The sequence below is a fragment of the Clostridium carnis genome, from assembly GCF_054657435.1.
Genome location: NZ_BAAHYS010000001.1, coordinates 2350509 through 2408179 on the forward strand (window position 1 = coordinate 2350509; position 57671 = coordinate 2408179).

50 protein-coding genes and 2 other annotated features (2 of these 52 cut by a window edge) are annotated in these 57671 nt (G+C 27.0%); of the genes, 35 read left to right on the forward strand and 15 right to left on the reverse strand.

Annotated features, from left to right (window positions below; genetic code table 11):
• Positions 1-517, reverse strand: partial view of a helix-turn-helix domain-containing protein gene (locus ACYQ1T_RS11425; RefSeq protein WP_459834791.1) — the 5' portion only. It extends 23 nt beyond the left edge of the window; only the first 517 of its 540 coding nucleotides appear in the window; it begins with the start codon at positions 515-517; its stop codon lies beyond the left edge, outside the window.
• 458 nt (positions 518-975) lie between these two features.
• Here ACYQ1T_RS11425 and ACYQ1T_RS11430 point away from each other — a divergent pair, with 458 nt between their 5' ends.
• The 3 genes from ACYQ1T_RS11430 to pflA all read left to right on the forward strand — a co-directional run bounded on the left by ACYQ1T_RS11430 (position 976) and on the right by pflA (position 5338).
• Complete coding sequence (locus ACYQ1T_RS11430; protein ID WP_459834793.1) at positions 976-2070, forward strand: GNAT family N-acetyltransferase; 1095 nt, start codon at positions 976-978, stop codon at positions 2068-2070.
• 174 nt (positions 2071-2244) lie between these two features.
• Positions 2245-4473, forward strand: a complete 2229-nt coding sequence (gene pflB / locus ACYQ1T_RS11435; protein ID WP_459834795.1) for a formate C-acetyltransferase — start codon at positions 2245-2247, stop codon at positions 4471-4473.
• A 151-nt stretch (positions 4474-4624) separates the two neighbouring features.
• Entirely contained in the window at positions 4625-5338 is a 714-nt protein-coding gene (pflA, locus tag ACYQ1T_RS11440; RefSeq protein WP_459834797.1) for a pyruvate formate-lyase-activating protein, read from the forward strand.
• A gap of 94 nt (positions 5339-5432) precedes the next feature.
• Here pflA and ACYQ1T_RS11445 read toward each other — a convergent pair whose 3' ends face one another.
• The 3 genes from ACYQ1T_RS11445 to ACYQ1T_RS11455 all read right to left on the reverse strand — a co-directional run bounded on the left by ACYQ1T_RS11445 (position 5433) and on the right by ACYQ1T_RS11455 (position 8259).
• Positions 5433-6059, reverse strand: a complete 627-nt coding sequence (locus tag ACYQ1T_RS11445) for a 3'-5' exonuclease (protein WP_459834799.1) — start codon at positions 6057-6059, stop codon at positions 5433-5435.
• Positions 6060-6144: 85 nt separating this feature from the next.
• Positions 6145-7050 carry an arginase gene (gene rocF, locus ACYQ1T_RS11450; RefSeq protein WP_459834801.1) on the reverse strand — a complete coding sequence of 302 codons (906 nt, stop codon included), beginning with the start codon at positions 7048-7050 and terminating at the stop codon, positions 6145-6147.
• A gap of 240 nt (positions 7051-7290) precedes the next feature.
• Positions 7291-8259 (reverse strand): biotin--[acetyl-CoA-carboxylase] ligase, encoded by a 969-nt coding sequence (locus ACYQ1T_RS11455; protein WP_459834803.1) that lies wholly within the window; start codon positions 8257-8259, stop codon positions 7291-7293.
• Positions 8260-8493: 234 nt separating this feature from the next.
• On the opposite strand from ACYQ1T_RS11455, the gene ACYQ1T_RS11460 reads away from it, so the two are divergent.
• Together ACYQ1T_RS11460 and ACYQ1T_RS11465 are read left to right on the forward strand one after the other, a co-directional pair.
• Positions 8494-9873, forward strand: coding sequence for an LCP family protein (locus tag ACYQ1T_RS11460; protein WP_459834806.1), 1380 nt, complete (start codon positions 8494-8496; stop codon positions 9871-9873).
• A 129-nt stretch (positions 9874-10002) separates the two neighbouring features.
• A complete protein-coding gene (locus tag ACYQ1T_RS11465) occupies positions 10003-10647 on the forward strand; it encodes a site-2 protease family protein (protein ID WP_459834808.1) in 645 nt (214 codons plus the stop codon).
• An 86-nt stretch (positions 10648-10733) separates the two neighbouring features.
• On the opposite strand, the gene ACYQ1T_RS11470 is transcribed toward ACYQ1T_RS11465, so the two are convergent.
• Entirely contained in the window at positions 10734-12251 is a 1518-nt protein-coding gene (locus ACYQ1T_RS11470) for a Ppx/GppA phosphatase family protein (protein ID WP_459834810.1), read from the reverse strand.
• 182 nt (positions 12252-12433) lie between these two features.
• Positions 12434-12641 (forward strand) — a binding site (T-box leader).
• A 71-nt stretch (positions 12642-12712) separates the two neighbouring features.
• Between ACYQ1T_RS11470 and argS the strand changes: the two genes are divergently transcribed.
• Together argS and ACYQ1T_RS11480 are read left to right on the forward strand one after the other, a co-directional pair.
• Positions 12713-14404: an arginine--tRNA ligase gene (gene argS, locus ACYQ1T_RS11475; RefSeq protein ID WP_459834813.1), complete on the forward strand. Its 1692-nt coding sequence runs from the start codon at positions 12713-12715 to the stop codon at positions 14402-14404.
• Between the two features lie 96 nt (positions 14405-14500).
• On the forward strand, positions 14501-15619 hold the full coding sequence (locus ACYQ1T_RS11480) for an AI-2E family transporter (protein ID WP_459834815.1): 1119 nt from the start codon (positions 14501-14503) through the stop codon (positions 15617-15619).
• Between the two features lie 106 nt (positions 15620-15725).
• On the opposite strand, the gene tnpA is transcribed toward ACYQ1T_RS11480, so the two are convergent.
• The 4 genes from tnpA to ACYQ1T_RS11500 form a co-directional block, all read right to left on the reverse strand.
• The gene (gene tnpA, locus ACYQ1T_RS11485; protein WP_459831012.1) at positions 15726-16181 is read right to left on the reverse strand and encodes an IS200/IS605 family transposase; all 456 of its coding nucleotides are present in this window, start codon (positions 16179-16181) and stop codon (positions 15726-15728) included.
• Positions 16182-16364: 183 nt separating this feature from the next.
• Positions 16365-16505: a FeoB-associated Cys-rich membrane protein gene (locus tag ACYQ1T_RS11490; RefSeq protein WP_459834817.1), complete on the reverse strand. Its 141-nt coding sequence runs from the start codon at positions 16503-16505 to the stop codon at positions 16365-16367.
• 13 nt (positions 16506-16518) lie between these two features.
• Positions 16519-18279: a ferrous iron transport protein B gene (feoB, locus tag ACYQ1T_RS11495; protein WP_459834819.1), complete on the reverse strand. Its 1761-nt coding sequence runs from the start codon at positions 18277-18279 to the stop codon at positions 16519-16521.
• Positions 18280-18294: 15 nt separating this feature from the next.
• Positions 18295-18516, reverse strand: coding sequence for a FeoA family protein (locus ACYQ1T_RS11500; RefSeq protein WP_459834821.1), 222 nt, complete (start codon positions 18514-18516; stop codon positions 18295-18297).
• A gap of 266 nt (positions 18517-18782) precedes the next feature.
• Here ACYQ1T_RS11500 and ACYQ1T_RS11505 point away from each other — a divergent pair, with 266 nt between their 5' ends.
• Positions 18783-19577, forward strand: coding sequence for a ribonuclease H-like domain-containing protein (locus ACYQ1T_RS11505; protein ID WP_459834823.1), 795 nt, complete (start codon positions 18783-18785; stop codon positions 19575-19577).
• A 111-nt stretch (positions 19578-19688) separates the two neighbouring features.
• Here ACYQ1T_RS11505 and ACYQ1T_RS11510 read toward each other — a convergent pair whose 3' ends face one another.
• On the reverse strand, positions 19689-20534 hold the full coding sequence (locus ACYQ1T_RS11510) for a ComEC/Rec2 family competence protein (RefSeq protein WP_459834825.1): 846 nt from the start codon (positions 20532-20534) through the stop codon (positions 19689-19691).
• Positions 20535-20651: 117 nt separating this feature from the next.
• Here ACYQ1T_RS11510 and ACYQ1T_RS11515 point away from each other — a divergent pair, with 117 nt between their 5' ends.
• Positions 20652-21383 (forward strand): lysophospholipid acyltransferase family protein, encoded by a 732-nt coding sequence (locus ACYQ1T_RS11515; RefSeq protein WP_459834827.1) that lies wholly within the window; start codon positions 20652-20654, stop codon positions 21381-21383.
• 404 nt (positions 21384-21787) lie between these two features.
• Complete coding sequence (locus ACYQ1T_RS11520) at positions 21788-23533, forward strand: phosphoenolpyruvate carboxykinase (ATP) (RefSeq protein ID WP_459834830.1); 1746 nt, start codon at positions 21788-21790, stop codon at positions 23531-23533.
• A gap of 45 nt (positions 23534-23578) precedes the next feature.
• Here ACYQ1T_RS11520 and ACYQ1T_RS11525 read toward each other — a convergent pair whose 3' ends face one another.
• Both ACYQ1T_RS11525 and ACYQ1T_RS11530 read right to left on the reverse strand, forming a co-directional pair.
• Entirely contained in the window at positions 23579-23785 is a 207-nt protein-coding gene (locus ACYQ1T_RS11525; RefSeq protein WP_459834832.1) for a DUF378 domain-containing protein, read from the reverse strand.
• Between the two features lie 69 nt (positions 23786-23854).
• Positions 23855-24322 (reverse strand): Lrp/AsnC ligand binding domain-containing protein, encoded by a 468-nt coding sequence (locus ACYQ1T_RS11530; RefSeq protein ID WP_459834834.1) that lies wholly within the window; start codon positions 24320-24322, stop codon positions 23855-23857.
• A gap of 262 nt (positions 24323-24584) precedes the next feature.
• Between ACYQ1T_RS11530 and ACYQ1T_RS11535 the strand changes: the two genes are divergently transcribed.
• Positions 24585-24947, forward strand: coding sequence for a hypothetical protein (locus ACYQ1T_RS11535; protein WP_459834837.1), 363 nt, complete (start codon positions 24585-24587; stop codon positions 24945-24947).
• 155 nt (positions 24948-25102) lie between these two features.
• On the opposite strand, the gene ACYQ1T_RS11540 is transcribed toward ACYQ1T_RS11535, so the two are convergent.
• Complete coding sequence (locus ACYQ1T_RS11540) at positions 25103-26119, reverse strand: CehA/McbA family metallohydrolase (protein ID WP_459834840.1); 1017 nt, start codon at positions 26117-26119, stop codon at positions 25103-25105.
• Between the two features lie 114 nt (positions 26120-26233).
• Between ACYQ1T_RS11540 and ACYQ1T_RS11545 the strand changes: the two genes are divergently transcribed.
• From ACYQ1T_RS11545 to ACYQ1T_RS11600, 12 genes are all read left to right on the forward strand, one after another.
• Positions 26234-26734: a gamma carbonic anhydrase family protein gene (locus tag ACYQ1T_RS11545; RefSeq protein ID WP_459834842.1), complete on the forward strand. Its 501-nt coding sequence runs from the start codon at positions 26234-26236 to the stop codon at positions 26732-26734.
• Between the two features lie 13 nt (positions 26735-26747).
• Complete coding sequence (locus ACYQ1T_RS11550; RefSeq protein WP_459834844.1) at positions 26748-27590, forward strand: CvfB family protein; 843 nt, start codon at positions 26748-26750, stop codon at positions 27588-27590.
• A gap of 210 nt (positions 27591-27800) precedes the next feature.
• Positions 27801-29261, forward strand: a complete 1461-nt coding sequence (gene wsfD / locus ACYQ1T_RS11555; protein ID WP_459834846.1) for a glycan biosynthesis hexose transferase WsfD — start codon at positions 27801-27803, stop codon at positions 29259-29261.
• 4 nt (positions 29262-29265) lie between these two features.
• Positions 29266-30111 (forward strand): GGDEF domain-containing protein, encoded by an 846-nt coding sequence (locus ACYQ1T_RS11560; RefSeq protein WP_459834848.1) that lies wholly within the window; start codon positions 29266-29268, stop codon positions 30109-30111.
• Entirely contained in the window at positions 30101-31393 is a 1293-nt protein-coding gene (locus tag ACYQ1T_RS11565; RefSeq protein ID WP_459834850.1) for a DUF2334 domain-containing protein, read from the forward strand. Before ACYQ1T_RS11560 ends, ACYQ1T_RS11565 begins: the two co-directional genes overlap by 11 nt.
• A gap of 11 nt (positions 31394-31404) precedes the next feature.
• On the forward strand, positions 31405-32655 hold the full coding sequence (locus tag ACYQ1T_RS11570; RefSeq protein ID WP_459834853.1) for a glycosyltransferase family 2 protein: 1251 nt from the start codon (positions 31405-31407) through the stop codon (positions 32653-32655).
• A gap of 13 nt (positions 32656-32668) precedes the next feature.
• A complete protein-coding gene (locus ACYQ1T_RS11575) occupies positions 32669-34756 on the forward strand; it encodes a cellulose biosynthesis cyclic di-GMP-binding regulatory protein BcsB (protein WP_459834856.1) in 2088 nt (695 codons plus the stop codon).
• Between the two features lie 71 nt (positions 34757-34827).
• Positions 34828-35065 (forward strand) — a binding site (T-box leader).
• A 160-nt stretch (positions 35066-35225) separates the two neighbouring features.
• Complete coding sequence (locus ACYQ1T_RS11580; protein ID WP_459834859.1) at positions 35226-36533, forward strand: dicarboxylate/amino acid:cation symporter; 1308 nt, start codon at positions 35226-35228, stop codon at positions 36531-36533.
• 141 nt (positions 36534-36674) lie between these two features.
• Positions 36675-40631 (forward strand): family 20 glycosylhydrolase, encoded by a 3957-nt coding sequence (locus ACYQ1T_RS11585; protein WP_459834861.1) that lies wholly within the window; start codon positions 36675-36677, stop codon positions 40629-40631.
• 164 nt (positions 40632-40795) lie between these two features.
• A complete protein-coding gene (locus tag ACYQ1T_RS11590; protein WP_459834863.1) occupies positions 40796-41602 on the forward strand; it encodes an amino acid ABC transporter substrate-binding protein in 807 nt (268 codons plus the stop codon).
• 36 nt (positions 41603-41638) lie between these two features.
• Complete coding sequence (locus tag ACYQ1T_RS11595) at positions 41639-42280, forward strand: amino acid ABC transporter permease (protein WP_459836525.1); 642 nt, start codon at positions 41639-41641, stop codon at positions 42278-42280.
• 12 nt (positions 42281-42292) lie between these two features.
• Complete coding sequence (locus tag ACYQ1T_RS11600; protein ID WP_459834865.1) at positions 42293-42985, forward strand: amino acid ABC transporter ATP-binding protein; 693 nt, start codon at positions 42293-42295, stop codon at positions 42983-42985.
• Positions 42986-43042: 57 nt separating this feature from the next.
• Here the strand turns inward: ACYQ1T_RS11600 and ACYQ1T_RS11605 are convergent, their stop codons facing one another.
• On the reverse strand, positions 43043-45670 hold the full coding sequence (locus tag ACYQ1T_RS11605; RefSeq protein WP_459834867.1) for a calcium-translocating P-type ATPase, PMCA-type: 2628 nt from the start codon (positions 45668-45670) through the stop codon (positions 43043-43045).
• Between the two features lie 174 nt (positions 45671-45844).
• Between ACYQ1T_RS11605 and ACYQ1T_RS11610 the strand changes: the two genes are divergently transcribed.
• The 8 genes from ACYQ1T_RS11610 to ACYQ1T_RS11645 all read left to right on the forward strand — a co-directional run bounded on the left by ACYQ1T_RS11610 (position 45845) and on the right by ACYQ1T_RS11645 (position 53107).
• Complete coding sequence (locus ACYQ1T_RS11610) at positions 45845-46267, forward strand: YaaR family protein (RefSeq protein WP_459834870.1); 423 nt, start codon at positions 45845-45847, stop codon at positions 46265-46267.
• 180 nt (positions 46268-46447) lie between these two features.
• Positions 46448-48166 (forward strand): ABC transporter ATP-binding protein, encoded by a 1719-nt coding sequence (locus ACYQ1T_RS11615; protein WP_459834874.1) that lies wholly within the window; start codon positions 46448-46450, stop codon positions 48164-48166.
• A gap of 146 nt (positions 48167-48312) precedes the next feature.
• Positions 48313-48627: a thioredoxin gene (trxA, locus tag ACYQ1T_RS11620; RefSeq protein WP_459834877.1), complete on the forward strand. Its 315-nt coding sequence runs from the start codon at positions 48313-48315 to the stop codon at positions 48625-48627.
• A gap of 19 nt (positions 48628-48646) precedes the next feature.
• On the forward strand, positions 48647-49513 hold the full coding sequence (locus tag ACYQ1T_RS11625; RefSeq protein WP_459834879.1) for an NAD(P)/FAD-dependent oxidoreductase: 867 nt from the start codon (positions 48647-48649) through the stop codon (positions 49511-49513).
• Positions 49514-49673: 160 nt separating this feature from the next.
• The gene (locus ACYQ1T_RS11630) at positions 49674-50603 is read left to right on the forward strand and encodes an alpha/beta hydrolase (RefSeq protein ID WP_459834882.1); all 930 of its coding nucleotides are present in this window, start codon (positions 49674-49676) and stop codon (positions 50601-50603) included.
• Between the two features lie 72 nt (positions 50604-50675).
• Positions 50676-51656, forward strand: coding sequence for a diaminopimelate dehydrogenase (locus ACYQ1T_RS11635; protein ID WP_459834884.1), 981 nt, complete (start codon positions 50676-50678; stop codon positions 51654-51656).
• Between the two features lie 66 nt (positions 51657-51722).
• Entirely contained in the window at positions 51723-52220 is a 498-nt protein-coding gene (locus ACYQ1T_RS11640) for a deoxycytidylate deaminase (RefSeq protein WP_459834887.1), read from the forward strand.
• A 233-nt stretch (positions 52221-52453) separates the two neighbouring features.
• Positions 52454-53107 (forward strand): deoxynucleoside kinase, encoded by a 654-nt coding sequence (locus ACYQ1T_RS11645; protein WP_459834890.1) that lies wholly within the window; start codon positions 52454-52456, stop codon positions 53105-53107.
• A gap of 51 nt (positions 53108-53158) precedes the next feature.
• On the opposite strand, the gene ACYQ1T_RS11650 is transcribed toward ACYQ1T_RS11645, so the two are convergent.
• A complete protein-coding gene (locus tag ACYQ1T_RS11650; protein ID WP_459834892.1) occupies positions 53159-55063 on the reverse strand; it encodes an NAD(+) synthase in 1905 nt (634 codons plus the stop codon).
• 316 nt (positions 55064-55379) lie between these two features.
• On the opposite strand from ACYQ1T_RS11650, the gene ACYQ1T_RS11655 reads away from it, so the two are divergent.
• From ACYQ1T_RS11655 to ACYQ1T_RS11670, 4 genes are all read left to right on the forward strand, one after another.
• Positions 55380-55811 (forward strand): NfeD family protein, encoded by a 432-nt coding sequence (locus tag ACYQ1T_RS11655; protein ID WP_459834895.1) that lies wholly within the window; start codon positions 55380-55382, stop codon positions 55809-55811.
• Between the two features lies 1 nt (position 55812).
• Positions 55813-56763 carry an SPFH domain-containing protein gene (locus ACYQ1T_RS11660; protein WP_459834897.1) on the forward strand — a complete coding sequence of 317 codons (951 nt, stop codon included), beginning with the start codon at positions 55813-55815 and terminating at the stop codon, positions 56761-56763.
• Between the two features lie 275 nt (positions 56764-57038).
• Complete coding sequence (locus ACYQ1T_RS11665) at positions 57039-57194, forward strand: zinc-ribbon domain-containing protein (RefSeq protein ID WP_016207039.1); 156 nt, start codon at positions 57039-57041, stop codon at positions 57192-57194.
• Between the two features lie 401 nt (positions 57195-57595).
• Positions 57596-57671, forward strand: the start of a protein-coding gene (locus ACYQ1T_RS11670) for a phosphoribosylformylglycinamidine synthase (RefSeq protein WP_459834901.1). Its footprint extends 3671 nt past the window's final position; 76 of the gene's 3747 nt are visible here — the first part of the coding sequence; it begins with the start codon at positions 57596-57598; its stop codon lies off the right edge, out of view.

Consider the following 57671-nt stretch of genomic DNA (forward strand, 5'->3'; position numbering starts at 1 on the left):
TCCAAATTACTTTAGCTGAAGTTTTTCCAGGATTTGATATATAATGATTTACTTTAGGCTTATAATAAAAGGATTCTCCTTTTTTAACTTTAAACTTTTTATCACCTAAATGAAGTATAATTGTACCTGTTAAAACAAACCCAAATTCCTCACCTTCATGAGGTTCTTCTTCTATATATTGCCCACCAGGTTCTAAAGTTATCATAATTGGTTCCATTTCATTTTTTTGTGCATTTGGCACAAGCCACATAAGCCTGTACTTTAAATCTTCATTTTCTGTTTCAAACATGTCTTCATATGTATATGTAACTCTTTCCTCACTATCTTCACTAAAAAATTCTGTTAAATTTGTTCCTAAAATTTCAAGAATATCTATTAAAGTAGCTATGGAAGGAGATGTTAAATCATTTTCTACTTGAGATATAAATCCCTTAGAAAGTTCACATCTATTTGCCAATTCTTCTTGAGTAAGTTGTTTTTCAATACGTAATCTACGTATCTTCTCACCTATTTCCAAAATTACACCTTCTACCTTTTTAAATTTTGCTTATACTAAACTATATGTTTAAAATTACTAAACAAACAAAGAATATTATATAAATTAATAGAAAATAAATCAAGTTTTTTTGGAAAGAATTTAAAAAAAAATATTTCCTTAACCATTGATACTATTGAGGTTAGATAGGGTTTTATTTTTAAGAGTTTAATATAACAACATTTGAAGTTTAGTAATACTAAGGAAAAATGATGTAGTATGAAAAAATATATAATTTTAAGACAGTAGGAATGTAGAAAAAATCGATATTTGTGGAAAGAGTTATATTAATTTAGAGTTAGTATAAATAAAAAAATATAAAATTTAATTTTAGTTACTAAGTTTAAGGTGTCTAAAACTTGATAAAAGAAAAGAGATATGAGATATTAAAATATAAGTATAAATTTGAAGGGGTTAGAGTATAACATATAGGTGGTAGGATGAAAGAAAAAGTTAGTTTGTATAGAAGAAATGGAAAAAATATTTATATAAAACAACCAGAGTTTGAAGAGTTATCATTTGTAGAAAAGCTTTGGGGAGACGAAGAAACAATGTCTGAAATTGGTGGAGCGTACTTATTTCCAAAAGAAAGATGGGAAATGTTTTATAAAAAAATGGTACAACCTACAGACGGGAAAAACTTCTATTGCCTTATATATACAATTAGAGATAAGGCTATAGGAGAAGTTAGTTTTCATGGATATGACTCTATAACAAAGGTTGCTAGAATTAACGTTAAAATTCATCATAGATATAGAAATAAAGGGTATGGAAAAGAGGCAATAAAGCTTTTACTTGAGTACTATTTTATGGAATTTTCAGGGGAAGCTATTATAGATAATATAAAAAATGAAGGAGCTAAAAAGTTATTTTCAAGTATAGGTTTTGAAGAGTTTGGAAAGTTTAGAAATCAATTAACTTATAAGATAACTAAAAATCAATTTTTAAACTCAGTACCTAGAAAAAATAGGAGTGTTGCAGTTATTGCTTATGAAGATATGGATATTATTGAATATAATATCCCTTTTGAAATATTTAATAAAGCAAATAAATTAGCGGGAGAAGAGCTATTTAATGTTTATGGTGTAGGAGTTAGTAAATTAGTAACTTCAGGAGATAACATAACTGTAAAACTTGAAAGAAGTTTTGAAGATGATTTTAAGCCAGAGATAATTATTATCCCAGGAGGAAATGGAGCACAGATTGCGGCTAAAGATAAATTTTTAATTAAATATATACTATCAAATTATAATAATAGTGATTATTTAGTTTCATTATCAACTGCATTATATATCTTAAATAGATGTAGAATGTTAGATGGTATATCAATACCAGAAGTGAGAGAATTTAAAGAAAACTTAGAAGAATCATCTTTAGAAACAAGATTTACAAATAAAAATTTTGAGGATAATGGTAAAGTTGTTATTGCAGCAAATATTTTAGGTGGAGTAAAAGGTTGTTTAAACATTGTTAAAAAATTAGCAGGAGATAAAGTTGAAAAAGAATTAAGTAATGAGATAGGACGCGGCTTTTAGAAGAAAAATATCGCAAATTGTAGAAAAAAAGAAGAAAATTTTGAGAAATAAGTAACAAATAAAAAAAATAAAGTTTTTAAGAAAAGGTTTACGTATTTGAAATTTCTATTAACAAAAGATATAATAAAGTGTATAATTAAATTGTTAAAAAAATGACATAGGGGAGGAATAAATATGTTTCCACAATGGGAAGGATTTAAAGGCGAAAGCTGGAGAGAAAGTATTGATGTTAGAAGCTTCATACAAAAGAACTACAAATTATATGAAGGTGATTCAAATTTCTTAGCACCAATATCAGAAAAAACTTCAAAGGTATGGGGTAAGGCAAGAGCATTAATCATTGAAGAAATTAAAAAGGGGATTATAGATATAGCTACTGATAAAGTATCAGGAATTGATAACTTTGAAGCTGGATATATAGATAAAGACAATGAAGTAATCGTTGGATTACAAACAGATGCTCCACTTAAGAGAATTGTTAATCCATTTGGTGGGATGAGAATGGTTGAAAGTTCTTGTGAGGCTTATGGATATGAATTAGACAAAGACATAAAAAATCATTTTTCTGCATATAGAAAAACTCATAACCAAGGTGTATTTGATGCTTATACTAAAGAAATTAGAGCAGCAAGAAGTGCAGGATTATTAACAGGTCTTCCAGATGCTTATGGTAGAGGTAGAATAATAGGTGACTATAGAAGAGTTGCTTTATATGGAATCGACTTCTTAATGGAAGAAAAGATGAAGGATCTAGATAATCTTCAAGGTGATATGCTTGATGAATTAGTTAGACAAAGAGAAGAAGTTAATATGCAAATTAGAGCTTTAGCTGAAATTAAGTCAATGGCAGCTAAATATGGCGTTGATATTTCAAAGCCAGCAGGAACAGCAGTTGAAGCAGTTCAAGCTTTATACTTTGGATACTTAGCAGCAATCAAAGAAAATAATGGTGCAGCTATGTCAATCGGAAGAACTTCTACTTTCTTAGATATATATATTGAAAGAGATTTAGAGTCAGGATTAATAAATGAAGAACAAGCTCAAGAAATAATTGACCAATTAATTATAAAGTTAAGATTAGTTAGACATTTAAGAACTCCTGAATACAATGATTTATTTGCTGGAGATCCAACTTGGGTTACAGAATCAATTGGTGGTATGGGCATAAATGGTAAAGCTCTTGTAACTAAGAACTCATTTAGATATCTTCATACATTAACTAATTTAGATCCAGCACCAGAACCAAATATGACAGTTTTATGGTCACCAAATCTTCCATCAAACTTTAAGAAATATTGTGCTGAAATGTCTATAAAGACTGATGCTATTCAATATGAAAATGATGAAGTTATGAGACCAATATATGGTGATGATTATGCAATTGCTTGTTGTGTATCAGCTATGCAAGTTGGTAAGCAAATGCAATTCTTCGGAGCTAGAACAAACTTAGCTAAGGCTTTATTATATGCTATAAATGGTGGAGTTGACGAAAAGTCAGGAAAAACTGTAATTAAAGGATTAAAGCCAATAAATGATGAAGTTTTAGATTTCAAAACAGTTATGTCAGTTTATGATAACGTATTAGAATATGTAGCTAAACTATATGTTGATACAATGAACATAATTCATTGCATGCATGATAAATATGCATACGAAGCAGGACAAATGGCATTACATGACACTGAAGTTGGTAGATTAATGGCATTTGGTATAGCTGGTCTTTCAGTTGTTGCAGATTCATTATCAGCTATTAAATATGCTAAGGTTAAACCTATAAGAAATGAAGCAGGAATAGCTGTTGATTTTGAAATTGAAGGAGATTTCCCTAAATACGGAAATGATGATGATAGAGTTGATGATTTAGCAGTAGGATTAGTAAATAAATTCTCAGCTGAACTTAAGAAACATCCATTATATAGAGATGCAAAACATACTTTATCAATATTAACTATAACTTCAAATGTAGTTTATGGTAAGAAAACTGGATCAACTCCAGACGGAAGAAAAGCTGGAGAACCATTTGCACCAGGAGCTAACCCAATGCATGGAAGAGATGAAAATGGAGCATTAGCATCATTAAACTCAGTTGCTAAGATTCCTTATAATCCAGCTTGTCAAGATGGTGTTTCAAATACATTCTCAATTGTTCCAGATGCATTAGGAAAAGAAGAAGGTCAAAGAATTGATAACTTAGTTGCAGTTCTTGATGGATACTTTACTCAAGGAGCTCATCACTTAAATGTTAATGTATTTAACAGAGCAACTTTATTAGATGCTATGGAAAATCCAGAAAAATATCCTACATTAACTATTAGAGTTTCAGGATATGCAGTTAACTTTAGTAGATTAACTAAGAAACAACAAATGGAAGTTATAAGTAGAACATTCCATGAAGCACTATAAGATTTAAATTAATATACATTCCCCTATTCATTTTTGGATAGGGGATTTATAAATAATGGACAATAGACAGTGGAAATTTTTTAAAGTATCTATTGTCAATTGTCCATTTATTGTATTATAAGATTAGTTTTAATATACAGGAGGATTTAGTATGCTAAAGGGAAGAATTCATTCGATAGAAAGTATGGGACTTGTAGATGGTCCAGGAATAAGAGTAGTAGTATTTTTTCAAGGATGTGCATTAAGATGTCTTTATTGTCATAATCCAGATACATGGATAGAAAATGGTGGAACAGAGTTTACAGCAGAAGAATTAGCAAAAAGAATTTCAAGATTTAAAAATTATTTTAATTCATCAGGTGGTGGAGTTACTTTTTCAGGTGGAGATCCTTTAAGACAACCAGAATTTTTATTAGAAGTTTTAAAGCTTTGTAAAAAGGAAGGTATACATACTTGTTTAGATACATCAGGTGTTGGAGTTGGAAATTATGATGAAATATTAAAATATACTGATTTAGTTTTATATGATGTTAAGCATTTAACTGAAGAGGGATATAAGGATATGACAGGTCTTAATATGGAAGAAACTAAAAAATTCCTAGAAGCTTGTGAAAGAAACTCTACTAAGCTTTGGATAAGACAGGTAGTTGTACCAGGGAAAACTGATACAATGGAGTATATGTTAAAGCTTAAAGAATTTGTAGAAAGTATTAAAAATGTTGAAAAAGTAGAATTATTACCATATCATTTATTAGGTGTTAATAAATATGAGACATTAGGTCTTAAGTATAGACTTGATGGGGTAGATGCAATGGATAAAGAAAAATGTAATGAATTTAAAAAGATATTTGAAGATATAAAATAGATTAATTTATTATATTATAAGAGCTGAAATATAAATAAAATGTATAATTTATTAAGTGCATTTTATAAAATTTCAGCTCTTTTTTTATATAATATTAATTTAATTGATTTGAAAAGTATCCAGCAGGAATAAGTCTTTTCTTCATTCCATGAATAACAGTCAAATAAGTAGCGGCAGTATCGAATCTAGCATCATGATAATTGCCACTTCCCTCAAATAATTCATTTGCTTTATTAGTTATTTCTTCTTCTGTAATTCCAAGATAATCAATTACTTCAGCAAGCTTAGGATTTTTAATATTACCATTAGGATTTGGAAGCTTACATATATTTTTATAATATGCCATAGTACAAAATGTATTTTTAGCTTCCCATGTTGTGTCTATAAGCCCAGCTTCCCAGAGTTGTTGAACTTCATGTTTTAAAAACTTTATATCAAACTGAACATTATGTCCTATAATAAAATCTGCATCAAAGAAATCAGGCATAAATTCTTGGATAGAATCGATAAACTCTTGCCCATTAGATAGTTCATATAATTTTTCTAATGTAAATCCATGAACTGCTTGTGCACCATCGTCCATAGAATCAACAGTAAAAAAGAAATTTTTTCCTGTTGTGGTTTGAGGTTTAGTTGAAGTATCTATAACTATGTAACTTAATTGACATATATTACCGGGTCTTATACTAGTAGTTTCTGTATCAAAAAATAATAATTTCATTTTATCCTCCTAAGAAATACACTTTAAATTACTTATTATATAATAACATAAAAATAATATAAAAAAATAACTAATAGAAAAACTATTAGTTATTTTTAAATGAGTTAGAAATTATTTTTAATAACTCTAGACAAGTTTCTAAAGTTCTATTATTTTTATCTAAGTTAGGGTTGAATTCTACAAAATCCATAGATCTAACTAATGAAGTTTCAATTATAGTTTCTATAACCTTTTTTCCTTCTTTAAATGTTAATCCTTCTTCTACAGGAGTTCCAGTTCCAGGAACATAAGAAGGGTCTAATGAATCTATATCAAAACTAAAATGAATATCTTTAATACCTTTATCTTTTAAAAGGGTTTTAAACTCTTCTAAAACATTTTCGATTCCTTTAGATTTTATATCTTTCATAGTCCAAACATTAAGAGAATGAGATTCTATTAATTTAAGTTCACCTTCATCTAAATCTCTTACTCCTAGTAAGAATACATTCTCAGGTTTAATTTTTTTATTGCCAAAATATAAGTTAATTAAATTTTCATGTCCTATTCCCATAGAACCCGCCAAAGGCATACCGTGAATATTTCCAGATGGTGATGTATCATGGGTATTAATATCTCCATGTGCATCAACCCAAACTACAGCTAAATTATCGCCGTGGAATTTACTAGAAGCTGCAACACTTCCAAGTGCTAATGAGTGATCTCCACCTATTACTAAAGGCAGATAAGAGTTTGTTAAGGACTCATAAACTTTATCAGCTAGTCCAATATTTGATCTAACAACTTCATCTAAATACTTCATTTTGTCATTAGCTGCGTATTTATCATTAGAAGAAACATTTTTCACATGTACTTCGCCCATATCACAGACTTGGTGGCTTTTCTTAAAGATATCTAGAAGGTTGTTCTCTCTTAAAATTTTAGGCCCATTCTCAACTCCAGGATTATCACATCCATAGAATATAGGCATTTCAATAATACTAATATTCATAAAACAAACCTCCAAATAGGAATAATTTTTTTTAGGCAATATATATATATTAATAGCATAATCTAAATAAGTAAATAAAAATTTAAAAAAAATTTAAATTATATTATTATTATATGCAAGATTAAATTTTTAATAGATAATATACAATAAATAATATAGTAAAATATATCTGAAAAAGTGAAAAAAAGGAGAAAAAAATAAAAGCCCGTAAGAGAAAAAAGTTCTTACAGACACTTATTTTTAATAATAATTAGAAAGAGAAACTTCTCCAGACATAACTATTTTTTCTTCACCTTTTTTATTTTTTACTAAAAGTGAACCAGATGGAAGTATATCCATACAAATCACAGATTCTTCACCAAATCTAGTTAGTAAAGAAATTTCCTTCCCTATAATTAAGGAATTATTTTTACATATTTCTATAGAGGTTTTAGCATCATTAGTTTCCAAAATCTCTCTAAATAAATCTTCAAAGTTTTTCAGAAAATCACATAATAAAGAAACTCTATTAAAATTTTTAGAAGATTCTATTGATAAAGAGGTAGCTTTATTAATTAAATTATCTGGAATTTCTTCTTTTGAAATATTAATATTTATACCAAATCCTAAAATAATGTAATTTATTCTATCCATATCACAACTCATTTCTGTAAGTATTCCACAGAATTTTTTATTGTTAAGTAGTAAGTCATTAGGCCATTTGATTTTTATATCTAAATTATAATTTTTTAATGTTAAAGTTAATGCGGCAGCAGCAATTTGAGTTATTTTTGGAGCTTGTATTGGCTCTAAATTTGGCTTTAATAATAATGAAGCCCAAATCCCGCCTTTAGGAGAACTCCAATCTCTATCTAATCTACCTTTACCATCAGTTTGAACTTCACTTATTATAAGAGTTCCATTTGGTTCTTCATAAGCGATAGATTTTGCAAAAGTATTTGTTGAGTTTATTTTTGAAAAATATTTAATATTTTTTCCGATATATGTAGTATTTAAGTTTGATTTTATTTCTATTGGATTTAATAGATCTTTTATAGGGAGTAATTTATATCCTTTGTTAGATATCCCTTCTATTTTATATCCTTCTTTTTTTAGTATATTTATATATTTCCAAACGGAAGCTCTAGTTATTCCTAAATTATCACTAATTGTTTGACCAGATAAATAATCATTATGATTTTTTAATAAATTAAGTATTTTTTCTTTCATATTTCACCTCGTAAAGTTTAATATAGTGAGATTATAACATAACATACTATAATAAGAGAAATAATGAAAGAAATTAGTAATATATAAATATAAAATCTATTGATAATAATATATATATGATAAATTAAGAAGTTTGTAATGAAAATGACAAATTTCTGTATTATAATTATAGTAATATTGTTGTAAAATAATAGTATTTGGTTATATAATAGTAAAGTAAAAGGAGGAGTTAGGATGAGTGAAAATGATAAAAATAGTAGAAAATCTAAAGCTAGTAAAAAGAAATTAAATAAAAAGAAGAAGATTATAATAATAAGTCTAACCATAGTAGCCTTATTAATAGCGTCTGTGGTAGGAGTTTATTTAAATATTAGAAACCAAATTTATGTTGAATATACACCACAAGAAACAAAAGGGGTGGAATATAAAGAGGTTTCAGGAGTAACTAATGTATTACTAATTGGTACAGATGGACGTACTTTAGATGAATCAGCAAGATCAGACTCCATAATTATTGCTACTATTGATAGCAACACAAAAAAGGTTAAGTTAACCTCTATAATGAGAGATATTTTAGTAGATGTACCTGGATATGGAGAACAAAAAATAAATGCGGCCTTTGCATTAGGTAGTGCTGAATCTGATTCAAATGGTAAACTTAAAGGTGCAGTAGGTGGCGCAGGACTTTTATTAGAAACAATAAGAAATACATTTAAAATTAATATAGATAAATATGCAATAGTTAATTTTTGGGGATTTGAATCTATAATTGATGAAATTGGTGGAATAGAAGCTGATATTAAAGATTATGAAATAGATGAAATAAATAAGTATATTGGTGAAACAACAGAAACTAAATCAGAGCCAATTACAAAAACAGGAGTTCAATTACTTAATGGTGCACAAGCATTATCATACTCTAGAATAAGATATGTAGGTAATAGTAACTTTGAAAGAGGAGAAAGACAAAGAGCAGTTTTATATCAAATTGCTACTAAGTTTAAAGATGTTAATCCTTTAAAATATGTTAGTATTGCAAATAGTCTTGCAAAACATATTAAGACTAATATAGATATACCAGAAGCTTTAAATTTAGCTTATACAGTATATAAATTCCCAAGCTTGAATTTTGAACAAATACAAATGCCACAAAATGAATTAATAGTAAGAGATTATTTATATAAAGATTTAGGTTGGTGTTTAATAATAGATAAAGATCAAAATTCAAAAGTTTTACATGACTTTATATTTGAAGATAAGCTTCCAAACCCAGAAGAGTTTAGTATTTCTCAAATTAAAAGTTTAGAAGCACAATATAATGCAGAAGAAGCAAGATATAATTCTCTTTATAATGTAAAGCCAGAGGAATATAATGACAAAGATAAAGATAAAACTAATGTAGTACCAAAGCCGGCGGAAAAGCCAGAAGCACCAAAGCCAGAGGAGAAACCACCGGTTACGAATCCAGAAGCTCCAAAGCCGGAAACTACTCCACAGGTTCCGCAAGTTCCACAACCAGAAGCTCCAAAGCCTGAACAGGTACCACCAGCACAAGGAGGAAATGGAAATCAAACTCAACCTGCTCCACCAACTAATGGTGAACAAGCACATTAGTAAAAGTTATGTAAATAAAGAACTTCGTAGTAGACGAAGTTCTTTTTATTAAAATAATGTTAATAATAGAAATATAGAGTAATAAATATGATATAATCTAAAAATAAGAAGTTTGAGGAGTGAATTAGTTTGAGAGGATTTTTGCTAAGTACAATATTAACAGTACCAGCTATTTTAATAGCGTTTACAGCTCAAGGATATGCAAGAGCAAAGGTTGCAGATAAATTAGGAGATAAAACTCCAAGATTCCAAGGAAGATTAACTTTAAATCCAGCAGCGCATATAGATCTTGTTGGATTTATAATGATATTATTTATTGGCTTTGGTTGGACTAAGCCGGTAGATACAAATCCTAATGCATACAAAAGGGGATATAAAGATGCAATAAAAGTTACTGTAGCAGCACCACTTGCAAATTTATTAGTTGGATTTATATTTACAATTATATTTGTATTTTTTGCTGTTTTAACTAAAAATATTTTACCTTCTACATTCTATGCAGTTGGATGTATGATGATAAAATTTACAGCAGTAATAAATGTTAATTTATTTGTATTTAATTTATTACCACTTCCTGGACTAGCTGGATTTGAAATATTTAAACAAGTAAGTCCAAGAACATTTTATAAGGTAGCAGATATACTTTATCAATATCAAATGATAATATTATTAGGTGTAATTTTAGTAGGTCAATATATTCTTAGAATTCCATCAGAATTAATATTAAATTTATTTAGTTCTATAGCTAGCTTTATATTAAGAATATTTATTTAAAGATATAAGTAAAAATTCAATTATAAAATAGATAAGCCTCTTGAAATTAATAAATTTCAAGAGGCTTTAATATAATTTAAATGCTATTAAATTATCTCTTTTTTCTTAATAATAAGTTCTCTGTTATATACTTCCATGAATGTATTACTAGCTCTTAAAGCTTGACGAATTTCAAAATCAACATTTATATCAGAGTATACTAAAATTTCTACAGTTTTATCATTTATATTTAAAGAAAAGTCTTTAATAGCTCCAACAAGGCTTCTATCGAGACCGTCAGCAATTTTTAGCAATGCTCCTATTTGCTTAATAGCTTTTAAATCTAATTGACTTATAACAGCTGAAAATGGTGAAATTGGAGTTTGATAATTATTAAATCTATGAGAAGCAGCTATAGCAGCACTCATAATAAGTTCTTTATGAGTTAATCCGTTTATATAAGAGTTTAATATTACATAAAATGAATGTTTATGATGACTATAGTAATTAATACTAATGCCGCAATCATGTAACATAGTAGAGGTTTTTATTATGTTAGTAAATTCATTACCTAAATGGTGAAGAGGCTTTAGATTATTAAAAAGCTTATAAGTTATATCAAAAACATTTTTAGCATGATTTTTATTACTATTTAAAATATCTAATATACCATTTAAGCTATAGTCTAGAATATCATCTATAACATTATAATTTTCTTTTAAATACTCATACATAAGACCTTCTCTAAGACCTCTACTAGAGATAAAAATATTACTACAATTAATAAGTTTTACTATATTATGAAAAATTGTTACACCGCCAACTACTATATCAGCAAATTCAGGATCTAAACCATCTAATCTTTGTCTTTGCTTTAAATCCTTTGATTTTACTAAGTTATATATATCTTTAACATCTAAATCATTTAATTCATAGTTATGAGGAATATCAAAAGGATATCTTTTTCTTACGCTATCTATTTTTCCTATATTTCTAGAGGTAGAAGAAATACCTATTATTGAATCAAATATTGTTTCTTTTAACCATGATATATCTTCTAGATTTTCATTAACATAAACTTTAGCAGTTTCAAGATCATCTCGTAAAACTCTATCATTTAATTTGTATTTATATGTTAGGTTAACGCTACCAAATGGAAGTGTAGCATGTTTTATAATGGAATTATCTTTAACCCAAGCAATATAAGTATTGGTTCCAGCAACCTTAACAATTAAAGAATTTTTAATATACATACTTCGTAGAACACCTAAGAAGTTATAATAAATTTCTTCATCGCAACTTAAAACTTTAACATCTAAATTAAGCTCTTTTTTTATCATAGGAACTAAAATATCTCTATTTTGAGCAGCTCTAAAGGATTCAGTTGCAACTACTATTAATTTATCTGCACCTGAAACTGTACATAGTGATTTAAAAGCACGTAATGTAGAAAGTATAGAAGAAAAGTTTTCACTACAAATTCCACAATCTTTAACTAAATCATGACATAATCTAACAGGGGTTTTTAATTCATCTATAATCTTAAAATACCCACTATTATCAACTTCTGTTAACATAAGCCTTAGAGAACTAGAACCAATGTCAATTATACCTACTCTTTTCATAAAAACTCCTTGAATTATATAAAAAAATATTATAATACTTATTTATAGTATTATAATAAATATTAAAGTATTTTGTAAATTTTTCAAGAGGTAAAAGGTTAAATATTATTAATAAAAGATTTATTTTAGTTGACATTAAAACTTTTATTTATGTATAATATGTATATTAAAATTAAATTTTCATATAATCATAGAAGAGGAGAGTACTATAATTGAGTCTTTTAGCGAATAGGGAGTGGTGGAAGCCTATAAGATAGATTATTAGGAAGAGAACCTTGGAGATATCTACCGAATTTGTAGTAGGCTAGATCGTATTTGCTTGCGTTAAAGCATCAAGTGGCATATTTTATGCAATTAGAGTGGTACCGCGGATATAATTTCGTCTCTTATATTTTATAAGAGAGGGAATTTTTTTATTTTATAGAAAAATAAAATTTAAAACAACAAAACGGAGGGTTAAAATGGATTACAAAAAGAAAGTTTCGGAAATTTTAAAACAATATATAGATATGGATACTGTAGCTATAGAAAAGCTTATAGAAATACCACCAAAGCCAGAAATGGGAGATTATGCATTTCCTTGTTTCCAACTAGCTAAAGCCTTTAGAAAGGCTCCTAATATGATAGCTGAGGAACTTGCAGAAAAGTTAGATAAAGATGGCTTTGAGAAAATAGTTAACTTAGGACCATATGTTAATTTCTTCGCAGATAAAAGCATATTTACTAAAAATACAATAGAGAAGGTATTAGCAGAAGGTGAAAATTATGGTTCATCTAATATAGGAGAAGGAAAAACAGTTTGTGTTGAATATTCATCACCAAATATTGCAAAGCCTTTCCATGTAGGACATTTGTTTACTACAGCAATAGGTAATTCTTTATATAAATTATTTAAAAAAGAAGGATATACAGTTGAAGGAATCAATCATTTAGGTGATTGGGGAACTCAATTTGGTAAGCTTATATCAGCTTATAAGAGATGGGGAAATGAAGAGGCTTTAGAAGAAAATGCTATAAATGAGTTACTTAGAATATATGTAAAATTCCATGATGAAGCTGAGCAAAATCCAGAACTTGAAGATGAAGGAAGAGCATACTTTAAAGCATTAGAGGATGGGGATAAGGAAGCTGAAGAATTATGGAATAGATTTAGAGAGTTAAGTTTAAAAGAATTTGAAAGAGTATATGATATATTTAATGTTACTTTTGATTCATATGCAGGAGAGGCTTTCTACAACGATAAAATGGATGTTGTAGTTAATGAGTTAAGAGAGAAGGGGCTTTTAGTAGAAAGTAATGGAGCACAAGTAGTTATGCTTGATGAATATAATATGCCTCCATGTATAGTACTAAAGGGTGATGGAGCATCTATATATGCAACAAGAGATTTAGCAGCAGCTATGTATAGAAAGAAAAAATATAATTTTGATAAGAGCATATATGTAGTTGGAACACCCCAAGCATTACACTTTAAACAAGTATTTAAAGTTTTAGAACTTGCAGGTCATGAATGGGCTAAAGATTGTGTTCATGTAGGATTTGGTTTAGTTAAGTTTGCCGATAGAAAGCTTTCAACTAGAAAGGGAGAAATTATCCTTTTAGATGATCTAGTAAGAGAAACAGTAGATAAAACTTTAGAAATAATAAATGAAAAGAATCCAACTCTTGAAAATAAAGAAGAAGTTGCTAAGAAAATAGGTGTTGGTGCTTTAGTATTTACTTACCTTAAGAACTCAAGAGAAAAGGATATTGTATTTGATTGGAAGGAAATGCTTTCATTTGAAGGTGAAACAGGTCCATATGTTCAATATTCATATGCTAGAGCAAAGAGCATATTAGGTAGAGCAGATAAGCTAAAGGGAGTTCAAGACTATTCAAAGCTTACTTCAAAAGAAGAATTTGAATTAGTTAAGACTTTAGAAAATTTAAATAAACAAATTCATTTAGCAATAGAAAAATTAGAACCATCAGTTTTAACAAGATATGTAATTGATGTTGCAAAAGCATTTAATAAGTTCTACAATGCACATTCAGTATTAAATTTAGAAGATGAAGGTTTAAAAGAAGCTAGACTTAAGCTTACAGAAGCAACATGTCAAGTTATTAAAAATGGATTAGAGTTATTAGGAATAGAAGTTGTTGAAAAAATGTAAGGAATGGATGCGTATGCATCCATTTTTTATAGAAAATTAACAAAGTTATAAATACTTTATGATATAATCAGTATAAATATTTAGGGAGGTGTAAGTTTGTTTAATAAATACATTAAATATAAAGAGATAATAATAGCAATAGTTTTTTCTATATTAGTAAGTGTAGTTGGAGCTAAGCTTATAGATAATTATCCTTATTTTTTTGGAATAATAAAAAAACTATTCTCACTTATTGTTCCATTTATATATGGATTAGTAATTGCATATATATTAAATCCATTAGTAAAGCTACTAGAAAAAAGGTTTAAGCTAAAGTCTGGAGTAGCTATATTATCTACATATATATTGATAATAGGTGCAATGTCATTAGTAATAGTCTACTGTATTCCAAATGTTGTACAAAGTATAATAGATCTTACTAAGAATATTCCAGATTATATAACAGATGCTCAAAGCTGGTTAAATAATTTTTTAAATAATGAGGCAGTTAAAGGCATTATAACTAAAACAGGAACTTTTGATAGCGTAAATTCTTTAATAGCACAAGTTGGAACAATGGCAGTTAATGTATTAGAAGGTTCAGTATCTTATATATTTTCAGTTTCAAGCCAATTAGTAAAAATATTTTTAGGAATATTAATTTCAATTTATGTATTAGTGGATAAAGATAGAATAATTTTAGAAACTAAAAAGGTGACATATTTAATATTAAAAGAAAAAAGAGCAAAAAAATTAATTGAAGCTATAAGAATATATCATAAAATGATAGGAACTTATATAGGAATAAAAGCTATAGATTCATCAATAATTGGAATAATGGCATTTATACTATTAAATATAGTAAAATCAGAATATGCAGTGCTTTTAGCTTGTATAGTTGGTATTACTAATATGATACCTTATTTTGGACCATTTATAGGAGAGATAGTTGGATTTTTATTTAACGTTTTTGTTTCTCCAACTAAAGGTTTAACAGTATTTTTAGTTTTATTTGCATTGCAAATGTTTGATGGATGGTATTTAGATCCAAAATTAATAGGAAGTAAAGTTGGAGTAAGACCATTTTTTATTATTTTAGCAGTTGTAATAGGTGGAGGATTCTTTGGTCCAATAGGAATGTTACTTGCATCACCTACAGCAGCAACATTAAAATTTTATTATACAAGAGTTATGGATAAAAATGATGAATTAGTAAGATTAGCAAATAAAGAGTAATAAAAATCCACCAGCTTAGCTGGTGGTATTTCCTAAGCCCTATAAGGGCCTCTTACCTGCATTGCGCCTTAAGGCGCTTAAATTGGTTCGCCAGCCGCATACTATGTTACTTGCTACCCTTAAAAGGGTCCATATATTCTTTCATACTTATTTGATCTGAAATCATATCTTCTTTTTCTTGATTTCTTATATATTCTTCAATTGCCTTTCTATTTCTTCCTACTGTATCCACATAAAATCCACGACACCAAAAATGTCTATTTCCATACTTATACTTCAAGTTTGCAAATCTTTCAAAAATCATAAGACTACTTTTTCCTTTTAAAAATCCTACAAAGCCTGATACACTCATCTTTGGTGGTATCTCAACCAACATATGTATATGATCAACGCATACATGCGCCTCGATTATAGTTACACCTTTCCACTCACATAACTGTCTTAATATTTTACCTATTTCTTTTTTCTTTTCTCCATATAGCTCTTTCCTCCTATACTTAGGCGCGAATACTATATGATATTTACAATTCCATTTTGTATGTGATAAACTATTACTATCCATTACGGATGCCTCCTTTGGTTATTAAATTTGGCTGTCGAACCTAGTTTAATTATACCAAAGGAGGTTTTTATTTCCTACTGACCGCTAAAGCTTTTCGGAACTCACCTGCATAGCAGGTGGTTTTCATTAAACAAAAAAATAAACTGAGAAATTTTAAATTTCTCAGTTTATTTTTGTAATTAACTACTTCTTTTTATTTTTATAACTAGGGCAGTGTGATGAGCAACTTCCACAGTTACAACCGCCTTTAGAAGATTTTCTAATACTTCTAAATATTATAAAGGCTGCAACAGCCACAATTACTAAAGTAATAAGAATTTCCATAAAAACACCTTCTTTATATAAATAATCTTGCAATATTAAAGACTATAAATGATACTACCCATGCTAATACTAGTTGGTAAGCAACAGAAAATAAAGTTAATTTATTACCAAATTCTTTTTTCATAGCTCCAAGCACTGATATACATGGTGTATATAATAATACAAATACAAGGAATGAAAGTGCAGAAGCTGCTGTAAAATGAAGAGGAAGCATTGCTGTTAAATCACCAGCAAATATAATTTCCATAGAAGCTACAACAGTTTCTTTAGCTAATAATCCAGTTAATAATGAAACTGAACTTTGCCAATTTCCAAATCCAAGAGGACTAAATACTGGAGCTATAAAATTACCAATTGAAGCTAACATACTATCATTAACATCAGTCATTCCTGTAAGATTAAAGTTTGATAAGAACCATATAACAACACTCATTGCAAAAATTATAGTTCCTGCTTTAATTAAGAAACTTTTTGCTTTTTCATAAACTTGTTTTACCATATTTTTTAAAGATGGTTTTTTGTATTCAGGTAGTTCAATTATAAAAGGTTCTTCATCTTTCTTAAAGAAAGTATTTTTAAATATAATACCTAATATAAATGCTAAAACAACGCCTAGTAAGTACAATAATGCCACTACTAATCCAGCATAATTAGGGAAGAAAACAGCAGCAAAAACAGCATAAACAGGCAACCTTGCGTTACAGCTCATTAATGGAACTAATAATGCAGTAAGTTTTCTATCTTTTTCACTTTCTAAAGTTCTTGCAGACATAATGGCAGGAACAGTACAACCAAAACCAACTATCATTGGAATAAAGGCTTTACCTGAAAGTCCCATCTTTCTCATAAGCTTATCCATTATAAAAGCAACTCTTGCCATATATCCACTATCTTCTAAAAATGATATACAAGCAAATAAAGAAAGTATTATAGGAAGTAATACTACTATTCCACCTACACCAGCTATAATACCATCAACTATTAATGATTTAAACCAAGGTGCAGTATTAGATAGTAATTCAGAAACGTATGGTAGAAGAGAATCGTTTAAGAATCCATCTAACATATCAGATAAAGGTTGTCCAACCCATGAAAATGTTACTTGGAACATTAAAGCCATAATAACTATAAATATTATATAGGCAAGCCATGGATTTAAGAAAAAGTTATCTAATTTATCTTTTAAATTATTCTGTTTACTTAAATCTTTTTTACTACATTTAGATAGTAAATTTTCTATAAATTCATAAGCTTCACTTTCATTATTGAAGTGATAATCATTATCGTTATTTGAACTTAAAAAATTACCAGACTTTAATGCTTCTTTGATTTCAGAAATTCCTTGTTCTTTAGAAGCAATTATAGGAATTACTGTAACTTGCATAAGTTCTGATAGTTTATTATAATCTATATTTATTCCTTTTTTTTCAGCAACATCTATCATATTAACAGCTAATATAATAGGTTTTTTAAATTGTTTTAACTGTGTAGTTAAATAAAGGTTTCTATCTATATTAGAAGCATCTACTATATTTAATATAACATCAACTTCATCAGTCTCTAAAAAGCTTTTAGATATTTTTTCTTCATTTGAAAAAGTATCCATAGCATATATACCAGGTAAATCAACAATTTTAATATCGTCAAAAAAACCTTCTTTTTTGTCTACTGTAACCCCAGCCCAGTTACCCACCTTTTGATTTGATCCTGTTAGGCTATTAAATAATGTTGTTTTACCAACATTAGGATTACCCAGAAGTGCAATTGTCTTCATTATTTTATATTCCCCCTAAATTGCTAAAAAAATATTTTTAGCATCTTTTCTTCTGATTGCTAAGTCAAATCCCCTAAGATTAAGAATTATAGGATCTCCAAGTGGAGCAACTCTTTTAAGCTCTACTTCAGTACCTTTTATACATCCTAATGCGGATAATCTTTTAGCAAGTTTTTCATCACCACTAATTGATTCTATTATAGCCTTGTCCCCTAATTTTAAATCGCAAATACTCATATCTCCACCTCATATTGAAAATCATTATCATGGTATTATAATAGCAAAAACATACTAAATAGTCAATGTTTTTTAAATATAGTTGAAATTTATTTTCAGCTATATATTAAGGCACAAAAATAAGTAAACATAATAATATATAAGTAGTGATTATATATTATATTTATTTTTATATTTAGAATAAAAGATGATATAATAAAATAGTATGATATATAAACAAGTAATTTTTAAAAAGGTGATAAATATAAGGAAGAAAGAGTGATAACGTGATAATTCGTGAAAATATTATAGAGGTTGAACCTATATCACAAGAGTTTATGTTAAATACCAATGAAATCAATAGAACTCCAGAGGAACTTATATTCTTTGACCTAGAGCATTATGTATATAAGAAACCTAAATGTATTGGAGTTTTTGGTGCTTGTGTGTATAAAAACAGTAAACTTTATGTTACCCAATATATGATTGAAAACAAAAATGAAGTAATAGATATTTTAATTTTAGCTAAAAAATACTTTGTAAATATGAAAAATCAAGGAAAAAAGGCCATAGTAACTTTTTCAGGTAATAATGATTACACCGTTATTAACTACTTGTTTAAGAAGTATAATATAAACTTTGATTTTTCTAAAGAATTTGAGGATATAGATATTCAAAGAGAATACGAAAAGGAAAAAACACACTCTATAGGATTAAAGAATTTAGAGAAAGAATTTGGAATTCATAGAGAGGGGGATGTTATTAGTGGGTCTAACTTAGCTAAGACATTTCATAAGGTTTTAAAAGATAGAGAGTATATTATTAGAATGCCAAAAGAGAAAATAGAAAATATACTTCTTTATAATGAACAAGATGTAACTAATCTTTATATTATCTACACTTTATGGGAAAGCTATGTTTTTAAAGAAGATATAGAAGATGAAAATGAAGATATTTTTGAAGAGGATAATAATGATTTACCAAATGAAACTATCACTGAGGATACAGAAAATAGTGAAGTTTTTGCAGAAATTAAAATTAATAAGAAATCAAATATAAATAAAAAAGTAGAAGAAGCTTAAATTAAAAAAAGTTTATTAATTTAAGAAGAAATTCTTAAATGATAGATGCTCCCAAAGGTTTTTCATGGGAGCATCTATCATTTATTATAAGGTATATTGTTTACTAAATAGCTATTTTTTATAGATTTCCTTTCCATCAGAAACTAAAATAATATTACCTTCAATATCTGTTCTATAAGTAGTAATATTATTTTCATCTAATAAGGAGGTTATTTTTTTATTTGGATGATTATAGGTGTTATCCTTACCAACAGAAATAATAGCATAAGTTGGAGAAATAGCTTTTAAGAAATTTTTACTAGTTGAAGTTGTTGAACCGTGATGACCTATTTTTAAAACATCACAATTTAAATCATAGTTATTTTTCAAGACTTCATCTTCTGATTTTTTTTCAGCATCTCCAGTAAATAAAAATGAGTTTTCACCAAAAGTAATCTTTATAATCGGTGAAAAATTATTTAGATTATCTCCATAATCACTAGAGTTTGGCGAAAAGACTTCAACATTTGTTTTACTACCTAAATCTATAGAAGATATAGAAGCTTTTATTACTTTAATATTTAAATTTTTGCTTATTAATTCTTCAACCATTCTTTCAAAAGCTTTAGTATTACTCGTAACCTTTGGAGCATAAAAGTTAGTTATATTATATTTACTTATAATATCTGCCATATTTCCTATATGATCTTCATGAGGATGGGTTGCAATAACGTAATCTAAATTTTTTATTTTTAGTGAATTCAAATATGAAAAAAGTTTATCTTTTTCGCTTTTAGGGCCAGAATCTATAAGCATATTTTTATTGTTAACTTGAATCAAAATCGCATCTCCTTGACCAACATCAATATAATGAACAAGGAATAAATTCTCATTTAAGTTTGAATCTTTTGAATTAGTACATCCGACTAAAATTATCATTAGTACTGACAATAATATAAAGGATACTTTCTTTTTCATAAAACCTCCAATTAGTATGTTGTGTAAATATTTTACACTAATGAGAATTACAATAAAAGAAAAAGTTGTTATTGAATAAAAAAATATATGAAACTATAATATTATTACAAAATAAATATGGTAGGTGAAAAAATGGGAATGTATTTAAAAGGAATTAATTATTTATTATATATGGTAGCACTTAGATTAAAATCTATTAAATTATGGTATATAAGAAAAACAAAAGGAAGTAAAGCAGGATTTGAATATAGTGCAAAGGTTGGTCGTGATTGGGCTGATTATACTATAAATAGATCAATAAAAATGAATGTAACTGTAATAGGAAAAGAAAATATTCCAAATGAAGCATGTTGCTTCATTGGAAACCATACAAGTATATTAGATATCCCGCTTTTAATAGATTCAGCAGAAAGATCTATGGGGTTCATTGCAAAAAAGGAAATGTTAAAAACTCCTGTTATAGGATATTGGATGAAACAGTATAATTGTGTAGCCTTAGATAGAGAAAATACAAGGGAAGCTATAAGAGTTATACAAGAAGGTGCAGAAAATCTTAAAAAAGGTTATAGTATGGCTATTTTTCCGGAAGGGACAAGAAGTAAAGATGGAAAACTTAGAGAATTTAAAAAAGGAAGTTTAAAACTTGCTACAAAAGCAAAGGCGCCTATAATTCCAGTAGCAATAGATGGAGCTTATAGAGCTTTTGAAATAGATAATAAATTTAAATCTATAGATTTAAAAGTAACTTTTGGAAAAGCAATTTATACAGATAATTTAACAAGAGAAGAAGAAAAAGCCTTAATGGATAAAGTAAGAGGCTTTATAGCAAGAGAACTTAATCAAGAGTAAAAAGTAAAAAGTAGCTGTCAAGTTAAGGTACTTACATACAATATAGTGTTTTATAAGTTAAAAGCTAGTATAATATATTGTGGTGTACATTCTTAGAGCGACAGCCTTTTTTTATTCCATAATTTTACGAATGTATATTTAAAAAGTTATACAATGTTCATACTGGTAAGTAATATATTTATTAATTAGTAAATATATTTCGTTATGGTTATTAATATTGTAAATAATTATTGGTAAAAGATAATTGAAAATGTTTTCTTGAGGATTATTTTTGATAATTTGATAATAATTGCGAAAAATGAATAATCATTCTTTTGAAAATTGCATATTATATGCTATAATAGAGAAAAATAAAAGAAAAATGAAATTTTTGATAAATATAAAATTCAAAAGGGGGCAAAACCATGCGTAAAGAGTTTTCCATGAGTAATGATAAAGTTCTAATTAATTTTACAGCTAAGTATTGTAATAACTTTGAGACATTATTAGATAGTGAAGGGTTTAGAAGAGTAATTGAAAGTTATTTAAAGATTTCAAAAAATAAGTTATCAGTAAGTTGGAGATACTTAGAAAAAGGATTAAAAACAGGTGAAATTAATAAAATTTCTAGAGATATAGCTAAAATAGCTAAATATTGTACTGTTATGAATGTACATGAAATAGTAGAAGCAAATCCTCGTTATAAAGATTTATTTGATGATAAAGATTTATTTATTGCATTTATAGAAGAATTTTACCTATTTTGGAGAAGATTAGAAAGGTATACAATTATTCATAACAATAAGCTTCAAGAAGGATTATCAGCAATGAGCTTTACAGAAGCAAACTCAGCCTTTTCAAATCTTATATTAAAGTTATATAGAAAAATAGAAAAAAATGTTCTTGGATATAAGCCTAATGTTTTTAGACAAATACCTGCAGGTGGAAATTCATCAATAATGATAAATAAAGTTTTATGGCCAACACCAAATGGATATGAAGCATTAGAAGATATAGAGTTTATTGATAGCATTTTACTAGAAACTCCATTTATAACATATCCAAAGAAGAATACAAGAAGCGGTATGTTTAAAGAAATAAATGAAAATCCATTAAAAGATGCATCTTTAAATAGAAATCACTGGTTCTGTTATCCAGCAAAGGTTGGGGAGCTTTTAGCATTTATTTATTTCCATAGAGATTTTATGCAACATGGAATAACTTTGTGTAATTTATTTGAAATGGCTAGAAGAGATGAGTATAGAGGTAGAAAGCCAGATATAGTTTATGTATTTGGAGCTACAGATAATACTGGTGAGCATAAAGAAGTATTTTATGATGATAAAGAAAATAATATTATGTTAGGTTATGTAAGTCATTCAGATTCTATTGATTACTTTGGATATATAAAAAAGATGACATTAACACTTCATAATCTATTTATGATTAAAAGAGGATATTTACCAATACATGGTGCAATGGTTAATATTGAATTAAAGAGTGGAAAATGTGCAAATGTAGTTATTATGGGTGATAGTGGTGCTGGTAAATCAGAAAGCTTAGAGGCCTTTAGAGCTTTAAGTGAAGATTATATAAGTAACATGACAATAATATTCGATGACATGGGAACTTTCAAAGAAGTAGATGGAAGAATATTTGGGTATGGAACAGAAATAGGGGCTTTTGTAAGACTAGATGATTTAGATCAAGGATATGCTTTTAAAGAGATAGATAGAAGTATATTTATGAATCCAGATAAGATAAATGCAAGACTAGTTATGCCGGTTTCACCATATAAAGAAATAATTAAAGGATATGAAGTTGATTTATTCTTATATGCGAATAACTATACTAAAGTTTTAGAAGGTGAAAATTCTATAGAATACTTTAAGACTCCAAAGGAAGCTATTGAAGTATTTAAGTCAGGCGCTAGAATGGCTAAGGGAACTACATCAGAAACAGGTCTTGTTGAAAGTTATTTTGCTAATCCATTTGGACCAGCTCAAAAGCAAGCTGAAACAAATATATTAATAGATAGATACTTTGATGCGATGTTTAAAGGTACTGTAAAGGTAGGTCAAATAAAGACTTGTTTAGCAGTACAAGGACAAGAAAAAGAAGGTCCTAAAAATGCTGCACTAGAATTATTTGATATAATAAAAAAATTATAAAATAAAAGAGGGATTCTTTTAAAAATCCCTCTTTTTTATCTTTATTTAGTTTGAACTCATATATTTATCTTTAGCAAAGAAAGATAAAGAATATAGACCTGCTATTCCAACAAGTGCATATATAACTCTAGTGAAAGCAGTCATTGTACCAAATAAAGATGCTACTAAGTCAAATTGGAAAAAACCAATTAAACCCCAATTTACAGCTCCCACTATAACTAATATAAGTGCTATTGAATCTAAAACTTTCATAAAAAACACTCCTTTATAAATAGGTTTACAATGATTAGTGTAACCAAAAGGAGTGTTTTTATACGTAAATTATATTGTAATATTTCTATCAATTGGTTGTTCTAGAGAAATGAAAGTATCAGTTCTTTGAATACCAGGAATTGAATTAATTTTATTAAGTAGTATATGTTGAAGATCAGAAATGTTTTTACAAATAACTTTTGCAAAGATAGAATAATTTCCAGTAGTTAAATGTAATTCTACAACTTCATTTATTTGAGATAGTTCATCAAATACAGAAGAGAAGGATGAGGTTTTATCAACATAAATACCAACAAAGCAACATACATCATAACCAAGTTTAGGTAAATTAAGTAGTATTCTTGTCCCTTTTATAATTCCCAGTTCTTCCATTTTCTTCATTCTAACATGTATAGTACCACCACTAACATGACAAATTCTTGCTATTTCTAAGTAAGGAGTTCTACAATCCTTTATTAGTAAATCTAAGATTTGAAGATCAAGTTCATCTAATTGATAGGTTTGATTTAAACCCATATCATCACCTCTTATTAACGATTTTATAATTTCTTCTTTTATTTTATCAAATTAATTAATAAAATAGAAGTGAAAATAATAAATTAAATAAAATAAATTTAGATTATTAATATTTTGGTAAAAACATACAAAAGCTATATAAGTATAAATAAAAGTTGAATATTAATAATATGTTACAAATATTTAAAGTCTATATTACTTGAAAATAAAGATGTTTTCTTTTAATATAGTATTATAAGTTTAAAAAAGGAGGAATAATACTATGGGATTTTTTACTACAATTGTATATTTTGCAATTATGCTTGGTATAACTGTGTTACTTTTTAATGTAGGAAGAAAATATGTATTTTCTAAAGTTAAAATAAATAAATGGATACCTTTAGCAATCGCTTTAGTAGTATTTGCTTTACAAGTGTTCATACCAAAATTAGAGTTGGAAATTTTTAAGAATCCAGTTTTTTCAATGACCTTTACTATGGTTGTTACATTAGTAATAGTTTGGTTTTTCTTATGGTTTATTGATATTCAAACAACTGGTGGCCCTAAGAGACAAGAAAAGAAAATAGAAATAAGACCTAAGGCTAAACCAAATAGAGTAAAACATATGCAAAATCAAAAAAAATAAATACTATAATAAAGATAGCTATTTATTAATTATAGAAAATATAAGAATTTTTATTTATAAAAATAAATGGAAAATTGATGATATATAATATAGAAAATCCTTAAGTGATTTAAATATATTGTAATTATCAATTTTCCATTTTTTATAATATAGCATTATGGATTTTTACTAACAAATATAGGTGAACTAAATGAAATTTTATCTCCTTCCTGAATTATTTTTATTACATACCAACTTTCAGTAGGTGAATAATTATGTTCATAAATATATTTAATGCTATTTAAGTTAATATTATTTACACTTTTAACTAAAGTTCCTTTATTAGTTATAATTTGTATTTCTTTAATTTTATAACGGATATCATCTGCAAAAATCATTATTTTTAATTTATTATTATTTAAAATAATTTCTTCCCCCATAAAACTAGAGTTAATTGTAAAATAAAATTTTAAAAATCTAGATTCTGTAGAGTAGGTTCGCCTTGCTCTAAAAGCACTTATTAACTCATCGTTAGAAAGGTTATTACCAATATATACAGTAAGATTTTCAGAATCACCAAAGTTAACTCTGTGATTATCCTGTCCATTTATTGCACCAAGTTTCCAACCATTATCTAAAAGGTGAAAATAATATTTATCGTGGCGAGTATATTTACCTAGTGGATTTCCATTGCCAACTTCTATACATGTTATTAACTTATTAAATACTGGATTGTAAATTAAAGATCTAATATTTTTATGTGGATGATTTATACAAATTAAAGCATCAGGATTATTAAGCATCCAAAGAGCCAAAAGCTTTAAATCTTTTACCACACCAGTAAAAAAAGTTGAAGAGTTTAATATATTTAAATCCCCATAAGAAGTGGTTTTACATTCAAATCCAACTAAAGGTAAAAATTCTTCATATTTCTTTTTAAATTTTGCTGCATAATATCTTGCACCTTGCCATCTTGTAAAGCCCTCATCTTTAATAGATACTTCATTAGATAGAAAAGAGTTATGATCAGTTATAAACATAAAATTTAAACCTGCTTTACGACCATATTCATAGGCTTCAAGAGGGTTTCCCCTACCAGTTGAGTAACCAGTATGACAGTGGGGAATACCATAATAAAATTTTAAATTATTTTGATCAAACCCCTTTATTTTTTTGTGTTTTTTCTTTCCCAAAATAACCCTCACTTAAATTATTACTTATCTATATATAGTATTAAATCATTATAAATAATGACAATAATATTAGGTAATGATAAAATAAGTTTAATTAGATAAGGAGTTGATAGTATGATTAAGGAATTTGGAGGAAAAGCTCCAGTAATAGATAAAACTTGCTATATTTCAGAAAATGTTGATATAATAGGAGAAGTTGTTATTGAAAGTGATGTAAATATTTGGTTTGGAACTAGACTAAGAGGAGATATGAATAAAATTTTCATAGGAGCAAATACAAACATACAAGAAAATTCAGTTATACATGTAGATGGTCATTGTGGGACTTATATAGGAAAGAATGTAACTATAGGTCATGGAGCAATAATACATGGATGTGAAATTTCTAATAATGTTCTAGTTGGAATGGGATCAATTATACTAAATGAAGCTAAAATAGGAAAGAATACTATTATAGGAGCAGGTTCTTTAATTTCCCAAGGAAAAGAGTTTCCAGAAGGAGTTCTTATATTAGGTAGTCCAGCAAAGGTTATTAGAAACCTTACAGAAGAAGAAATTAAAAAAATACAATTATCAGCAGATACATATGTGAATTTAAGTAAAAAGTATCTATAAATTAGGAGGAAAAATGATAAATATAGGCGAATATAATGAATTAAAAATTAAAAGAGAAAAAGATTTCGGATTTTATATAGGAGATGAAAGTGGAGATGAAGTGCTACTTCCAAAATCCAATACAGAAGGAATGTCATTATCAGAAGGAGAAATAGTAAAAGTTTTTGTATATAGGGATTCTAAAGACAGACCTATAGCAACTTTTAAGACACCTTTAGCAACTGTAGGAGAAATTGCTTATTTAAAGGTTGTTTATCAAACAAAATTTGGTGCATTTATTGATTTTGGTTTAGACAGAGATATCTTTGTTCCTATAAAAGAACAAAGATTTAGATTACTGACAGGAAATAAATATCTATTTTATATATACCTTGATAAAACAGGAAGACTTGCAGCTACTACGGATGTTGAAAAATATTTAGAATATGCATCAGAAGCAGAAGCTTTATATAAAATCGGAGATGAGGTAACTGCACAAGTATATTCAAGAACAGAATCAGGAACATTAAATGTTGCAATAGATTCTAAATATAGAGGGCTTGTTGTAGCTAATGAGTATTTTACAGAAGTTTTTCCAGGTGAAGAAATGAAGTTAAGAGTTAAAATAGTACATGAAGATGGTATGATAGGCTTAACACCAAGAAAAACTAGATTAAACGAAAGAGATAAATTACAAGAAGATATATTAAGCTATATGATTAAAAATGGCGGATTTATGAAATTAAATGATAAATCTAAGCCAGATGATATAAAGGCAATTTTCAAAACAAGTAAAAACTATTTTAAAATGGCATTAGGTGGATTAATGAAGCAAGGTAAAATAGTTCAAGATTCAGAAGGAACTAGAATAAAATAAATTAACTGAATAAAAATATAAAAAAAGAGGCTAATGATTTTTAAAAATTAGCCTCTTTTTTAATTTATAAAACTAATAAGATAAATTACTAGTTTATTTGATAATTCTATTTTGATTTTTAAAATATATTTAAATTTTTACTATTATTAAATTAAGATTTTACATATAACAAGAATAAAGGTGTAATAAGTTTAAATATAAGGAGAAAATATGACAGATAATATATTTAATAGAAATTTTGAAAAGATAAAATATCCTCTTTATGGAACTATAATTTTATTATTAATAGGTATTTCAACATTATTTATTAAACCAATAATAGGTGTTGCAGATAATGGTGACTATTTTAGAATTATAAGTCAAAATGATTTATATCATTTACCTAAAGATAATGATGATATTTTTTTAGGATATTTTAATAAAGAGTATGGTATTTATAAATATAATAATGAAAATGAAAAAACGCTAATTTCTACACAATCTTTTTTTATAAAGGTTGCAGTTAATATAGATAAAGTTATAACAAATGATGATATATTTGATATAAGAATACTTGCAGCAATATATTTAATAATTTATTGTATAGGAATATATTTATTAATTAGGGTTTTTACAGATGATATAAAAACTAAAATACACAAATTAATAATTACTATTGTTTTTGTAATTATATTTGCAGATACTGGGTACGTTGCATATTTTAATTCTTTTTTTGGTGAGGGAGTTAATACATCGTGTTTTATATTTAGTGTAGGTATTCTTTTATATATTTATAAATTTTGTAAGTATAAAATTTTCTATATATTAAACTTTTCAATAGCATCATTTTTATTTTTTGGATCAAAGCAGCAATTAGCTCCAATTGGTATCTTTATAGCAGTTATATTATTAAGAATGATAAAGGTAAAAAAAGATAATTTATTTAAAGGATTATTAGTAAGTTTAATAATATTATTTTTATCTTCTTCAGTTTACTTTTATAAATCAATATCAGGAGATTTTGATTATATAAATAGATATCATGCAATGACTAGAGGAATATTATTACATGAGGATGATTCGGAAGAGATATTAAAAAAATTTAGTATATATTCTCAATATTCCTTATTGGAAAATGAAATATTTTTTGAAAAGATACCGATGATAAAACCAGATGATGAAAAGTTAAAAGAAAACTTTTATAGTAGATATTCTGTTTTAAGTATTTTTTTCTACTACATAAAAAATCCAAATAAGGTTATTAAAATGTTAGATTTAGCATCTAAAAATGCATACTCAATAAGACCAAAAGTAATGGGAAACTACGAAAAGATAGAAGGAAAGAAGTTTGGGGCTAAATCATATTTCTTTGCATGTTGGAGTAGCTTTAAAGAATATATACTTCCTAAGGGGTTATTTTTCACATTACTTTATTTGGGAATATATTTATTCCAAGGAATTAAAAATTATATAAAAGCAATAAAAACAAATGATATAGATGCTATGCTATTTGAAGAGGGGTATTTTTATATATTCTTAGTAGGTATTTCACAGGTAGTTATTTCTATAGTAGGTGCAGGTGATGCAGATTTAGGAAAACACTTATTTATGTATAACTTAAGCTTTGATCTTATTTTTATATACATTATTAAATATTTTATAGTAATAAGAGAGGAAAACTTTGGGAGGTAATAAAATGTATAAACTTGATTTAAGAAAAAGATTAGATATTATTTTAACCATTACAATAGGATATTTCTTTTTCCTAGCAATGGTAGTATCAACTATGAATTTTAAAGGAACAATGGAAAATTATATAATGTTAACTTCATTAATGATAGTTGCAATAATTGCTTATTATACAGATATTACAAGTACTCTTTTAATTACTTTAATTGCAGATTTTGTATATTCAAGCTATAACCTATATGAGAGTCTTAGAAAAGGTATCCCAATAGGAATTAATGTTTATTTTTGGATAGTAGCAATACCATTAACAGCTGCTATAATGGTATATTTAAGCAGGGTTTTAATTTATTTGCAGGATGAGGTAATATTACTAAAAAAGTCAAATAGAGAGTTGAAAATGATAGATGAATTAACGGGTATAAGAAATATAAAGGCGTTTATTAATGATATACCAATATATATAAGTATGAACAGAAGGTATAAGTTGCCTGTTACTTTAATGGTAGTTAGATTTAAGTATAGTGATCAATTAAAAAGAGTAGTAGGAAAGAAAAATTTTAAGGATGTATTAGTTGAAGTTTCGGAAAATATAAATAATTGTTTAAGAGTTGAAGATAGAAAATATATTTTAGATGAAAATACTTTTGGATATATCTTGATAACTAATGAGTTAGGTTCAGAGGTTGTAAAAGATAGGGTGAAAAAAAGAATAAAAAATATAGATTTTAAAAATAATATAGAAAAAAATATTAAGATAGATATAGAAGTTGGATTCTATGAATGTAATGGAAAAGAAGATGACCCTTTAGAAATTATTGAAAATGCAAAAAGGGAGTTAGAATATGATTTCTAAAAGAAGATTTCTAGCTAAAATAATATGTATTTTAATTATAATAAATTGTTTCTTTCAAAGTAAACAGTGCTTAGCAGAAGAAGAAAAAATTCTTATTTTATATGATTATTATAAAGAATTTGAAGAGGATAAAAATATACTAAATGAAGTAGTAAACGTAGCTATAACATTAAATAGGACATTAGATATAGTAAGATTTAAGGATTATAAAGAAGGAAATTTAAAAAAATATAATGGAGTAATAGTTATTTTAAATAGTGAAGAGCGGTTATCAGAACATATAGAGAAAGATTTAAAAATATATAACTCTACTATATTTATTATTAATAAGGAAACAAAAAATAGTTTTAAAAAAAATTTGCCTAAATTTTTTAATAAAGAAAATAAAAAATATAAAAACTACTTGGTTTTAGATGAAGTATATCCTTTTGAAGATTTAAATGGACTTGTAGAAAAGATAGATTATTTATATAAAAATGGAATTAATTTTATAGTTTCAGTGATGCCAGTTTTTAGAAATTATAATTCTCAATCTATGCAAAGATTTGCAGAAGTATTAAGATATGCGCAAGCAAAAGGTGGAACTATAGTTTTACATAATCCCTATATTTATTTAAAGGATAATACAGAGGCAGATATTAAAAATGTATTAGAAAATATGGATATAGCACAAAATAACTATATTAACTATTGGGTATATCCAAGAGCATTAGATATACAAAATTCATGGATTTATAAAGATGGGATACAAGAATATATAAGTAAATCAAATACAATTTTATTAAGTAAAGAAGATAAAACAAATAATAACTTTATAACTAAATATTCAATTAAAAAAATAGAAAATGTAATAGAAAAAGTTAATTTGGATGAAATTAAAAATAAAGAAGAGAATTATTGTAATAAGGCATATAAAATAAAAGCAGATATTTCATTTGAAGATTTTGAAAAAGAAATTAATAAATTAAAGGATAATAATATTTATATAAGTGATTTAGCAAACGTATATACAAATATAAATTTAGGAATTAATAAGCTAGAAGGTAGTAACAATATAGTATTGTTAAATAATAAAAATATTAATATAAAAAAATATATATCAAAAGAAGAGTTTAATAAATATTTTAATAAAGAAAATACTGATATAAAGGATGAAAAATTAGGAGTGGATTTATCTAAAGTAAACAATATTATAATAATTGTAACTTTTGTTATAGTTATAGTTTTAATAATAATAGCTTTAAATAGCAGGATAAAAAATAAAAGAAAATTTTATAAATAAGGAGCAAAATTTTGAATTTATTAGATTATTTAGTTCTATATTCTCTTTTAGTTATATGGATAATAATTTTTATTAATGTAATTTTAGTAGTAGGAGGATATATATACTACTCAAAAACACTAAAGTTAAATAAAAAAGAAAATCTTAAAGAATATCCATTTGTATCAATTTTAGTTCCAGCTCATAATGAGGGAGTTGTTATAGAAAAAACAGTTAAATTTTTGTTAGCCTTAGATTACCCTAATGATAAATATGAAATTATAGTTATAAATGATAATTCAAGTGATAATTCAGCCCAAATATTACAGAAGATAAAAAATAATAATAAAGAAAGAAATTTAGTGATTATAAATACTGATAATAAAACTGGAGGAAAAGGAAAATCCACGGCTTTAAATATAGGCTATAGCAAAAGTAAGGGAGAAGTATTAGCAGTTTATGATGCTGATAATACTCCGGAGAAAATGGCTTTAAAATATTTGGTACATACACTAGCGGAAGATACTAATCTTGGGGCAGTAATTGGAAAGTTTAGATGTAGAAATAAAAGTGTAAATTTATTAACAAGATTTATTAATATTGAAACAATAACATTTCAATGGATGGCTCAAGCAGGAAGATGGCAATTATTTAATTTATGTACTATTCCAGGAACAAACTTTGTTATTAGAAGAAGTATAATTGAGGCTATGGGGGGCTGGGATACAAAGGCAATTACAGAGGATACAGAAGTAAGTTTTAGAATATATAGAATGGGATATAAAATAAAATTTATGCCTCTAGCAGTAACTTGGGAGCAGGAGCCACAAACATTAAATGTATGGTTTAAGCAAAGAGCTAGATGGGCAAAAGGAAATACTTATGTTGTTTTTAAAAACTTTAAATATCTATTTGCTAAAAATGCAGGTGTAACAAAATTTGATATACTTTATTATGTAATGATATATTTTTTCTTTTTATCAGCTACTGTCATATCAGATATAGCATTTATATTAGGAGCATCAGGTCTTGTAAAATTACATATTTTGGGATATGGTTTAATTCTTTGGTTAATGGCATATTTGGTATTTCTTTTATCTATATTAGTTTCTATTTCTACAGAAAAGGGAGAGCTTACGTTAAAAAACTTATTTGTAATAATGATTATGTATTTTACATATTGCAAATTATGGGGAGTAGTAGCATCATTTGGATTTTATAATTATTTAAAGGATATTGTGTTAAAGAGAGAGGCAAAATGGTATAAAACTGAAAGATTTTAAACTGGAGGTTATTATGAGGAACTTAATTAAAAAATTAACAGTTGTACTAAGTATAATATTTATTATTTTATTAGCTACTAATATAAATAATAGAGTAAATGCTGAAGGTTTAACTAATGAAATTATAACTAAATCACAAGATATAGGAAATGATGTTGTATTAAGGGGAGTATTTTCAGGACATAGTATATATTTTAATGTTGATAAATGGCAAAATATTGAAAATATTCAGGGAGAAATACAAATAGATGTTAATGAGCTTATAAATAAAGTTGATGAGACGTATATTACATTTTCTTTAAATGGAACTCCATTTTATTCTCAACAACTTAGATATGATTCTAGTAAAGAAATTCAAAATATAAAAATTAATTTTCCTAAAGATAAAATTAAAGTAGGAAATAATGAGTTTAAAATAGAAGGATATTGTAGAGTATCAGAAAAACCATGTACTGATGATGTAAATAATGCCAATTGGCTTGTCATAAAAGATTCATCAAAGATAAATATAAGTTATAGAGATAAGATTTCAGAAAATAATTTATCTAGTTTTCCATATCCATTTCAAAAATCAACTACAATTGTTTTAGGTGAAAATTATACTGATGATGATTTTGCGGCTGCATTAATGTTATCAGCTTATTTAGGGAAATATAAGGATTATAATGGAGAAATAGTAAAGTATAATGAGTTAAAGAAGGATATAAGTACTAACCTTATTTTTATAGGAGGAAAAGACAAGTTACCAAAAGAGATTGTATCTAGTATAAAAGAAGTAGATACAGTAGATTTAGATAGCAATGGATTAATAAAAATAATTAAGTCACCCTTTGTTAAAAAAGAAAATATTAAAGCTATGGTAGTAATTTCTAATGATAAAAATTTATTATTAAAGGGTATTAAAATATTAATGAATGAAGAATTAATATCTCAAAGTATATCAGAAGTTCCTTTTATAATAAATTCAAATATTCAAGAAGAAGTAAGAGTTAAAAAAAGTGAGGAAAATATAACTTTTGAAAGTCTAGGATTAAAGGAAATACTAATGAAGGGACCATTTAGGAGAAGTTCAAGTATATCTTATTTAATGCCTAAAAATAAGGTTTTATCTAAGGGTGATAAGATTAAATTAAACTTTAGATATTCAGAAAATTTAGATTTTAAAAGGTCTCTTATAACTGTATATATAAATAATACCCCTATTGGTAGTAAGAAGCTTGAAAAAGAAAAAACACTTTCAGATGAGGTAGAGTTAAATATTCCAAATGATGTCATGAATTCAAATTACATAGAAGTTAAAATAGCATTTGATTTAGAACAAACAGATTCATATTGTGAAAAAAGACAAGAAGAAAGCCCATGGGCATTAATAACAGGAGATTCATATTTATATATTCAAGGAAAGGATAATTCATCAGTAAATAATTTCGAAAAATTACCATCACCATTTATATATGATAAAACATTTAATGATATTTTATTAATAATTCCAGATAAATTATCATCTCAAGAACTTACTTCTATTGGAAAAATGGTTTCATATATGGGATCAGAAATTAATAATAATATAGGAATTTTAGAAGTACTAAGAAGTTCAAATTTAAATGGAAAAGAAAAAGATATGAATTTAATAATATATGGAACTCCAAACACAAATTCAATAATTAAAGACTTAAATAAGTCATTATGGTTTAAATACAATGATTCATTCGATAGATTTATATCTAATGAAAAATTATATTTACTTGATGATTTTGCAACTAATATAGCTACATTTCAATTAGATATATCACCATATAATCCAAGAAAATCAATGCTAATTATGACTTCACCTAAAGAAGAGTTATTAAATAAATCATTAGCATATTTATATAATGAAAAGCTTAATAGTAAGCTAATAGGTGACTGTGCAGTTATTGATGAAAATGGGGATTTAAGAACATTTAAGTTTAAAAAAGAGGAAACAGTACCAGTATATGAAAAAATAATAAAACTAACAAATAAAGATAAGGGGTTAGTAGGTGTTGTTTTATTAATGGGAGTATTTATTATAGTATCAATAATTCTATACTTTAATAAAAATAAAAAAAGTAAACACTAAAAAAATTAAATTAAACTATTGACAAGAAAAGTAAGTAGGAATATAATCATATCAAAGTAAATTACTAAGAATTAAATGCATTGATAAGGGAAAGTAAATAGTATCCTATTATTACAGAGAAGGTTAGTTAGCTGAGATAACCTATAATAAATATTATTGAAGTGCCCCTTGGAGCAGAAAATCCGAAATTATAGTAGGGTTTTATGGGTTCTCCCATTATAGAGATAGGGTATGAAGTACCTAAGATGAGATAGACACTATGTGTCTAAATAGAGTGGAACCGTGGAAGTATAGCCTTCTGCCTCTGTATATACAGGGGTAGAAGGCTTTTTTTATTATTTAGAATTAAATTATCCATAATTTAACAATGACAAACTCTAAATAGCATTCTATTTAAGCTTTATATTATTTGCTGGCCAGCAAAAATTATATAAATTATAAATGAATTTAAATTTTAGGAGGAATAATCATGAACTTAAATATAAATCTATTATTAGCAATAATATCAACAGTAGTATCTTTTTATATAATCTATAAGGTTAAAAATAAAAGTGCTAAATTTTCATTATCAACATTAGCAGCTTTAATATTAGGATTAGCAGTAGGAGCTATGTTTAAAGAAAATACAGCTTTCTTACAAGTTATTGGAAAGGGATATATGGGATTTCTTAAAATGACTATAGTTCCACTAGTATCACTTTCAATAATAACAAGTACTGTAAGATTGAAAAATATAAAAACAATAAAAACAATAGGATTTAAGTCAGTAGCGGTGTTATTAGGAACAACAGGAATAGCATCAGCAATAGGAATATTTATAGCAAAGTCATTTAATTTAGGTGAAAATATAGCTTTAACAGCAGTAGAAAACTTTAAACCAAGAGAAATACCAACACTTTCAAAAGTAATATTAGATATGATACCATCTAATCCAGTTGCATCAATAGTAGATAATAAAATAATACCAATAGTTATTTTTTCATTATTTATAGCAATTGCACTAGTAATAGAGGATAATAGAAAACCAGAAAGAGTTAAAGCTTTTAAAGAATTTGTATTATCAGCTTATTCAGTAGTTCTAAGAATTACAAAAATTATATTAAAGTTTATACCTTATGGAGTTTTCTCATTAATTGCTACAGTAGCAGCTACTAATGGAATAGATACTATAAAGTCTTTAATAGTTGTTATAGGAGCAGTTTATTTAGCAGTAATAATACAAATTGCAGGCGTTCATACATCACTTATAGCATTTGTTGCCAGAAGAAATCCAATAGAATTCTTTAAAGCGATTTTACCTGCACAAACTATGGCATTTAGTAGCCAAAGTAGCTATGGTACTTTACCAGTAACAATTAAAAGTTTAGTTGAGAATGCAAAGGTATCAGAAAATATAGCTAGCTTTGTTGCTTCTTTAGGATCAACTGTAGGAATGAATGGATGTGGAGGATTATATCCAGCAATAGTAGCAATCTTTGTAGCTAATGTGTACAATGTAAACTTAACTGGATATCATTATTTATTAATAATTTTAACAACTATAGTTTCATCAATTGGTATAGCAGGGGTTCCAGGAGCAGCAACTATGTCTACAACAGTAGTATTAGCTACTTTAGGATTACCTTTAGAGGGCATGGCACTAGTAATGGCTGTAGATACAATAATAGATATGATAAGAACAACTACTAATGTAACAGGAGCATCAGTTGCAGCAGTTGTAGTATATGAAAGTGAAAAAAGAAAAGAGCTTAATTATGATAAGAAAGTAATAGCTTAATAACTATTAATAAAACGGGTTATATAGATGGAAATTTATATAACCCGTTTTAACTCTAAGTTATTTACAAAATATTAATAAAATGTTAAAATTAGGTAAATTAATGGGGATAAAATACAACTATTTTAGGGGGAGAGAAAGATGAAATGTTTTTCAAAACTAGTATTAACTTTTACAGTAGCAACTACTTTACTTCTTAATACTACAGTATCTAAAGCTTATGCAATTGGTGAAAATGAACATAAAGGAAGTTCATTACCTAGCGTTCAAGAGTACACTATAAAATCAAAAGATAAATGGAAATTAACAGCATCATCAAGAATTTTTGTTATTATAAAAGATGGCTATAATCTAAATGATAACCTAGAAGAAACTATTAAATTGTTAAATTCAGAATTTGCAGCAGTAAAAAAGCCAAGTTCTGAAGTAATGCCTATAGTTTATGGAGCAGAAACTGAAATCAAAGATGGAGATATTGTAATCGAAAAAGCAGAAATTACTGAAACTACTAATGAAGAAGGATACAAGATAGAAATTAGTTCACATGCTAAAGTTACTGCACAAAATGAAAAAGGAATTTTATATGGTGTACGAACACTAATGCAATATTTAATAGTTAACGATAGTATGGAATATGGTACAATTGTAGACTATCCAGATATAAGAGAACGTAGTTTCCATATTGATATTGCAAGAAAGTTCTATACAAAGGATTGGATTATTAAGCAAATTAAAGATATGTCTTGGATGAAACTTAATACTTTACAATTACATTTTTCAGAAAATGAAGGTTTTAGAATTCAATGTGATTCCCATCCAGAAGTTATGTCTAAAGATTATTTAACAAAGGAAGAAGTTAAAGAAATATTAGCAATAGCTAAACAATATAAAATAAGTGTAATTCCATCACTTGATAGTCCAGGACATTTAACACAAGCTCTAAAAACACATCCTGAATTACAATTACCAAAAGCATCATATGGATATAGTTCAAAAGAGCAAAAAGCTTTAAATATAGCACTTCCAGAAGCTAGGCGTTTTGTAAAGGATTTAATTGATGAGTATGCAGAATTATTTTATGAAAGTAAGTATTTTCATATAGGGGCAGATGAGTTTATTGATTTTAATAAATTTTATCAATACCCTATATTGGAAAAATATGCAAAAGATAATTTGGGTGAAAATTATGGAGGAATCGACACATACATTGATTATATAAATGATATAGCAAGTTATGTTGAAGGAAAAGGATTTACAGCAAGAGCTTGGAATGATGGCTTATATAGATATGATGAAACACAAAGAGTTAAATTAAAGAAATCAATTGAAATTACTTATTGGACTAAATGGGATAGAAATATGGCAACAGTTAAAAATTTTCTAGATAATGGTCATAATATTGTTAATTTTAATGATTCTTATTTTTATTATGTATTAGGTGAAAATGCTGGATATAAGTATCCTACAGGAAAGAAAATTTTTGAAGGTTGGACTCCAGGCGCATTCCCATGGATTTCACGTACAGAAAAACAAGATATAGAAAAGCCTTATCCTAATCAATTATTAGGTGCATCCTTTGCAATATGGAGTGATACACCAAAAGCTCAAACATTAGAAGAAGTAAAAAATGGTATTAGAGAGCCTTTAAGAGCAATGGCAGAAAAATCATGGAATGCTAACAAAAATACAAAAACTTATGAGGAGTTTAAAACTAATTTTGATAAGCTTGGATATGCTCCAGGGTTTAATATTGAACTGCCAAAAGCAGCTGATATAGTTAAGTCTGATAAGCTAGGAAAGGTTATTATAAAGTATGTTAATGAAAATGGAGATGATATTTCTAAAGATGAAACAGTGTATGGTGTTGTAGGGGATAATTATGAAGTTAAAGCAAGGAAGCTTTATGGGTATAAGGTAGAGTCTATTCCAAATAATACAAAAGGTACATTTAGTAAAGAAGCTAAAGAGATAAAAATAGTTTACAAACTATATGCAGATAAAAGTAATTTACAAAATGAAGTAGATAATGCTTTAAAGGAAGAAGAATATATTAAAACTACTTTTGAAAAATATAAAGAAGCATTAGAAAAAGGTAAAGTAAGTTTAAAGGATTCGGCAGCAACTCAAAAACAATTAGATGAAGCTATTTTAGCTATTAATAAAGGAAAAGAAGGGTTAATTCATATTTCAAAAGCAGAATTATATGAACTTATAAGTAATACATTAGATAAGGATGATTATTTACAAGAAAGTTACTCAAAATATCAAGAAGCAATAGAAGAAGGTAAAAAAATATTAACAAAGATAGATACGACTGAAGTAGAAATCAATAATTCAGTAAATACAATTAAGGTAGCTAAGAAAAATCTTATTTTAGGACCATTTATTACAATAACAGCAAATAAAGGTGTTTGGAAAGATAGTTATACAAAATATGATTTATCAAGAGCTTTAGATGGTGATGAATCAACTTTTCTATGGATTGAGGGAGCACAAGAGGTAAATGATTATTTTCAATTTAAATTTAGAAATACAATTGATCTTTCAGGAATAAAAATTATATCAACAGGTGCAAAAACAGATGTTATTAATTCAGCTGATGTACAAGTATCAATAGACGGAAAAGAATGGAAAACAGTTGGCAAGTTTGGAAATAATGAGTTAGTACAATTAAATTTTAATAAAGAAAAAGCAAATTATGCTAGAATTTTAATAACAAAAAGTACAGATAAATGGAGTAAAATAAATGAAGTATCATTTATTTATACAATTAATAAAAATGATTTAAATAAAAAAATAGAAGAAGCAAAGGAAATTAAAAAAGGTAATTATACTAATGAAAGCTATCAGGCATTACAATTAGCTATTTCATCTGCAGAAGATGTTATGAAAAATGAAAATGCTACTAAAGATGAGATAAATGATGGTGTAGCCAAATTAGAAGAAGCTATAAATTCATTAAAAAAAGAAGAAGTAAATTTAAATGAGTTACTTTCTACTATAGATTTAGCAAATACAAAATTAGAAGTTAACTATAGTAAAGATACATGGAATGATTTTAAGAAGTTTTATGATTTATCAATTACGACACCTACCAAAAAAGATGTAACTCAAGATGAGGTTAATGAAGTAAATAAAAATTTAAGAGATGCAATAAATATGTTAGTAGATATTAGTGAATTAAAAGCTAAGGTAAATGAAGGGAAAAAGTTAAATGAAATAGAATATACGAAAGAATCCTTTAAAGTATTTAAAAATTCATTAAAAGAAGCTGAAAGCTCATTAGATAATAGCGCTATTAAAAAAGAAGATATTAATATACTAATAGAAAATTTAAATAATACAATAGAAGATTTAGAGAAGGTAGTACAAGCTATCAATGATAAAGAGGTAAAAGTAGTAAGTGAGGATAATAAGATAAAGGTAGTTGATGAAAGTAATAACATAAAAACAGTTAGTGAGAGTAAAGAAGTAGCGAAAATAAATAAGTATGAAAAAAAAGCTATTGAAACCCCTAAAGTACAAACTTATAAAACATTTTTAGCTGTTTCAGATGAAAATAAGAGTGAGATTGAAAATAATAATGATAAAATTATTGAAGAAAATATTGCTAGAAGTATAGTTATTACATCAAATAAAGAAAAAGAAGTAGAAAAAGAAGTAGAAAAAGAAGTAGAAAAAGAAGTAGAAAAAGAAGTAGAAAAAGAAGTGAAATCTGTTAATAAAAAGGAACTAGAAAAAGAAATTAAAGAGTCTGAAAAATATAGTAATAAGGCTGAAGAGTATGAAAAAAAATCTTTTGAGGAGTTTTTGAAAGCTTTAAATGAAGCTACTAAGATAAATGATGATAAAGACTCTATACAGGAAAAAGTGGATAAGTCATTGGAAGTATTGAAAAAATCAATAAAGGCATTAAAAAAGAAACCTGAAGATGAAAATGCAAGAGTAAAGCAAGAGAAAACTTTTGAAATAGAAGAAAAAGTTACAGAAACAAAAAACATTAATAAAGCTTTCATAATAGTTCCTGGGTTGATTATTGTTTTACTAATAATCTTAAATAGAAAAAAGATTATTAGTATAATAAGAAAAGAAAAATAATTAATATAAGAAGGATTTGATATAGATGAATTAAAAAAAAGTCTGTATTAAGTCCTTAAAATTTTGCATAGAAAAAAATATCTTTAAATAAAATATTGACTTTATTACTTTACTGTGATAAAGTAATAAATAGATAAAGTGATAAATAAAAGGGGGATTTTAAAATGAAAAAAATAATAAAAAGTATATTTACATTTGCTTTAGTAGGGGCTATGGCATTTGGACTTGTTGGATGTGGAAATAATAAAATTAAAAACTCAATGGAGAAAGAAGAATTAGTATTAGGATTTGATGATACTTTTGTACCTATGGGTTTTAAGGACGAAAATGGAGAAATAGTTGGATTTGACATAGAACTTGCAAAGGCAATTGGGGATAAACTTGGAAAGGAAATTAAGTTTCAACCAATTGATTGGAGTATGAAGGAAACTGAATTAAATAATGGAAATATAGATTTTATATGGAATGGTTATAGTATTACTGAAGAAAGAAAAGAGAAGGTTGAATTTTCTAGACCATACTTAAATAATAGACAAGTTATTATTACTCTTGTAAATTCAAAAATTAATTCAAAGGATGATTTAAAAGATAAAGTAGTAGGAGCACAAAATCAATCAAGTGCAACTGATGCGATTGAATCAGATGGAGATAGAGTAGATACATTTAAAGATGGCAAAATAGTAACTTTTGACACAAATAATGAAGCTTTAATGGATTTAGAGGCAGGAAGATTAGATGCTGTAGTTGCTGATGAAATATTAGCAAAATATTATATAAAACAAAGAGGTTCTGATAAATATAAAGTTTTAACAGAAGATTTTGGAAAAGAAAGCTATGGAGTTGGTATGAGAAAAGATGATAAAGAGCTAGTTGAAGCCTTTAATAAAGCTTTTGAAGAAATAGTTAAAGAAGGAAAAGCAGCAGAAATATCAAGGAAATGGTTTGGAGACGATATAATAGCAAATAAATAGAGATATGTAATTAAAGGAGGAGTAGAAATGACATTAATAAATGATATATCAAGCCTTATACCACAGATATTAGAAGGGCTTAAGGTTACTTTAGAAGTATTTGCATTAACTTTAATATTATCTATACCACTTGGTATACTTATATCACTTGGAAGGATATCTAAAATAAAATTATTAAAATCAATAACAGGGTTATATGTATTAATACTTAGAGGAACTCCTCTTTTATTACAAATACTATTTATATTCTTTGGATTTCCGTTAATAGGAATAAAAATACCGAGATTTCCAGCAGCAATATTAGCAATGGTATTAAATTATGGGGCTTACTTTGCAGAAATATTTAGAGCTGGAATACTTTCAATAGATAAAGGGCAATTTGAGGCAGCAGAGGTTTTAGGACTAAGTAAAAAAGATACTTTTTTTAGAGTAATAATGCCGCAATCATTAAAAAAGATATTTCCACCAGTAGCTAATGAAGTAGTTACACTTGTAAAAGATACAGCTTTAGTTTATGTAGTTGGTATGGATGAACTTTTAAAAGTAGCAAAGATTGCTTCAAATAGATTATCTTCAATAATGCCATTTGTTGTTGTTGCAGTAGTATATTTATTGTTTAATGGATTATTAACTAAGATATTAGAAAAGGTAGAAGAAAAGTTCAATTATTACAATTAAGGAGGGGCTAATATGTTGAAAATAAAAGATCTTAAAAAAAGTTTTGGTAAAAATGAAGTTTTAAAAGGTGTAGATATTGAAATAGCTAATGGAGAAATATTAGTAATAGTAGGTCCCTCTGGCGGTGGTAAAACAACTTTGTTAAGATGTGTAAATGGACTAGAATTTTGTGATAGTGGAACTATAGAAGTAGATGGTAAAAAACTTTGTGAAAATGGAAAATATGTAGATAAAGTAGCTTTTAATGAAGCAAGAAGAGAAATCGGATTAGTATTCCAAAACTTTAATCTTTTTCCTCATATGAGCGTTTTAGAAAATATTATAGAAGCTCCACAAAGAGTTCTAGGTGAAAGTAAGGAAGAGGCAATTAAAAAGGCAAGAGAAATATTAGGATTTCTAGGGTTAAATGATAAAGGTGAAAGCTATCCATGTGAGTTATCAGGTGGACAAAAACAAAGAGTTGCAATTGGAAGAGCATTAGCATTAAATCCAAAGCTTATGTGTTTTGATGAGCCTACATCAGCTTTAGATCCAAGTTTAACAGGAGAAGTAGCAAATCTTATAAGAAGTTTAAGTAAAGATGGTATGAGTATGCTTATTATAACTCATGATATGAATTTTGCTAAAAAGGTAGCAGATAAAATTTATTCAATGGAAAAAGGAAAGTTATTAGAAGGATTAATATTTGAAGAAAATGTCATATAAAAAATGAGATTATATTATAGATAATTGTTTATAATATAATCTCATTTTATTTTTTAATTACTTTTCTTTTTTATCATTTATCCTAAAGAAAACTTTAATTATTTCATTAATAACAAATGGTATTAGTGAAATACCTATTACAACTAACCAATCCTTAAGGCTTAAAGCATAGACTTTAAATACATTTGCTGTAAAAGGTATTGAAATTATTGCAAGTTGAATAACGATACCAAAAACAAGTGATGCGATAAGCCATTTGTTTTTAAATATTCCAACTTGGAATAATGACTTTGTTTCGCTTCTCATTGTTAAAGAGAAGAAAAGTTGAGAAACACTTAATACTACAAATGCCATGGTTTGAGCATGTCTTAATGAATCTGGATATAAATATTCACCAAGTACAAAAGCAAATAAAGTAGTTGCACCTATTAATAGACCATTAACAATAAGAAGTTTACCCATTCTACCTGCAAATAAACTTTCTTTTGGGTTTCTTGGAGGTAGATCCATTACACTATGATCTCCAGGGTCAACTCCTAAAGAAAGTGCTGGGAAACTATCAGTAATTAGATTTACCCAAAGTATGTGGATAGGAAGTAATGGGGCTGGCCAATTAAGGAGTATTGCAAAGAATAAAGCAACAATTTCTCCTAAATTACAACTAAGTAAAAACATAATTGACTTCTTTATATTATTAAATATATTTCTACCTTCTTCAACAGCTTTAACTATAGTTGTAAAATTATCATCTGTTAAAACCATATCAGCAGCACCTTTAGCAACATCTGTACCAGTGATACCCATAGCAACACCAATATCAGCAGATTTTAAAGATGGAGCATCATTAACACCGTCACCAGTCATAGAAACTATATTTCCATAAGATTTAAAGGCTTTTACTATTTTAACCTTATGCTCAGGAGATACACGGGCAAATACTCTATAATTATTAACTATTTTAGTAAATTCTTCATCAGAATAAGAATCTATTTCACTTCCAGCCATTGCCTGGGAAATATCATCTGCTATTCCAAGTTCTTTTGCTATTGCAACGGCAGTATTTTTATGATCTCCTGTAATCATAATAGTTCTAATGCCGGCACTTTTACTTGTTTGTATAGAAGCTTTAACTTCCTCTCTAGGAGGGTCAATCATACCAACTAAGCCAATAAAAATTAAATCACTTTCTAATGAATCAATAGAAACATGTTCATTTTCAATTTCTTTATAAGCTAAAGCAAGTACTCTTAAGGCAGTATCAGACATTTCATTTGAAGCATTTAAAACTGTATCTTTAGCTTCCTTTGTAAAGTCTTTAACTTCTCCATTTAAAATAATTTTATTAGATATTTTTAATATGCTATCAATAGCACCTTTAGTAAATACATAATATCCTTTATCATATTTATTAACTGTACTCATAAGCTTTCTATCAGAGTCAAAAGGAACTTCATTTACTCTTTGATGAGATAAATTCAACTCATCTTTAAAGATATTTAATTTATTACCTACATCTATAAGAGCAATTTCAGTTGGATCTCCTGTTTGAGTATTACCTTTAGAGGTAGCATCATTACATAATACCATTCCATCTACTAAAAGCTTACTTTCTTTATTGGATATATCAATTGAATCTAAGTCTTTAAGTTGACCATTTACATAATACTTTTTAACAGTCATTCTGTTAATAGTTAATGTTCCAGTCTTATCTGAACAAATAATATTTACAGAACCTAATGTTTCAACAGCGGGTAATTTTCTTATAATAGCATTTTCCTTTATCATTCTTTGAACACCAAGTGCTAAAACTATAGCAACTATTGCTGGAAGGCCTTCAGGAATTGCAGCTACGGCTAAACTTATAGATGTCATAAACATTTCCATAAAGTTTCTTCCTTGAAACATTGAAACAACAAACATAATTATTGAAATACCAACAGCAGCAAAACCTAATGTTTTACCAAGTTGTGCAAGTTTCTTTTGAAGAGGAGTAGAATCATCTTCTTCTGCATCAAGCATTTTAGCTATTTTTCCTATTTGAGTATTCATTCCAGTTCCAACTACTATACCAAGACCTCTACCATAAGTGGCAAGAGTAGACATAAAAGCCATATTGTGTTGATCCCCAATAGGAACTTCATCTGAAACAGAAATAATATTAGTATCTTTTTCAGATGGAAGAGATTCACCTGTAAAGGCTGATTCTTCAATTTTTAAGTTTGCAGATTCAATAAGACGTAAATCAGCAGGAATATATCTCCCAGCATCAATTACCACTATATCACCTAAAACAACTTCTTCGGATGGGATTTCTATTATTTCTCCATCTCTTTTTACTAAAGCTTTAGGTGTTGACATATTTTTCAAGGCTTCTAAAGCTTTTTCAGCCTTTGATTCTTGAACAACACCAATGATTGCATTAACTAAAATTACAATAAGGATTATAATAGCATCACTAATTTCACCCATAAAAGCCGAAATAGCTGCTGCTACTAAAAGTATATAGATCATGACATCATTTATTTGGGCAAAAAAAAGGGCAAGCATAGATTTTTTCTTTTTTCCTTCAAGCTTGTTTGGCCCATCTTTTTCAAGCCTTAATTTAGATTCAGTTGAAGAAAGTCCATTTAGAATATTTGAATTTAATTCTTGTACAATTTCTTCAGAACTTTTATTGAACCACATTTGAATACCTCCTAACTAGTAAATAATGTAAAATAAAAATCTACTATAAGTATAGCATAAATAATTTTGTATCAGTTCATACCTAGTAAAAAAAGTAAAATAAATTATATAGATATTTTTACTAGTTGAATTAATGTAGCTTTGGTATAATGAGGTAGAGAAAGGGTGGAAAATATGGAAATAGGAAGAGTAAATAGAAAGAGTCCAATAAAGCAAGATAGAAAAATTATATCTGAAAAAAGAGATTTTTCACAAAGTTTTAATCAAGCTAGAGAAAGAAAATCAGAAGAGCAACTAAGAAAAATGATAGAAGATATAAAAAAAAGAGGAAATAGATTGGTTGTTACAAAAACTTATGGAGATGTAATTGCATATAAAAAAATGATAAAAGAATATTTAGAATCTATATTAAAGTTTATGTATGATACAAAAAAAGATATAAGCTTTTGGCAAACACAATATTTTGTAACAGTAGATACAATAGATGGGAAATTAGAGGAATTAACTCAAGCTATGTTAAATGAAGAGTCAGAAAACTTAAATATTGCAGCATCAATAGATGAAATTCAAGGATTAATAGTAGACATATATAGATAGTATTATTATAAATTACATATAAAGTACTAATGGTTAAAGATTTGCTTTTAAGTCTTTAACCATTATTCCTAATAAAAGATAATTATATTATATATAAATATAACTAATAAATATTATTAGTTGAAAAGAAATATCTACTAGCATATAATAATATAATATTACTTTAAATGGAGGTTAGTTATGGTAAAAAGATTTATTAGATACTACAAACCATATAAAAAATTATTCTTTTTTGATATGTTTGTAGCATTTGTCGCAGCACTTTGTGATCTTGTTTATCCAATGATGACAAGAACTTTAGTAAATGATAGTATTCCAAATAAAAATATAAGAATGCTTTTAGTTTTTGCAGTATCACTTTTAGCTATATATTTAATTAAAGCGGCTTGTGGATATTTTATGCAATATTATGGACATGTTATGGGAGTTTCAATGCAAGCTGATATGAGAAGAGACATGTTTCTTAAGCTTCAAAAATTACCTAATTCGTATTTTGATAATAATAAAACAGGTGATTTAATGAGTAGGATGATTAATGATTTAATGGAAGTATCAGAGCTTGCTCATCATGGCCCAGAAGATTTATTTATATCAATAGTAATGCTTATAGGTTCATTCACTGTGTTATGTACTATTAACATATCTTTAACAATTATTATATTTGCATTTATACCTTTTATAGTTTTATTTACATGGAAGAAAAAAAATAAAATGTTAAATGCTTTCATGGAAACTAGAGTAGAAACATCTGCCGTAAATTCAACACTTGAAAACTCAATTTCAGGTATAAGAATTACAAAAGCATTTGTATCACATAATCATGAAATAGAAAAATTTCAAAAAGGAAATAATAAATTTAGAGTTGCAAGAGGAAAAGCTTATAAAGTTATGGCAGAATATTTTGCAGGAGTAAACTTTGGAATAGATTTATTAGATTATGTAGTTTTAATAGCAGGAGGAATATTTACTTTTAATGGAGTTATTAATATTGGAGATTTTCTAGCATATCTTTTATATATTAAGTTATTTACTCAGCCAATTAAAAAGTTAGTTTCATTTATGGAGCAATATCAAAATGGTATGACAGGTTTTAAGAGATTTTTATCTATTATTCAAGAAGAGGAAGAGAAGGAAAAAGACGGTGCATTTAATCTTGAAAAAGTTAAGGGTGAAATAAACTTTAAAGATGTTCATTTTAGTTATGAAGATAACAATATATTAGAGGGGATATCTTTAAATATTGAAGCAGGAAAAATGTTAGCCTTAGTAGGACCATCAGGTGGAGGAAAAACTACCTTCTGTAATTTAATACCTAGATTTTATGATGTTACAGATGGTGATATCACAATAGATGGAAAAAGCATATACTATAGTACATTAGAATCATTAAGAAAAAATATAGGTATTGTACAACAGGATGTATTTTTATTTACAGGAACAATAAAAGAAAATATTTTATATGGAAGGCAGGATGCTACAGATGATGAAATCATAGAGGCTTCTAAAAGAGCAAATATTCATGATTTTATTATGAGTTTAAAAGATGGCTATGACACCTTTATAGGAGAAAGAGGAGTTAAGTTATCAGGAGGTCAAAAACAAAGAATATCTATATCAAGGGTATTTTTAAAGAATCCTCCAATACTAATACTTGATGAAGCAACCTCAGCTTTAGATAATACAACTGAATACATGATACAAAAATCATTAGAAGAACTTTGTAAGGGAAGAACCACTATAGTAGTTGCTCATAGATTATCTACAATAAAAAATGCAAATGAAATATTAGTATTAACGGAAAAAGGCATAGAAGAAAAGGGAAGTCATGAAGAACTTTTAGCTAAAGGTGGAAAATATAAAGAGTTATATGAAGCACAATTTTTAAATTTAAAAAAGTAGAATATTAAAGTTTTTTAATAAAATTAATTTATTAGGAAAAAATAAATAGAGTACTAAAAAGTAACCTATTGACGATAAAGCATAATATGTGTAAAATTAAATCATGATTTAATACCCCTAAGGGGTATAGTAGGAGGTAAATTTATATGGTTCAACATGTATCAGAAGTAGATTTTAATGCAGAGGTTTTAAATTATAAAGGAGTAGTTTTAGTTGATTTTTGGGCAACATGGTGTGGTCCTTGTAAAATGCTTGCTCCTGTTTTAGAAGAAGTGGCTAAGGAAGTAACTAATGCTAAATTTGTAAAAGTAGACGTAGATGCAAATCCAAATCTAGCAAATAAATATCAAATAGCAAGTATTCCAACATTAATGATAATGAAAAATGGAGCACCAGTAGAAACATTAGTAGGTTTTATGCCAAAAGACGCATTAAAAGCTGCTGTAATTAAACACCTATAAAAAAAGAGAAGGTGAAACTGTGGAAGAAAGATATGATATTGCAATTGTAGGTAGTGGTCCAGCAGGACTATCTGCTGCATTAAATGCAAAAATAAGAAACAAGAAATTTATAGTTTTTGGACATAAAAATTTAACTAATAAATTAGTTAAAGCACCTAAAGTTAACAATTATTTAGGATTCTTTGGAATGACTGGAGAGAATTTAAAAGATAAGTTTGAAGCTCATTTAAATGCCATGGACATAGAGGTTACAACAGAAAGAATTAATAGCATTTATGCCATGGGTGATTATTTTGCGTTAATGGCAAATGATAAAACTTATGAAGCTAAATCTATAATTTTAGCAACAGGAGTTGAATATACAAGACCTATTAAAGGCGAAGAGCAATATTTAGGAAAAGGTGTTGGATATTGTGCAACATGTGATGCTCCTTTATATAAAGGAAAAACAGTTACAATAATAGGACACAATAAAGAAGCTGAAGAAGAAGCAAGCTTTGTTAGCGAACTTGCAGAACTTGTATATTATATTCCTATGTATAAAGGTCCTTATAATCTAAATGGAAGTATAGAAGTAATTGAAGATAAACCAGAAGAAATAGTTGGTGATCTTAAGGCGAAAAAATTAATTCTAAAAAATAGAGAATTAGAAACAGATGGGATTTTTGTATTAAAGGATTCTATATCACCAGGTCAATTAGTTCCAGGATTAAAAATAGAAGATAATCACATAGGTGTTGATAGATTAATGAGAACAAATATACCAGGATGTTTTGCAGCAGGAGATTGTGTAGGTAAGCCTTATCAATATATAAAATCTGCTGGAGAAGGAAATATTGCAGCTTTAAGTGCAGCTCAATATTTAGACCAAATTAAATCAAATTAGATGATAACTAGGGAGTAAGCTACAAAAGTAAGTAGTTTACTCCTTTTTAAATATAATAAATAAAATAACTATTATATAAAGTTATTAAGAAATATTTTACATTAATATTAAAAATGTTATTATATCAATAAATAGTAGTTAAGGGGAAGGGGAGTACTGTATGACATTTTTAATTATCACTTTTATAATTATCACTTTTATAATTATAGCTATAGCAGAATTTATGCATCTAGCAGTAAATAAAGCTTTTAAGAAGACAATTTTAAGAAAGCGAAAAGATAAGGAGATAATTATAAAGGAATTAAAATCAAGATATAACAATGATTTTAAAAAATATGTAAACTTGAAATATGATGAAATTATTATTAATAGTAGTGATGGATATAAGTTAAAAGGATTCTTCTATAATGTTAATAACAACTCTAAAAAAATAGTTATAATTCATCATGGATATTCTGCAAATCATTATGTATGTCTTCAATTTGCAGAATTATTTTTTAATGAAGGTTTTAATGCTTTACTAATAGACATGAGAAGTCATGGTGAAAGTGATGGAAAATACGTTACCTATGGATATAAAGAAAGAGAAGATTTAGATATATGGGTTGATTTAATGAGAGAAAAAGTAGGGAATGATGGAATATTAGGATTACACGGTCAATCTATGGGTGGAGCAACTGTATTAATGTATGGAGGAAAGTATGAAGATAAAATAGATTTTATAGTTGCTGATTGTGCATATTCAAATGGAAGGCAGATAATAAAGGAACAATTTAAAAAAAGTAATGCTCCATTTTTTCCCCTATATATATTATTAAATAGAAGGTTAAAAAAAATATGTAGGTTTGATATGAATCTAGTATCACCTATAGATGATATTAAAAATAGTAAAGTTCCAGTATTATTTATACATGGTACAAATGATAATCTTGTACCTTATAAGATGAGTGAAGAAATGTATAATTCTAAGGGAGGGAATTTAGATAAACTTCTTTTAGTTGATGGAGCTAAACATGTAGAAGCATATGCAACTAATAATAAACTATATAAGGATACTTTAAAAGAATTTTTAGATTCAATAATAAAATAACAAATATTAACATATATACAGTTGTGTGGTAAAATTAAATGTGTAATAAAGTGTATTGGGAAGGTGAATGCAATGAGTAATAAAATTAGAATTGGAATTGTTGGGTATGGAAATTTAGGAAAAGGAATAGAGAATTCTATTACTCAAAATAATGACATTGAAATTGTTAGTATTTTTACTAGGAGAGATATAAAGACTGTTAAAACATTTGGAACTAAAATAGACTCAATAGAAAATATTTCTAAATATAAAGATAAAATAGATGTAATGATTTTATGTGGCGGTTCTGCAACGGATTTAGAAAAACAAGGACCAATGGTAGCAGAAATGTTTAATACAGTAGATAGCTTTGATACTCATGGAAAAATACCAGCATACTTTGATAAAATGAACAATGTAGCTAAAAATTCTGATACATTAAGTGTAATATCTGTTGGATGGGATCCGGGATTATTTTCATTAAATAGGTTAATTGGTCAAGTAGTATTACCTAAAGGAAAGGATTATACTTTTTGGGGATCTGGAGTAAGTCAAGGACATTCAGATGCAATTAGAAGAATAAATGGTGTTAAAAATGCAATTCAATATACTATTCCAATAGAAAGTGCCCTTGAAAAAGTAAGAGTAGGAGAATGTCCAGAGTTTAAACCAAGGGAACAACATGAGCGTGTATGTTATGTTGTTATAGAAGACGGAGCAGATAAAAATAAAATTGAAGAAGAAATAAAGACAATGGAAAACTATTTTGTAGGATATGATACAATAGTTAATTTTATTTCAGAAGAGGAATTGAAGTTAAATCATTCAGGAATGCCTCATGGTGGGTTTGTAATTAGAACTGGTGTTACAGGTAGTGGATATAAGCAAAAAATAGAATTCTCTTTAAATTTACAAAGTAATCCGGAGTTTACTTCAAGTGTATTAATAGCATATGCTAGAGCTATATATAGATTATCAAAAGAAGGAAAAAGAGGAGCAATTACAGTATTAGATATACCATATTCTTATCTTTCACCAAAAACAGCAGATGAATTAAGAAAAGAACTTTTATAATATAATTCCTTAAAATCATTTCATGATATATAATATATCTAAAATATATTTATAATGAGGTAGATTATGAATAAAAGAAAAGATTACATATCATGGGATGAATACTTTATGGGTGTTGCTATTTTAGCAGGCAAAAGAAGTAAAGATCCTACGACCCAGGTTGGAGCTTGTATAGTTGATAAAGAAAATAAAATATTAAGTCAAGGATATAATGGTCTTCCAAGAGGATGTTCAGATGATGAGTTTCCTTGGGGACGAGAGGGTGAAGTTCTTGAAACTAAATACCCTTATGTAGTTCATGCAGAGTTAAATGCAATATTAAATAGTAGAGGAAGTAATCTTTTTTCTTCTAAAATATATGTTGCATTATTTCCTTGTAATGAATGTGCTAAAGCCATTATACAATCTGGCATTAAAGAGGTTATTTACTTATCAGACAAATATGCAGATACTGATATGGTTAAGGCATCTAAAAGATTATTAAGTGCTGCAGGAGTAACTATAACAAAGCTAGAGCCCAAAAATAAAAATATCGAAATATCATTAGATATAAAGGATATTTAATAAAGAAGACAGAAAAATTAAACTTAAAATTTAAGTTTAATACATAAGATTGTTAATAATAAACCTTAAATTCTATTAACAAAAACTTAACAAAAGTAATTAAGGAAATATACTATATGTAGTTAAATGCTATTTGCAAATACTATATATAGTATATTTTTTATTGTCAAGACTTGAATATATATAAAAAAATATGTAATATAAATAGGACAAAAGAGAAGGATAGGTGAATCATGTTGATAGTAGTTGGTGGTATGATAGGTTTAGGTAAAAGCTCAGTTGCAGAAATTTTAGGGGAACATTTTAAATCAGATGTATTTTATGAAAGTGTTGATGATAATCCAATATTACCTTTGTTTTATAGCGAAACAGAAGAAGAAATACAAAAGAATAGATATCCATTTTTATTACAGCTATACTTTTTAAACACAAGATTTAAAAGCATAAAGGAAGCTCTAGTACATAACAATAATGTTTTAGATAGATCTATTTACGAAGATTGGTATTTTGCGAAAAAAAATATGGAGCTTGGAAGAATAAATAAATTAGAAATGGAGATTTATGAAGATCTTTTAAATAATATGTTAGAAGAGCTTAAAGAGCTTCCTAAAAAGGCACCAGATGTTATGGTATATTTAAAAGGGTCATTTGAAACTGTATTAAGTAGAATTGCATTAAGAGGAAGAGAGTTTGAAATAGATGAGAGTTTAAAAGAATACTATCACTTTTTATGGAAAGACTACGATGCTTGGGTACAAAATTATTATAGGGCATCAGAAGTAATTATAATAGATATGGATATTATGGATGTTGTTAATAATGATGAAGATAAAATTAAATTAATAGAATTAGTAGAGGAAAAATTAAAGGAAGTAAGATTAGTATAATAAAAGCAAGTTATTTGTAAAATACAGATAACTTGCTTTTTCAATTAAAGTCTATTTAAATAAATTAAAAGATGCATCAGATGGCATTCTCCAATCACCTCTAGGGCTTAAGGATATGCTACCAACTTTTGGACCATCAGGCAATGCGCTTCTTTTAAATTGTTGGGTAAAGAATCTATATATAAATTTATCAAGCCATTTTTGAATTTCTTCTTTACTATAATCATTTTTAAAGGCTTGCTGTGCTAAAAATAATATTCTTTCTTTAGAAGATCCATGCTTTATAAAATGATATAAGAAGAAATCATGTAATTCATAAGGTCCTACTATATCTTCTGTTTTTTGAGTAATTTCTCCATCCTTGCTTTTTGGTAATAATTCTGGACTAACAGGGGTATCTAAAATATCTAATAATGTATCAGCTACCTCTTTAGAAGATTCTTTTTCAGCTACATACCTAACAAGATATCTAACTAAAGTCTTTGGAATTGATGGATTAACAGAGTACATACTCATATGATCTCCATTATAAGTACACCAACCAAGAGCTAACTCGGAAAGGTCACCAGTACCTATTAATAAACCACCTTCTTTATTTGCTAAGTCCATAAGAATTTGAGTTCTTTCTCTTGCTTGCACATTTTCATAAGTTACATCATGTATATTTTTATCGTGACCTATATCTTCAAAATGTTGAAGAGAAGCTTTAACTATATTTATTTCTCTTAAGTCACAATTTAACTCTTTGCATAATGTTAAAGCGTTATTATAGGTTCTATCTGTTGTTCCAAAGCCAGGCATTGTAATTGTAACTATATTTTTATGATCTATTTTTAATAGCTCAAAAGTTTTAACAATAACAAGAAGGGCAAGAGTAGAATCAAGACCTCCAGAAATACCTATAACAGCCTTTTTTAATCCAGTATGTTCAAATCTTTTAGCTAGAGCTGAAGCTTGAATATTAAATATTTCTTTACATCTTTCTTCTCTTTGTTTTTCATTAGATGGAACAAAAGGATGTTTATCGATATATCTATCAAAATCTTTTATAGATATATCTTTAAATTTAAACTTAATATTATTTGCTTCAAAAGGAACTATTTTGTTGCTATCTCTAAAACTTAAGTTCTTCATTCTTTCACTATTTAACCTAAAAATATCAACACAAGAAGAAATAACTTCATTTTCTCTTTGGAATCTATCATTTTCTTTTAATAATGATCCGTTTTCAGATATTATCATATGTCCGCTAAAAAGTAAATCTGTTGTTGATTCAAAAACTCCAGCAGAAGAATATATGTAAGAACACATTGACCTTGCACTTTGGTTAGCTATTAAGCTTTTTCTATATTCCATTTTACTAACTAATTCATTAGATGCTGAAAGGTTTCCTATAATATTAGCCCCTAAAAGTGAAAGGTATGAACTTGGTGGAATAGTAACCCATAGATCTTCGCAGATTTCAAATGAAAATCTATATTCTCCACAAGTAAATATTAAGTTAGTTCCAAAAGGAATATCCTCTTGGAATGGTAAATCAATTTTTTCATCTATAATTCCAAGACCTTCACTAAACCAACGTTTTTCATAAAATTCACTATAATTAGGAATATATGATTTAGGTATAATACCAAGAATTTTTCCATCAAAAATTACATAAGCACAGTTATATAAAATATTATTAAGTAAAAGAGGAGCACCAATAGAAATTAAAATATCTAAATTTTTACTTTTGTTAGTGATAGATTCTAATGATCTAATAGCTCCATTTAATAATTGAGATTGCATAAACAAATCTCCACAGCTATAAGAGGTAACGCAAAGTTCTGGAAATACTACTGCTTTGGATCCTTCTTCTACAGCTTTGTCTATGCAAATATTAATATTTTGTAAGTTAAAATCTATATCAGCGACTTTGGTAATAGGGCAAGCTGCTGAAACCTTTATAAAATTCATAAAATCTACTCCAATCATTATATAATTGAAAATCTTTCAATTTTCTAAAGTATTTATTTTAGTATTAATCCAATAGCGAAAAAAATACCTACAAATAAATAATAAAAGGAAAACCTTAGAAAATCAATGAGAAACAGAGATAAGTAGAGATAAATAATGGAAAAAAACAATAAATAGTAACAAAAACCATATAAAGAGTTAAAAGAAATATTGTAATAATGTAAGGTGTATGGTATAATTAATTTATATTATACATAAAATATTAATATCTTTAGAAAAAAATGGTATAATAAATAAAAAAAGGGAGGGATGTTAATTGGCTTCATTAATTTTTTGGATTTTATTAGCAATTGCGGTAATAGTTTTAGATATTGCAACAAGTAGTTTTTTATTTGTATGGTTTGCATTAGGAGCATTTATTGCAATGTTAGCAGATCTTTTGGGGGCATCAGTAGGTGTACAAATTGTAACTTTCTTAGTTGTAAGTATAATTACAGTTTCAGTTGGATATCCTTGGGCACGAAAGAAATTTAAATCCTCAGTAACACATACACCTTTAATGGAAGAAAAATATATAGGTAGAGTTATGGTTGCAGAAGAGGGGATAAAAGAAAAATCAAGAGTGAAAGTTGATGGGATTTATTGGACAATAAAAAATAAAGGAGGAGAAATTAAAAAAGGAGAAAAATTTAAAATAACAGAAATAGAAGGAAATAAATTAATTGTAAAGAAAGAGGAGGAAAGTTAATATGGAAAAATTTATGGGACTTATAATCTTAGGAGTTGTGTTATTATTTATATTAATACTAATTCTATCATCAATTAAAATTGTTAATACAGGTTATTTATACGTAGTAGAAAGATTTGGTCAATACCAAAAAACTTTAGAGCCAGGATGGCACTTCTTAATTCCTTTTGTTGATTTTGTTAGAAAGAAAATTTCAACAAAACAACAAATTTTAGATGTACCACCACAATCAGTTATTACTAAGGATAATGTTAAAATATCAGTAGATAATGTTATTTTCTACAAACTTTTAAATGCTAGAGATGCGGTTTATAACATTGAAGATTATAGATCAGGTATTGTATATTCAGCAACAACTAATATGAGAAATATTATAGGTAATATGACTTTAGATGAAGTTTTATCAGGAAGAGATAAGATAAACCAAGATCTTTTAAGTATTATTGATGAAGTTACAGATGCATATGGTATAAAGATTCTTTCAGTAGAAATTAAAAATATAATACCACCAACAGAAATTCAAGAAGCAATGGAAAAACAAATGAAAGCAGAAAGAGATAAAAGAGCTATGATTCTTCAAGCAGAAGGTTTAAGACAATCTCAAATTGAAAAGGCTGAAGGAGAAAAGAGATCAAAGATACTTGCAGCAGAAGCAGAAAAAGAAGCAAATATTAGAAGAGCAGAAGGTTTAAAAGAATCTCAATTATTAGAAGCAGAAGGTAAAGCTAAAGCTATAGAAGAAATAGCTGTAGCAGAAGCACAAGCTATTAGAAAAGTAAATGAAGCTATTATAGAATCAGGAACTAATGAAACAGTAATTGCTCTTAAGCAAGTTGAAGCTCTTAAGGAAATGGCTAATAGTCCAGCTAATAAGCTTATATTACCAAATGAAACTTTATCATCTTTAGGTAGTATAGCTGCAATAGGAGAAATGCTTAAAGGAAGTAAATAATAAGAATAAAAAACATCAAAGATGATAAGAATAGTAATAACTCGAAAGGGTTACGTAGGTTTCTTTGCCGGTAGATTATCTACCGGTATTTTTTTCTTTGTAAAATAATTTAAAAATAAATAAAGAAAAGAGTAGAAATTTTAAATTAAATGTGATATTATAAAATAGTAGTCGAAAGACACGAAAAATATTGTTTAAAGATTGAATAGAAATTAGCTTTCTCCATTATAGAGATTGGTTGGTACTATATTAGTCTTTAAGATGGAGGATTTAAAATGGAAGATAAGAAGATCATATGCAAAGATTGCGGTAAGGAATTCATATTCACAGTTGGAGAACAAGAATTCTACAAAGAAAAAGGATTCGATAACGAACCAGTAAGATGCATCGATTGCAGAAGAGCAAGAAAAGCACAAAACAACAGAAGATAGTTTTTGTTGATTAAGACTGTAGGTTTACCTACAGTCTTTTTTAGTATATAAGATTTTATAATGTAATTTTATGATATAAATAAACTCTCAAAATATATATGATTTACTTAAAAAATAATTTAATATTTTATTGTTTACATTAATATAATAATATTTATTAAATATTATTATAAAATCATATGAAATATTTAATAAACGAATAAAAATGAAAATATATATCCATATAGTTCGATATAATACGAATTATATGGATAATTTATTATAATAAAGTTGACATTGGAGATGCTAAATGGTAATCTTTAAATATAAGATACGAAATAAAAGTCATAAATAATGTAAAACATTCGTATTATTAAAATGGTAAAAGGACAGAACCTATAATTTAATTTTGGAGGTAGTGTATGTTGAGTGCAAGATGCATATTCGTAGAAAAGAAGAAAGGTTTTGATGTAGAGGGAAAAAGTTTACTAGAAGATT

Bases quoted from the DNA above. Each gene is read 5' to 3' on its own strand.
- ACYQ1T_RS11500 (WP_459834821.1), bottom strand. From the start codon at position 18,516: ATGAGTATTTGCGATTTAAAATTAGGGGACAAGGCTATAATAGAATCA.
- ACYQ1T_RS11445 (WP_459834799.1), bottom strand. From the start codon at position 6,059: ATGAAATTATTATTTTTTGATACAGAAACTACTAGTATAAGACCCGGT.
- ACYQ1T_RS11535 (WP_459834837.1), top strand. From the start codon at position 24,585: ATGGGATTTTTTACTACAATTGTATATTTTGCAATTATGCTTGGTATA.
- ACYQ1T_RS11545 (WP_459834842.1), top strand. From the start codon at position 26,234: ATGATTAAGGAATTTGGAGGAAAAGCTCCAGTAATAGATAAAACTTGC.
- argS (WP_459834813.1), top strand. From the start codon at position 12,713: ATGGATTACAAAAAGAAAGTTTCGGAAATTTTAAAACAATATATAGAT.
- ACYQ1T_RS11515 (WP_459834827.1), top strand. From the start codon at position 20,652: ATGGTAGGTGAAAAAATGGGAATGTATTTAAAAGGAATTAATTATTTA.
- ACYQ1T_RS11650 (WP_459834892.1), bottom strand. From the start codon at position 55,063: ATGAATTTTATAAAGGTTTCAGCAGCTTGCCCTATTACCAAAGTCGCT.
- ACYQ1T_RS11640 (WP_459834887.1), top strand. From the start codon at position 51,723: ATGAATAAAAGAAAAGATTACATATCATGGGATGAATACTTTATGGGT.
- trxA (WP_459834877.1), top strand. From the start codon at position 48,313: ATGGTTCAACATGTATCAGAAGTAGATTTTAATGCAGAGGTTTTAAAT.
- ACYQ1T_RS11615 (WP_459834874.1), top strand. From the start codon at position 46,448: ATGGTAAAAAGATTTATTAGATACTACAAACCATATAAAAAATTATTC.
- ACYQ1T_RS11510 (WP_459834825.1), bottom strand. From the start codon at position 20,534: ATGAAAAAGAAAGTATCCTTTATATTATTGTCAGTACTAATGATAATT.
- ACYQ1T_RS11575 (WP_459834856.1), top strand. From the start codon at position 32,669: ATGAGGAACTTAATTAAAAAATTAACAGTTGTACTAAGTATAATATTT.
- ACYQ1T_RS11610 (WP_459834870.1), top strand. From the start codon at position 45,845: ATGGAAATAGGAAGAGTAAATAGAAAGAGTCCAATAAAGCAAGATAGA.
- ACYQ1T_RS11635 (WP_459834884.1), top strand. From the start codon at position 50,676: ATGAGTAATAAAATTAGAATTGGAATTGTTGGGTATGGAAATTTAGGA.
- ACYQ1T_RS11645 (WP_459834890.1), top strand. From the start codon at position 52,454: ATGTTGATAGTAGTTGGTGGTATGATAGGTTTAGGTAAAAGCTCAGTT.
- ACYQ1T_RS11455 (WP_459834803.1), bottom strand. From the start codon at position 8,259: ATGAAAGAAAAAATACTTAATTTATTAAAAAATCATAATGATTATTTA.
- wsfD (WP_459834846.1), top strand. From the start codon at position 27,801: ATGACAGATAATATATTTAATAGAAATTTTGAAAAGATAAAATATCCT.
- pflB (WP_459834795.1), top strand. From the start codon at position 2,245: ATGTTTCCACAATGGGAAGGATTTAAAGGCGAAAGCTGGAGAGAAAGT.
- ACYQ1T_RS11470 (WP_459834810.1), bottom strand. From the start codon at position 12,251: ATGAAAAGAGTAGGTATAATTGACATTGGTTCTAGTTCTCTAAGGCTT.
- rocF (WP_459834801.1), bottom strand. From the start codon at position 7,050: ATGAATATTAGTATTATTGAAATGCCTATATTCTATGGATGTGATAAT.
- ACYQ1T_RS11600 (WP_459834865.1), top strand. From the start codon at position 42,293: ATGTTGAAAATAAAAGATCTTAAAAAAAGTTTTGGTAAAAATGAAGTT.
- ACYQ1T_RS11520 (WP_459834830.1), top strand. From the start codon at position 21,788: ATGCGTAAAGAGTTTTCCATGAGTAATGATAAAGTTCTAATTAATTTT.
- ACYQ1T_RS11490 (WP_459834817.1), bottom strand. From the start codon at position 16,505: ATGGAAATTCTTATTACTTTAGTAATTGTGGCTGTTGCAGCCTTTATA.
- ACYQ1T_RS11525 (WP_459834832.1), bottom strand. From the start codon at position 23,785: ATGAAAGTTTTAGATTCAATAGCACTTATATTAGTTATAGTGGGAGCT.
- ACYQ1T_RS11605 (WP_459834867.1), bottom strand. From the start codon at position 45,670: ATGTGGTTCAATAAAAGTTCTGAAGAAATTGTACAAGAATTAAATTCA.
- ACYQ1T_RS11590 (WP_459834863.1), top strand. From the start codon at position 40,796: ATGAAAAAAATAATAAAAAGTATATTTACATTTGCTTTAGTAGGGGCT.
- ACYQ1T_RS11560 (WP_459834848.1), top strand. From the start codon at position 29,266: ATGTATAAACTTGATTTAAGAAAAAGATTAGATATTATTTTAACCATT.
- feoB (WP_459834819.1), bottom strand. From the start codon at position 18,279: ATGAAGACAATTGCACTTCTGGGTAATCCTAATGTTGGTAAAACAACA.
- ACYQ1T_RS11665 (WP_016207039.1), top strand. From the start codon at position 57,039: ATGGAAGATAAGAAGATCATATGCAAAGATTGCGGTAAGGAATTCATA.
- pflA (WP_459834797.1), top strand. From the start codon at position 4,625: ATGCTAAAGGGAAGAATTCATTCGATAGAAAGTATGGGACTTGTAGAT.
- ACYQ1T_RS11530 (WP_459834834.1), bottom strand. From the start codon at position 24,322: ATGGGTTTAAATCAAACCTATCAATTAGATGAACTTGATCTTCAAATC.
- ACYQ1T_RS11585 (WP_459834861.1), top strand. From the start codon at position 36,675: ATGAAATGTTTTTCAAAACTAGTATTAACTTTTACAGTAGCAACTACT.
- ACYQ1T_RS11430 (WP_459834793.1), top strand. From the start codon at position 976: ATGAAAGAAAAAGTTAGTTTGTATAGAAGAAATGGAAAAAATATTTAT.
- ACYQ1T_RS11660 (WP_459834897.1), top strand. From the start codon at position 55,813: ATGGAAAAATTTATGGGACTTATAATCTTAGGAGTTGTGTTATTATTT.
- ACYQ1T_RS11630 (WP_459834882.1), top strand. From the start codon at position 49,674: ATGACATTTTTAATTATCACTTTTATAATTATCACTTTTATAATTATA.
- ACYQ1T_RS11460 (WP_459834806.1), top strand. From the start codon at position 8,494: ATGAGTGAAAATGATAAAAATAGTAGAAAATCTAAAGCTAGTAAAAAG.
- ACYQ1T_RS11580 (WP_459834859.1), top strand. From the start codon at position 35,226: ATGAACTTAAATATAAATCTATTATTAGCAATAATATCAACAGTAGTA.
- ACYQ1T_RS11550 (WP_459834844.1), top strand. From the start codon at position 26,748: ATGATAAATATAGGCGAATATAATGAATTAAAAATTAAAAGAGAAAAA.
- tnpA (WP_459831012.1), bottom strand. From the start codon at position 16,181: ATGGATAGTAATAGTTTATCACATACAAAATGGAATTGTAAATATCAT.
- ACYQ1T_RS11565 (WP_459834850.1), top strand. From the start codon at position 30,101: ATGATTTCTAAAAGAAGATTTCTAGCTAAAATAATATGTATTTTAATT.